Origin of the sequence: Streptomyces sp. NPDC048434 (genome assembly GCF_043200375.1) — a bacterium.
Classification (GTDB): Bacteria; Actinomycetota; Actinomycetes; order Streptomycetales; family Streptomycetaceae; genus Streptomyces.
Map to the genome: position 1 here is coordinate 1 of NZ_JBICXQ010000022.1, position 56892 is coordinate 56892.

Below are 56892 nucleotides of genomic sequence, written 5' to 3' on the forward strand. Positions count from 1 at the left end.
CCGCCGGTGGGCGAGTCCGGCCAGGTCAGCGCCTGCTCCGTGCACCACCAGTACTCCTCCAGGCTCTCGCCCTTCCAGGCGAAGACCGGAATGCCGCGCGGCGCCTCGGGCGTACCCTGCGCACCCACCGCGATCGCCGCGGCAGCGTGGTCCTGGGTGGAGAAAATGTTGCAGGACGCCCAGCGGACCTCGGCGCCCAGGGCGGCCAGGGTCTCGATCAGGACTGCGGTCTGCACGGTCATGTGCAGGGAACCCGTGATCCGGGCACCGGCCAACGGCCGGGCAGCGGCGTACTCCCTGCGGATCGCCATCAGACCGGGCATCTCATGCTCGGCCAGGGTGATCTCCTTGCGGCCGAAAGCGGCGAGGGACAGGTCGGCGACCTTGAAGTCCTGGCCGGTGGCTGCTGTCGTCATGCGGGCTGCTCCTCGAGCGTCGAGGTGGATGGGCTGGCAGTCTGCGGCGCGGGCCGGGGCCCCAGCGGTATGCGGGGCGAATACGAGCGTACGCGGAAGCGGACGCACCCCTCCCCCTGGCCGCAGCGCAGTCCGTCGGAGGCCCTCTCTCCCTCGGCCGGTCCGGGGTACGGACCGCCCGACCGCCATCAGCAGCGACGTCTGGCACTGGTCACGAATCTACACCGATCGGCCCGGTGAACCCCAGCCCGGAGGGGCCGGTTCGGTGCGGTACCGGCCAGGGAGGGCGCCGGGACGGGCCGTGAAGGCCGGGGTTCGGGGCGCCGGTGGCCCGCGTTCCGGCCGTGGGGGCCGCGGCCCCGGAGGGCTTGGCGCGCGCTGTGACGTCATGCAGGATGCCTGGCAGCGCGGGAACAGTTGCACGGCCGCGCGCACGTTCGTAAGGAGAGCCACGTGACCACCACTCCAGCTGATCCCCCCAAGGGCGCGGGGAGGAGCGGGCAGGGGCTGAAACTGCTCGCAGTGACCGCCTGCCCGACCGGTATCGCCCACACGTACATGGCCGCGGAGAAGCTGGCCCAGACCGCCCGGTCACTCGGGCATGAGATCAAGGTGGAGACGCAGGGGTCCATCGGGGCCGAGAACGTACTGTCTGACAACGATGTCAGAGAGGCCGATGGCGTCATCATCGCCGCGGACAAGGAAGTGGACCGCAGTCGGTTCGTCGGCAAGAGGGTCTTGGCCGTCGGGGTGGCCGAGGGCATCCGGCATCCCGAGCAGCTGATCGAGCGGGTGCAGAGCGCGCCCGTGTACGGGGGTGCGGAGGGGGACGGAGCCGGTGCGGGCACCGGCTCGGCGGCGGCTTCCGGCGGCACCGGTGGCGGCAGGGAGCGCAGCGTCGCGTACAAGGCGTTGATGAACGGCGTCAGTTACATGATCCCGTTCGTGGTGGTCGGCGGTCTGCTGATCGCGATCTCGCTGGTGATGGGAGGCCATCCGACGCCCGAGGGGCTGAAGATCGCCCCAGGCTCGTTCTGGGAGGACGTCAACAACGTCGGCACGATCGGCTTCCAGCTGATGGTGCCGATCCTCTCCGGCTATATCGCCTATGCGATCGGTGACCGGCCTGCGCTGGTCCCGGGCATGATCGGCGGCTGGATCGCCACCCACGGCGAGTTGTACGGGATGAAGGACGCCAGTGCCGGCTTCATCGGCGGCATCGTCACGGGCTTTCTGGCCGGGTACCTGGTCGTGTGGATCAAGAAGGTCAAGGTCCCCAAGTTCGTCCGGCCGATCATGCCGATCATCGTGATCCCGATCGTGGCCACGACCGCACTCGGGCTCTTCTTCGTCTATGTCCTGGGCAAGCCGATCTCGTGGGTGTTCACCCATCTCACCGGGTGGCTCAGTGGCATGACCGGGACCAGCGCGATCGCGCTGGGGGCGATACTCGGCCTGATGATCGCGTTCGACATGGGCGGGCCGGTCAACAAGACGGCGTTTCTGTTCGGTTCGGGCCTGATCGCCTCCGGAAACCAGACGGTCATGGGCATGTGCGCCGCCGCGATCCCGGTGATGCCGCTCGGGCAGGGGCTGGCCACGCTGATCCGTCGGCGCCTGTACTCCGAGCAGGAGCGGGAGACGGGGATGGCAGCCCTGTTCATGGGGCTGTTCGGGATCTCGGAGGGCGCGATCCCGTTCGCCGCGGCGCGGCCCGCGCAGGTCATTCCGGCGAACATGCTCGGCGGCGCGGTGGCCGGCGCTCTTGCGGGGATGGCCGGGGTGGCGGACGCGGTGCCGCACGGTGGGCCGATCGTGGCGGTGCTGGGTGCGGTCGACGGGGTGCCGATGTTCTTCGTCGCCGTGGTGGCCGGCGCGGTGGTCACGGCGCTGACGACGGTGATGTTGGTGGATGTGTCGGAGCGGAAGAAGGGCGGGGCCGTGAGGGTGCAGGCGGCCGGGGCCGATGTCATGGCTGCCGCCGGTGGCGCGGCCGACGCCCGGGTCACCGCCGATGCCGCCGGCACGATGGACGCCGGTGTGGCGTCGGTGGTGGCGGAGCCCGTGGGCGCGGTGGTCGGTGCGGGTGCCGGGGCTGATGCCGGGGCCGGTGACGCGTCCCGTACAGCCGCGGCGGTTGCCGTGGTCCCCGTACCGGCCACCGCCCCGGAACAGGGCTCGGACGGCGCTGTCTCCGATGCCGGTGGCAACGATGTCAGAGGGGATCGTGCCGACGGCGGCAGGGCGGACGGTGCCGACGGCGGCAGGGGCGAGAGCGACTCCGCCGTCGAGGTGCTCTCCGGCTATCTCACCGGGGAGACCGTCAAGACACAGCTCGACGCCGGCGAGAAGGAGGCCGCGATCCGGGAGATGGCCGAGCTGGCGGCCGGCACCGGCAGGGTGGCGGATGTCGACGAGCTGGTCCGGGTGGCGCTGGCGCGTGAGGCGCAGGGCACCACCGGACTCGGTGAGGAGATCGCGATCCCGCACGCCAAGACGGATGCGGTGACCGCTCCGGTCGTCGGCTTCGCGCGGTCGGCGGACGGTATCGACTGGGGCTCGCCGGACGGCACGCTCGCCAAGCTGATCTTCATGATCTCGGTGCCGGAGGCGGCGGCCGGGGACGAGCATCTGCGCATCCTGGCGCTGTTGTCGCGGAAGCTGATGGATGCGGACTTCCGGGCCCGGCTGCAGGGGGCACCGGACGAGGCGGCGATCCTGCGGGTGCTGGCGGAGATCCGGTAGCCGCCGGCCGGGGTCCGGAGGGCTGCCGGGTCTGAACTCCCGGGCGGCCTCCGGACCGGCCCGCCGGGCGGCTGGCCGACTGGCCGACTGGCCGACTGGCCGACTGGCCGACTGGCCGACTGGCCGACTGGCCGACTGGCCGACTGGCCGACTGGCCGACTGGCCGACTGCGGCAGCATGCAGCAGCACCAGGCCCCCGCACTCGGTGAGTGCGGGGGCCTGTCTGCGTCCGATGTCGCGCCCACGGCAGGTCCGTGCCCGCCCGGTGCATGGCGCGGGGCTCAGTTCCCGCGCGGCGCCTTCGAGGGATCGGCGCCCGCGGCGGCCGTGGCCTCGTCGTAGATGTCCGGCTCCAGGTAGATGACCCGGGCGATCGGCACGGCCTCGCGGATGCGGGCCTCTGCGGCGTTGATGGCGTTCGCGATCTGGGTGGCGGTGTCGTCATGCCTGACCGCGATCTTGGCGGCGACCAGCAGTTCCTCGGGGCCGAGGTGGAGCGTCCGCATGTGGATGACGCGGGTGACGACCTCGCCGTCGACGACCGCCTCGCGGATCTTGGCGATCTGCTCGGGGCCGGCCGCCTCACCCAGCAGCAGCGACTTGGTCTCGGCGGCCAGCACCAGGGCGATCACCACCAGCAGCGCGCCGATGCACATGGTCCCGATGCCGTCCCAGATGCCGTTACCGGTGGCGACGGTGAGGCCGACGCCGCCCAGCGCGAGCACCAGACCGACCAGCGCGCCGAAGTCCTCCAGCAGCACGACCGGCAGCTCGGGCGCCTTGGCGCGGCGGACGAACTGGGTCCAGGTCTGCTTGCCGCGCAGCTCGTTGGACTCATTGATCGCCGTACGGAAGGAGAAGCCCTCGGCGATGACCGCGAAGACCAGGACGCCGACCGGCCAGAACCAGTTGTCCAGTGCGTGCGGCTCGTGGATCTTCTCGTAGCCCTCGTAGAGCGCGAAGACGCCGCCGATGGTGAACAGGACGATGGAGACGAGGAAGCCGTAGATGTAGCGCTCGCGGCCGTAGCCGAACGGGTGCTCGGCGGTCGCCGCGCGCTTGGCCTTCTTGCCGCCGAGCAGCAGCAGTCCCTGGTTGCCGGAGTCCGCGATGGAGTGCACGCCTTCGGCCAGCATCGAGGACGAGCCGCTGAAGGCGAAGGCCACGAACTTCGCTGCGGCGATCGCCAGGTTGGCGCCCAGCGCCGCAACGATCGCCTTAGTCCCGCCTGATGCGCTCATAAGTGCCGCATGTCCCTTCCGTCGTCCGGCCTTTACCGCCGCTTTAATGCCGCGGCGGTCATTGTTGCAGCCCCGCAGCCGGCAGCCGCCAGGAGGCCACCTGGCGGACGCTCCCGGCGCGCGTCCGCTTGCGCCTGCCCGCAACGACCGCCGCGCGGGACAGGGAAGCCCTAGGCCACGACCGTCGCACGGAAGAGCGTGCCCTCCCCGGCGAGCGTGAGGCGCTCACCAGCCGGTACAAATGCGGACTCACCGGACGCCAGGGCCAATTCGCCGCCGTCCCCGTCACCGGCCGCGCCACCGTCCCCGCCGTCCCCGCCGTCCCGCAGCCGGACCGTCCCCGCCGTGCACAGCAGGATCTGCGGCGTACGGGAGACGAGCGGGCGCGGTGCGGCGCCGGGGGCCAGGGCGAAGCGGGAGAGCCGGAACTCGTCGATGGGGGTCTCGTAGACCTCCTCGCCGTCCACCGCCTCGGGGCGCAGCACCCCGGCGTCGCCGGCCTCGAAGCGGACCACCCGCAGCAGTTCCGGTACGTCGACGTGCTTGGGGGTCAGACCGCAGCGCAGCACGTTGTCCGAGTTGGCCATCAGCTCGACGCCGAGGCCGCTCAGGTAGGCGTGCGGAATGCCGGCGCCGAGGAACAGCGCCTCGCCGGGCTGGAGTTGGACGTGGTTGAGCAGCATGGCGGCGAGCACGCCGGGGTCGCCCGGGTAGTGGTGGGCGATGCCGGCGTATGCGGCGTAGTCCTCGGCGTGCGGGCCGCCCTCGGCCGCCAGCCGATCAGCCGCGACGGCCGCACGCTCGACGGTGCCGGCGATCGCGTGGTGCTCGGCGCCCAGTACGGCGGTGAGCACCTCGCGCAGCGCGTCCTCCTCCGGGCTGGCGCGCAGGATGTCGACGTACGGCTTGAGCTCGTCGACGCCGAGGCCCGCCAGGAGGTCGGCGGCCTGCGCCGGGTGCCGGAAGCCGCACAGGCCGTCGAAGGGGGTGAGCGCGACGATCAGCTCGGGCTTGTGGTTGGCGTCCTTGTAGTTGCGGTGGCCGGCGTCGATCGGGACGCCGCGCCGCTCCTCGTCGGCGAAACCCTCCTGGGCCTGCGCCAGATCGGGGTGGACCTGGAGGGAGAGCGGCGAGCCGGCCGCGAGCAGCTTGAGCAGGAAGGGCAACCGGGGGCCGAAGGCGCGGACGGTGTCGGCGCCCAGTTCGGTGTCGGGGGCGGCGTCGATCACCTCGGCCAGGGAGACGGGGCCCGCGCCGCGGTCGATGCGGGAGGGGGCGCCGGGGTGGGCTCCCATCCACATCTCGGCCTGCGGCTCGCCGGTCGGTGCGGTGCCGAGGAGCTCCGGGAGGGCGGTGGTGGAACCCCACGCATAGGGGCGCACGGTGTTGGCGAGGCGGTCCATGGGGCTACTGCTTCCTGAGGGGCGTACGTGGCTGCGCAGTCATGCGGTCGGCCTGCGGGTGCGTGGCTGCGCAGTCATGCGGCCGGCCTGCGGGTGCGGGCCGGCCGTCAATGATCACTCGGTGCCGGCAAGCGCCAGGTAAACGGCGCCGAAATCCACGATGGCGAGTAGCTCCGCGGCCTTCTCCAGATCACTGCCGGTGTCCGGTTCCAGTTCGCTGACGGCGATGTCGCGCTCCTCGGCGAGCGCCTGGGCGGCGCGGGTGGCGGACAGCGGGCCGGGCTCCTCCTCGCGCAGCAGCACGACCCTCGCGTGCATCGCGGCGGGCTGATCGACCCGGTCACGGAAGAAGTCGTCCGGGTTGGCGCCGGCGGCCAGCGCACCGGCCAGCAGGGTGCGGTGGGTGGTGAGCGCTTCGGGCAGCTCGGCGGCGAGCGCGGGGCGGCCGGCGAGCCCGGCCAGCTCGGTGGCGAAGTGCCGGCCGATGGCACCGGCGATGGTGCCTTCCGTCCAGATCAGCGGGAAGGCGTCGGCGAGGTCGGCGGCCAGTGTCTTGCCGGGGTTGGTGTACGTCGGGATGGCCGGGCCGCAGCGTTCGGCGAGCTGGTCGAGGCGGTCGGCGAGCTTGCCCAGGGCCTCCGGCGGGGCGCTGAGCAGGCCGATCCGGTCGGCGAGCGCGAGCAGCGGGATGAGCACCGACCAGAGGGTGCCGGGGGCGGCCGGCGGGGCGCCCTCGACGTCGAACTCGGCGTCGTAGGGGGTGGTGGCCATCGGGACGGCCAGGCCGCGGGCCTGGGCGACGGCATCGGCGAGCGGACCGCCGGCCGGGGTGACGGCGACGACGGCGCAGCCGCGGCGGTTGGCCTGCTCGACCAGCTCGGCGAGACCGGGGTCGGCGGCGTCCGGGCCGGGGAGCAGCAGCAGGTCCAGGGGCCCGGCCCAGCCGGGCAGTGTCCAGCGCAGCGCGCCGGGCAGCGGGGCGACCCCCGTGGGCGGGATGAGGGTGACCGGGCAGCTGCCGCCGCCGAGCGCCCTGAGGAGGTCAGCGACACCGGCTGCGGCGGGGCCGGGCCCGGCGACGAGCACGGCGCGCGGCCGCCCGTCGGGTGTCAGTTCGGGGATGCCGGATTCGGCGGCGCTGCGGGCGGCGGTACGGACCCGGGCGCCGGATTCGGCGACGCCGCGCAGCAGACCGAAGCGGTCGGCGCCCGCCAGTGCGTCAGGGGTGTCGAGGAGTGACTCGTCGAGCATGGTGGGCGCGGCCTCCGATCGCCGGTACGGGCGGGGTACGGGCGGTGCCGGGACGGGCCCGGCGGCGCCCGGTCAGGCGGGGCGGCGGGCCTCGTCGACGAGGAGTACGGGGATGCCGTCCCGGACGGGATAGGCGAGGCCGCAGTCGCCGGAGGTGCACAGCAGCTCGGCAGGGTCGTCGCCCGTCCGGTCGTCGAGCGGGGCATGGCACGCCGGGCAGGCGAGGATCTGGATCAAGCTGGCGTCGACCGGCATGGAGGGTGCTCCTTCGGGGCGGTTGCGGCCTGGCCAGCGTACCGCCGGGCGGGGGGCGGAGGCGTGCTCGGAGGGGTTTTGGGGTGGCGGGCGGCGAGGATTCCGTCGTCGCCCGCCATCCACGGGCCGGCTTCCGGTGCACGGGCGGCCCCGGGGTGCCGGGGCTCAGGCCCGGATGATCGCCAGTGCCTCGTCGCGGACCCGGTCGGCGGTCCCGGTGTCGCGGGCCTCGACGTTCAGCCGGAGCAGCGGCTCGGTGTTGGAGGCGCGCACGTTGAACCACCAGTCGCCGGCGGTGACGGTCAGTCCGTCCAGCTCGTCGATGGTGACGCCCTGGCGCCCCTCGTAGGCCGCCTTGATCGCGGCGAGCCGGCCGGTCTGGTCGTCGACGGTGCTGTTGATCTCGCCGGAGGCCGCGTACCGGTCGTACTGCGCGACCAGCTGCGACAGCGGGCCCTGCTGGCCGCCGAGGGCCGCCAGGACGTGCATCGCGGCGAGCATGCCGGTGTCGGCGTTCCAGAAGTCGCGGAAGTAGTAGTGCGCGGAGTGCTCACCGCCGAAGATCGCGCCGGACTTGGCCATCTCCTCCTTGATGAAGGAGTGCCCGACGCGGGTGCGGACCGGCTCGCCGCCGTTCTCCTTGACGACCTCCGGCACCGACCAGGAGGTGATCAGGTTGTGGATGACCGTACCGCCGGGGTGCTTGGCCAGTTCGCGGGCGGCGACCAGGGCGGTGATCGCGGACGGGGAGACCGGGTCGCCGTTCTCGTCGACGACGAAGCAGCGGTCGGCGTCGCCGTCGAAAGCCAGGCCCAGGTCGGCGCCGGTCTCGCGCACCCGCGCCTGGAGGTCGACGATGTTCTTCGGATCCAGCGGATTGGCCTCGTGGTTGGGGAACGAGCCGTCCAACTCGAAGTACATCGCGTCCAGTTCGAGCGGCAGACCCTCGAAGACGGTCGGCACGGTGTGCCCGCCCATGCCGTTGCCCGCGTCCACCACGACCTTCAGCGGGCGGATGCCGCTCAGGTCCACCAGGCCGCGCAGGTGGGCGGCGTAGTCACTGAGGACGTCGCGCTGCGAGATGCCGCCCGGTTCGGCGACCGGCTCCGGGGCGCCCTCGTCCGACCACCGCTCGACCAGCGCGCGGATATCGGCGAGACCGGTGTCCTGGCCGACCGGCGCCGCGCCCGCCCGGCACATCTTGATGCCGTTGTACTGGGCGGGGTTGTGCGAGGCGGTGAACATCGCGCCGGGCAGGCCGAGTGCGCCGCTGGCGAAGTACAGCTCGTCGGTCGAGCAGAGACCGATCTCCGTGACGTCCGCGCCGCGGGCCGCGGCGCCGCGGGCGAAGGCGCCGGACAGGCCGGGCGAGGAGGGCCGCATGTCGTGCCCGGTCACGATCGCGTCCGCGCCGGTGATCTCGGCGAAGGCCGCCCCGAACAGCTCGGCCAACGTCTCGTCCCACTGGGTGGGGACGACGCCGCGTACGTCATACGCCTTCACGATCTGCGACAGATCAGTCACAGCCAGCCCTCCTGGAGAGTCTCTACGGACTCCCAACCTACCGGGCGGCTCTGTAGGTGGGCCGTGCATCCCTGCCATTGCCGGGTGCGGCGCGGCTGTTGATCCATTTCGTCGCGCGCAGGCCGCGGCGCCGTCCCCGGCGGGCCGGCGGTCAGGGGCCCAAACCCCGCCCCCGCTCAGGAATCCGGCGAGCGCAGTACTCGTAGATGGCCTCGGCGGGCGACTTCCATGGGGTGGGTGTCGCGGTCGCCGGGGCGGGAGGAGCCGACGGCGCCGGCGGCGCGTTCCTGGGGACGGGCCGCCTCGCGCACGGCGTTCGCCAGGGCTTCGAGATCGTCGCCGCTGGGGCGGGGCGGGCCCGAGTCGAGGGCGAGGCGGACAACTTCCCAGCCGCGGGGCGCGGTCAGCCGCTCGGAGTGCTCGGCGCACAGGTCGTAGCAGTGCGGTTCGGCGTAGGTGGCGAGCGGTCCGAGCACGGCGGTCGAATCCGCATAGACGTACGTCAGCGTTGCGACGGCGGGGCGGCCGCACGCAGTGCGCGAACAGCGACGTACAGGGCTCACGACGTTGGACGGTACCGCACTCTTGAGCGGGCCGCGACGACTCTCCCCCGGCTCACCCAACCGTGTCGTCCCGCTTCGTCCGATGCGTCTGACCTGCACCCGCTCGACCTGACCTGGGCCGGGCGCGCTGGGGCGGACCGCGCGGGGCAAGGAATCCTGTCCCGACTCGATGCATTTCCGGCCATTCCGGGGTCGATCTGCGCTCTCATGCGGGGAGGCAAACGAACTCAACGCGGACAGGTCCGGTCAGCCGACGACATGCCGCGTCTTGTCGCGCTCCCCGGTGCCGGGCGGCGCTCGACGGCTACGCTCGATGCTGATGGACAGTCCTGTACCTCCCCGACCGGCACAGCCGCGGCTCCGCCGCCGCGACCGCCACGGCCGCGGCATGCGCGGCCCGATCGCGCCGCCCCAGGTGCCGCTGTCGGTGGCCCGCGCCGACGCGTTCGTGGATCTTGTCTATGACTCCCGGGACCGGCTGGAGCGGCGCTGGACGCAGCTCTCCCAGGTCGATTTTCTGGTCCTGGAGGTGCCGGGTTTTGGCCCCGACGACGGGCCGGATGCGGCGGCCGACGAGGAGACCGTGCCGCTGGGCAGGGTGGTTCCGGCCGCGGGCGGATATCGCGACCGGATCGTGATCTACCGCAGGCCGGTGGAGATCCGTACGAAGAGCCGTGACGAGCGGGCGCTGCTGGTCCATGAAGTGGTGGTAGAGCAGGTCGCCGAACTGCTGGGGCTGGCCCCGGAGTCGGTGGACCCGCGCTACGGCCAGGAGTGAGGCCGCCGCGCGGGTCCGTGGGAGCGTCCGCGGTCAGTTCGTGAGGACCGACAGGTCCTGGCCCGCGGTCGGGACGAGGACCGAGCCCCGGTCGTCGGGCAGCGGCTGGACGGTGAAGGCGGGCACCCCGCCCTGGGGCCGGGAGAGCATCCGGGCGGCGTAGACGGGGCCGCTGCCGGACTCCGGCTCCACCGTCAGGGCGTAGCTCCCCTTCAGGCCCGTCGGGCGCGGCGGGGCGACGTCGAGGCTGGTGCCGCCCTTGACCGTGTACGTCTTGGTGACCGGGGTCCCGCCGCCGCTGCCGGCCGACGCGGTGACCTTCACCTTGGCGTCCTTGCCCTTCTCGGGCGCGACCAGCGAGAGGGTGCTGTCCTTGCCGCGGTTGTCGACGGCGGAGGCGCGCTTCTCGACCGGCCGGGTCGCGGGGATGAACGCCATCTCCTGGTTGCCGCCCTTGCCGCGGGTCACCCGCAGCGCGGCCGCGACCGGGACCTTGGAGCCGCTGTCGGAGGGCGTGAGCACCAGCGAACCGGCCTCGCCCTTGGTCAGGTTCTTGAGGTCCACCGCCGTGGTCATCCCGCTCTTGAGGTGCAGGGTCTCCAGACCCGCGGGCGTGATCAGCCCGGTCGGGGTGGCCAGTTGCACCTTCAGGTCGGCGTCGGACTCACCGGGGGCGAGGGCGACCAGCCGGACGGAGGTGGCGTCCTTCGGGATACCGGGCAGCACCACGCGCGGCGACGGGTCGGCGGCGGCCGGCAGCCAGTCGCTGCCGAGCTTGCTGTCGCTTGCCTGGACGGCGGCGCCGACCCGGCCCTCACGGGCGACGACGTGCAAGGACGCGTTGGTGGTGGGGGAGTTGGCCAGGGTGGAGAGCAGTACGGGGACCGTGGTGTGCGGCGGGACGGAGATGTCCTCGCCGGCCGAGCCCCCCAACGCCCCGTCCTTGCCGCGCAGTTCGAGGTCGACGACGGCCGGGGTCGAGTCGGGGTTGGTGAGGTGGACATAGTCCTGGCGGTCGTTGGCGGTGCTGACGCCGGGGAACCAGAACGTGGTGTCGGGGGTGGTGCAGCCCAGGCCGAGAAGGCCGCGGCCGGCACCGGCGGCGACCGAGGTGGTCTGCTGGACGGTCCAGCCGGGGGCGAGGGTGCCGTCCGCCGTTCCCACCAGGGCGGGGGCGTCGGGGCTGTCGGTGGTCGTGGAAACCGGCAGGCCGGCCCGCTTGAGGGGCACGACGGGCTTGGTGTCGCGCGGGGCGACGGTCGTCTGCCCGGCGGCGGAGTCCGCACCGCTGCCCTTGCCGCCCTTGCCGCCCTTGGAGTTCTTCCTGCCCTTGCCGTCGCCCGCGCCGCCGGCGTCCTTGACGGTCCCGGCGGGCAGCAGCTGCGCGGTGCCCTTCTTGCCGTCCGCGCCGGCGGCGGCTCCCGCGGGGGCGAAGGCGGTGTAGGCGGTCTCCCCGACCTCGGAGGAGGTCGGGGCCGGGCAGAGCAGCGCGGAGCGCTGTACGGGCAGCCGGGCGCCGCCGCGGGGCGCGTCCGGGTCGCCGCCGTCCGGGCCGGCCACGGCGGCGACGCCGGAGACGGCGGCCAGCGCCACGGCCACGCCGATCAGGGACATCATGGTGCGCTTCACTGCTGGTCGCTCCCGTCACGGCGCGGCTCGGGATAGGAGCCGGAGTACCCCGGGTACTCGGTGCCGTCGTCGTAGGGCTGCTGGTGCTGCGGCCCGCCGTCGCCGTACTGCTGCTGCCCGTACCCGTACGGGTCGTAGGCACCCGCCTGGTAGGGGTCAGCGGCATACGGGTCGGCGGCCTGGTAGGGGTCGGCCGGCGGGTAGGGCTGCTGACCGTACTGCCCGGCCTGGTACGGGTCGGCGGGCACGTAGGGCTGCTGCTCGCCGGGGTGGCCCGGCACAACGGGTCCGCCCTGCTGGGCGGCCTGCCAGGCGTCGTACGACTGCTGCTGCGGCACCGCCCCGTACGGGTCGGCATACGGGTCGGCGTCCCCCACGGGCGGAACGGCCTGGGGCGTGCCCTCCGGGGCCGCGCCCTGGGCAGGGACCGCCGCGGCCATCGCGTCGGCCGCCGGGTCGAACGGCTGCTCTCCGGGCCCGGCCCCGGGGACGCCGGCACCGGCCGCCTCGGGAGCACCGGCGGCCTCGGCCTGGGCCCGCAGGCGCCGGGCACGACGGCCGTCGCCGGCCTGGGCCGCGGCCTGGGCGGCGGCCGCGTCCTCGGGCAGGTCGTCGTCGATCTCCCGGCGGCGGCCCGGCAGCGCCAGGACCACCAGGACGACGGCGAGCAGGCCCTGCGCCCACACCCAGAGGGTGTGGCCGATCGGGTTCTCGTGAGTGAGGTCGAGGGTGCCGCCGCCCGCCGGGAGGGTGAAGCCCTGGGCCCAGCCGTCGACGGTCAGCGGCTTGAGCGGGGTGCCGTTGAGCGTGGCCTGCCAGCCCTCGTCCGCGGTGTCCGCGAGACGCAGCACCCGGCCGTCGGTACCGCCGGGCACCTTGGTGTGCGCCTCGACGGGGCCGGACGGTACGGCGATGGGCGCGGCGGCCTCACCGGCGCTGGTGCCGTCCTTGGCCTCGCCCGCGACGATCGAGAGCCGCGAGACCCGCCGGTCGACGCGCCACAGGGCGCTGCCGTCGTCCTGGCTGAGCCGGGTCAGACCCGGGGTCGAGTCCAGTACGCGGCCCATTTCGCGCGGCGCCCCGTCTCTGACCAGGACGTAGCGGACCGCGTAGCCGCCGAGCTGGTTGGTCTGGTCGGCGCCGGAGCCGGCCACGAGGTTGGCGACGATGCCGCCGAGCCGCTTGTCCTCGCCCGCTTCGGCGGCCAGATCGGCGTCACCGAGCCGGGCGCCGGAGCCGCGGACGAGGGAGTAGTCGACATGGCCCGGCTTGCCGTCGAGGACCAGCGTGCGGGCCCGGTCGGCGGTGCCGGACTCCTCGGCGACGAAGGCCGGGACCTGCTCCGGGGTGCGGCGCTCCAGCGGACCGGCCGCGCCGGTGATCATCCAGCTGGCCGCGGCGTAGAGCGGGGCGAGCCCGGACGCCAGCGCGATCAGCACGGCGACCGGCTGCTTCCAGCCGAAGCCGAGGCTGGCCATCCGGGTGCGGATGCCCTCGGCGCCGATCACGGCGGCGCACAGCAGCGCCAGGCCGTAGACGAGCATCGCGGGCCCGGTCCAGCCGGAGCCGTTGCCCAGCGCCGCGAGCAGCAGACCGGTCAGGGCCACCGCCCAGGCGGTACGGATCGCGCGCTGCCGCCCGTCGCGCAGCGTCGCGGCGAGCGCGGCCAGCACGATGCCGAACAGCAGCACCCCGCCGATGGCCTTGGGGCCGCCGGGGCTGAGCCCGATGAGGTCGAGCACGGAGGCGGAGCCGGCGCCGTAGTCGAGCCCGGCTTCCTGGAAGAAGCGGGACGGCCGGGTCAGCAGCGACAGCGACCAGGGGGCGAGCACGACGAGCGGCGCGAGGACCACGACCAGGAAGCGCAGCCCGTAAGCGACCAGCTGGCCTCGGCTGCCGTCGACGAAGCGCAGCACCAGCAGGCCGATACCGAGCAGCACCGCGATCGGCCAGACGACCGGGGTGAAGGCCATGGTGAAGGTGACCAGCAGCGCATACGCCCAGGTGGCGCGCCAGCTGGGCCGGATTCCGGCCGGCAGCCGCAGCCCGCTCGCCGCGACGGCGGCGCGCGCCATCAGCGGCAGCAGGATGGCGAGGGCCGCGGTGCCCAGCCGGCCGCCGGCCAGCGCACCGGCGGCCGCGGGCAGGAAGGCGTACGCGATGCTCGCCCAGGCCCGCAGCAGCCGGGAGGCGACCAGCGGGCGGGAGGCGAAGTAGGCGGTGAGGCCGGCCAGCGGGACGGAGCAGACCAGCAGCAGGGTGACGGCGAAGCCGGTGGAGCCGAAGAAGATGCTCGACACCAGGGCGACGACCGCCAGGTAGGGCGGCGCGGAGGCGCTGCCGCCGACCCCGACCGCATGCCAGCTGTCGAGATACGCCGACCACAGGTCGGACACGCTGCCCGGCGTGGGCAGCATCGCACCGCCGGTGAGCGCGCCGGAGCCGAGCAGCCCGCGGCAGGCGATCAACGAGACCAGCAGCAGGACGAAGAACAGCAGCGGTGCGGGCTTGCGGGCGATCCGCTTGAGCCGGGCGAACTGCTCGATCTCCAGGAATTCGGCGTCGTCGCCGCCGGGCCCGGACTCGACCGCGCCGTGCCGGCCGGCCGAGGCCACATCCGGTGCGGCGCGCCCGGCGAGGTTGCCGGCGACCTGTTCGACGGTGGCCCGCACGGTCGCGCCGGGCGGCGGGAAGAGCGGCCGCAGTTCGCTCGTATCGACCGCGGGGCGGCCTCTCTTCTTCCGTGCGGCGAGGATCTTGCCGGGCCGCAGCAGGGTGCCGAAGAGTCCGGCGAGTTCGTCGAGCGCCTGGCCCGGGACCTTGCCGACGAGGTAGGCGATGACCCGCAGGAAGGTGCCGAGCAGCAGCCGCAGCAGGACGTACGGGAGGATCGCGCCACGGGTGTTGGTGAGCAGCGTGTAGACGGCGCCGGCCTTGTCGACCCGGTGCGGGTTGGCGACCGAGCGGCCGACGCAGTCGATGGGACGGCGCTCGCGGGCGGCGGCCTCGGCATGGCGCAGGATCGCGTCCGGTGCGACCAGGACCTGATGGCCGGCGGCCTGGGCGCGCCAGCACAGATCGACGTCGTCGCGCATCAGGGGCAGCCGGCGGTCGAAGCCGCCCAACTCCTCGTAGACGTCACGGCGGATGAGCATGCCGGCGGTGGAGACGGACAGCACGGGGCGTACCTGGTCGTGCTGGCCCTGGTCCTGTTCGCGGCGGTCCAGGCCGGTCCAACGGCGACCGCTGCGGGCGATGCTGACACCGGCTTCGAGCAGCTGCCGGCGGTCGTACCAGCTGCGCAGCTTGGGGCCGACGATCACGGTGGAGGGGCTGGCGTCGGCGACCCGCAGCAGCTCGGCGAGCGCATCCGGCTCGGGCGCGCAGTCGTCGTGCAGCAGCCACAGCCACTGGACCGGTTCGCCGTGCGGCAGCTCCGGCATCTCGTACGCCTCGTCGCGCCAGGTGCGGCTGACCGGGTCCCAGCCGCTGGGGCGGCGCAGGTACGGCAGGTCGTCTGGGGTGAGTTCGGGGGCCGTACGGACGGCTTCGTCGACGGCGGTGCCGAATCCGGAGCGGCGGGCGAGGTGCAGCACCCGCTGGTCCCCGATGGCCTCGGCGAGCAGCTGGGCGGAGTGGTCCGCGCTGCCGGTGTCGGCGCCGATGGCGTTCTGCACCGGGCGCTCCTGGCCGAGCAGGCCGGTGAGCGCTTCGGGCAGCCAGCGGGCACCGTCATGGGAGACGATCACGGCGGTGACCACGTGCCGCGGGAACTCTGGGGTGGCGGCTGCATATGAGGCGGCCTGGGCCGCCGACTGGCTGTGCACGGACATCGAGGTACGGGCCCTCCGGACCCGGGAGTTCGGGACCCGCGGCGAAGTCGCGCTGGGCCCCCGCCCCCCGGAAGACACTGCGACGGACTACGAGGCGACGCGCGCGCCCTGTAGGGCGGCGGCGCATCTCGGACGGGGCCCCACACTAATGGTTCGCGCCGGTGCCCCGACCGGGTCCGTACACAGCAGTCCGCCTCCGGCGCGCAGGTCGCTGGAGGCGGAGTGTTCGCTATAGGGGGATATGGGGAGTTGAGGTGGTGCGGCGACGTGGTCCATGAGGCCGCGCCCGGTCGGTCCGGCGGGCTGCCCTGTCATCGTCAGACGGCAGCCTTCTTCAGCCGGCGCCGCTCGCGCTCGGACAGGCCGCCCCAAATGCCGAAGCGCTCGTCGTTGGCGAGCGCGTACTCAAGGCATTCGGAGCGGACTTCGCAGGCGAGGCAGACCTTCTTGGCCTCGCGGGTGGAGCCACCCTTCTCCGGGAAGAAGGACTCGGGGTCGGTCTGGGCGCACAGTGCGCGCTCCTGCCAGCCGAGCTCCTCATCCGCCTCCTCGACCAGCAATTCCTGGAACAGCTCGGTCATGTGCGCCCCTCGTCTGTCTTTACGTCCCCGTGATCAAGCCGTGATCGATTTCGGCTGAACGACACGAGTGAAATTACAAGTGTGGTGATCCGGGCCAGTCAAGCCGAGATCTGCTATTGGGCCTCTTATTCACTCGGCGGAACCAAGCGTATGCGGAAAGTGTTCAAATCTGTAAAAACCAGGACACTTCCCCGGGCGTGCCACCCGGCACATCCTCGTTGCTCACCAAGACGCGATCAGGCGGCATTCACGTTGCACCGCGCGCGCCGAAGCGGGGAAGATCACAGATGGATCACGGGACCGCAGCGGCGTTTGGAGGTGCGGTTGCCGGTCGATGTCTCCGCGTCGAGAACTGCACAAACCTTTCTCCGGGCGGAGTAACCGGATGAGGTGAAAGATTTACGGCAAACCAGTCATCCAGTTGACATCGCGGCGTGAACCCGGTCTCCTGGACCGCATGCCAGTGACTCCCGCGCTCCGACTGACCCGTGCCTACGGGTCGCTCTGCGCTGCGCAGGCTCGCTGTCGCTGTTCCAGCTGTCGAAGCCACTGAGCTCCAGCTTTTTCGCTCGCACCACCCCGCAGCGCCCCTGCTCCGCGTCGCCGCGCCGTGCCCCCCACAGGGAGAGCCCGCGCCGTGCCGCAGCCCTCCCCCAGCTACGGCTGGGACCCCAGCGCCTTGGCCGAGGAACCCGAACCCCCATGAACAGCGACGTCCAGATCGCCGGCGACCCGCTCGCCATCCCCCACCTGCTGCCGCCCGTTGCCTCGCACCCGTCCACCGTCGCCGGCTTCGCGGGGCTGGCCCGCTCGATCGCCGCCGACCGCGCCGCATGGGCGCCGCTCGTCCGCTACGACACCACGTCCCGCTGGTACCACCGGCTGCGTGCGGTTCCCCAGGCTCTCGGCTCCGCTCACGCGGGAGAGGTCCCCCTCGGCTACGAGGTGTGGCTGCTGAGCTGGGTGCCGGGCCAGGGCAGCGGCCGGCACGACCACGGGGCGTCCTCCGGTGTGCTGACCGTCCTGGAAGGCGAGTTGACCGAGCACGCCGGGACCGGACCCCGCACGCTCGCGGCCGGCGCCCAGCGGGTGTTCGCACCCGGCTACGTCCACGAGGTCGTCAACGACGCGCTGACCCCCGCCGTCAGCCTGCACATCTACTTCCCGGGCCTGACCAATATGCCGATGCACCCCAGTCAGGCGTCGGTCTCCGGGGGCGCGGCCGCCGCGTCCGAGGTGCTGGCCCCCTGACAACCGGTCGTGCGCCCCTGCCATGCTGGGGCCATGCGAATCGTGGTTCTGGCCGGCGGTATCGGCGGCGCCCGCTTTCTGCGGGGACTGAAGGCAGCGGCTCCGGACGCGGACCTCACCGTCATCGGCAACACCGGCGACGACATCCATCTGTTCGGGCTCAAGGTGTGCCCCGACCTCGACACCGTGATGTACACGCTCGGCGGTGGCATCAACGAGGAGCAGGGCTGGGGCCGCACCGACGAAACCTTCCGGGTGAAGGAGGAGTTGGCCGCCTACGGCGTCGGCCCCGAGTGGTTCGGGCTCGGTGACCGGGACTTCGCCACCCATATCGTGCGGACCCAGATGCTGGGCGCCGGGTATCCGCTCAGCGCCGTCACCGAGGCGCTGTGCGCGCGCTGGAAGCCCGGAGTGCGGCTGCTGCCGATGTCCGACGACCGGGTCGAGACCCATGTCGCGATCGACGAGATGGGCGAGCGCAAGGCGGTCCACTTCCAGGAGTACTGGGTGCGGCTGCGTGCCTCGGTGCCGGCGCATGCCGTGGTGCCGGTCGGCGCGGACCAGGCCAAGCCCGCTCCGGGCGTACTGGAGGCCATCGCCGAGGCGGATGTGGTGCTGTTCCCGCCGTCCAACCCGGTGGTCAGCATCGGGACGATCCTGGCGGTGCCGGGCATCCGTGAGGCCATCGCGGACGCCGGGGTGCCGGTGGTCGGTCTCTCGCCGATCGTCGGCGACGCCCCCGTGCGCGGGATGGCCGACAAGGTGCTGGCGGCGGTGGGCGTGGAGGCGACCGCCGCGGCCGTCGCCCGCCACTACGGCTCCGGGCTGCTGGACGGCTGGCTGGTCGACTCCGTGGACGCGGATGCCGTGGCCGAGGTCGAGTCGGCCGGGATCCGCTGCCGGGCCGTGCCGCTGATGATGACCGACCTGGACGCCACGACCACGATGGTGCGCGAGGCGCTGGCCATGGCCGAGGAGGTCCGGGCGTGAACGGTGCCGCCGAGGTGCCCGCGTTCCGGGTGTGGGCGCTTCCGGGAGTGCCCGAGGTGCGGCCCGGCGATGACCTCGTCAAGCTGATCGCCGCGGCGGCGACCGCCGATGGCCTGCCCCAACTCGCCGACGGTGACGTGCTGTTGGTGACCTCGAAGATCGTCAGCAAGGCCGAGGGCCGGGTGATCGAGGCCACCGACCGCGAGGCGGCGATCGACCGGGAGACGGTGCGGGTGGTGGCCCGGCGCGGCCCCCTGCGGATCGTGCAGAACCGGCAGGGCCTGGTGATGGCCGCGGCCGGTGTGGACGCCTCCAACACCCCTTCGGGAACGGTGCTGTTGCTGCCGGAGGACCCGGACGCCTCGGCGCGCGCCCTCCGGGCGGGCCTGCGCACCGAGCTCGGCGTCGACGTCGGCGTCGTCATCAGCGACACCTTCGGGCGGCCGTGGCGCAACGGTCTCACCGATGTCGCCATCGGGGCTGCCGGGGTGCGGGTGCTGGACGATCTGCGCGGCGGCACGGATACGTACGGCAATCCGCTCAGCGCGACGGTGGTGGCCACCGCCGACGAACTGGCCGCCGCGGGCGACCTGGTGAAGGGGAAGGCCGCCGGGCTGCCGGTCGCGGTGGTGCGCGGGCTCCCCCATGTCGTCGAGGAGGCGGGCGACGGCGCCGGGGCACGCGTCATGGTGCGCAGCGCCGAGGACGACATGTTCCGGCTGGGCACCTCGGAGGCCGTACGGGAAGCGGTGACGGCGCGGCGTACGGTGCGCGCCTTCCGCACCGAGCCGGTCGATCCGGGGGCGGTCCGGCGCGCGGTGGCGGCGGCGCTCACGGCCCCGGCGCCGCATCACACCACGCCGTGGCGGTTCGTCCTCCTGGAGTCGCCGCAGGCGCGGGTGCGGCTCCTGGACGCGATGCGGGACGCCTGGATCGCGGATCTGCGGGGTGACGGCAAGTCGGAGGAGTCCATCGCCAAGCGGGTGCGGCGGGGCGACGTGCTGCGTACCGCGCCGTATCTGGCGGTGCCGTGCATGGTGATGGACGGCTCGCACAGCTACCCCGATGCGCGGCGCAGCGCGGCGGAGCGCGAGATGTTCGTCGTGGCCCATGGCGCGGGGATCCAGAACTTCCTGGTCGCGCTGGCGGGCGAACGTCTGGGCTCCGCCTGGATCTCGTCGACGATGTTCTGCCGGGACGTGGTCCGCGAGGTGCTGGGGCTCCCCGAGAACTGGGAGCCGATGGGGGCGGTGGCCGTCGGACATCCGGCGGCAGCACCGGCGCCCCGTCCGGCGCGGACCGCCGACGACTTCGTCGTCGTGCGCTGATCCGCGCCTTCGCCACGGAGTCAGAGCCGGGCGATGTCCCCCACGGGGAACCGTGGGGCGCGGCGCGGCGGGACGCGGCCGGACAGCAGGATCAGCCGGGCCGCGCGGTGCCGCTGGCCCTCGTACGGGGCGAGGAGTTCGAGCATCTCCTCATCGGTGGTGCCGCGGCGGCCGGTGAGGGCATAGCCGATGATCTTCGGCAGATGGAGATCGCCGACCGTGATCGCGTCCGGTGCGCCGAGGGTGCGCTGGAGGGTCTCAGCGGCCGTCCAGGCACCGATGCCCGGTATCGCCGTCAGCCGGCGGGTGGCGTCCGCGAGATCCATCCGCGCGGCCTCCTCCATCCGGCGGGCGGCCCGCACGGCGCGCAGGATCGTGGACGAGCGCTTGGCGTCGACGCCCGCGCGGTGCCACTCCCAGGAGGGGATCAGCGCCCAGCCGCGCGGGTCCGGCATCACCCGCATCCGTTCCCAGGGGCCGGGGGCGGGCTCGCCGTGCCGCTGGAGCAGGAGCCGCCAGGCGCGGTAGGCCTCGTCGGCGGTGACCTTCTGCTCCAGGACCGAGGGGATCAGCGACTCCAGGACCAGACCGGTCCTCGCGAGCCGGACGCCGGGGTGGCGGCGGCGGGCCTCATGGACGATGCGGTGCCGGGCGGTCAGTTCCGCCGGGTCGTCGGACTCCCCCAGCAGGTCGGGCAGGTGGTCCAGCAGCCAGTCGGCGCCCGGACCCCAGGCCTCGGCCTCGACGCCGCCGTCGGACGGGCGGGCCGCGACGCGCAGCGTGCCGGGACCCTGGGGCGTACGGCAGGCCCGCCACAGCTCGCCGCCGCGCGCCGCGAACGCGGGGTCGCCGGGACCGCGCCGCAGCACACCCAGCGTGCGGTGCAGGTCGAACGGGCCGGGCGGAAGCCAGGTGCGGGCGGGCATGCGGCCAGATTAGGCGATGCGGCCGGGGCGGTGCCGGGGCCTGTGGACAACGGGGGCGGGCCGCCGGTGACCGGCCTGTCAGGACGGCGGCGGGCCCCCGGTTCAGGACGGGCAGCCCCCCGGTGACCGGCTTACTGGTCGGAGGAGAAGCGCACCGACCCGGCCGGGATGTCGGCGTCGCACCAGATGCGGATGCCGCCGCGCAGTTCGTTGTCGGCGCCGATCCGCGCGCCGTCGCCGATGACCGCGCCGTCCAGGACCGTACGGGCCCCGATGTGCGCGCCGGCGCCGATCAGCGAGTCACGGATCTGGGCGCCCTCCTCGATGACCGCGCCTTCGAGGACGGCGCTGCCGTCGATCCGGGCGCCGGAGCCGATGACGGTGCGCGGGCCGGCGACGGTGCCGCCGGTGAGCTTGGCGTCGGGGGCGACCTCGGCGCTCTCCAGCACCAGGCGGTCCCCGCGGCGGCCGGGCACCGCCGGGGACGGGGCGCGGCCCAGGACCAGGTCGGCGGAGCCGCGGACGAAGGCCTGCGGGGTGCCGAGGTCGAGCCAGTACGTGGAGTCGACCATGCCCTGGAGGTGGGCGCCCTCGGCGAGCAGGCCGGGGAAGGTCTCGCGTTCGACGGAGACCGGGCGGCCGGCCGGGATGGTGTCGATGACCGACCGGTTGAAGACATAGGCGCCGGCGTTGATCTGGTCGGTGACGATCTCTTCGGGGGTCTGCGGCTTCTCCAGGAAGGCGGTGACCCGGCCGGTGTCGTCGGTGGGCACCAGGCCGAAGGCGCGCGGGTCCTCGACCCGGGTGAGGTGCAGCGAGACATCGGCGCCGGAGGTGCGGTGGGTGCCGACGAGGGCCGCGATGTCCAGGCCGGTGAGGATGTCACCGTTGAAGATCAGTACCGGGTCGTCGGGACCGGAGTGCAGCCGCGAGGCGACATTGCGGATGGCGCCGCCGGTGCCCAGCGGCTCGTGCTCGGTGACGTACTCCAGGTGCAGGCCCAGCGCCGACCCGTCGCCGAAGTACGGCTCGAAGACCTCGGCGAGGTAGGAGGTGGCGAGGACGATGTGCTCGACGCCGGCGGCCCGGGCGCGGGCCAGCTGATGGGTCAGGAACGGCACACCGGCCGCCGGGACCATCGGCTTGGGCGTATGCACCGTCAGCGGGCGCAGCCGGGTGCCCTTACCGCCGACCAGGAGGATCGCTTCAGTCACTGTGTCCTCTGTTCGCTTCTCCGCCCGCGCGGCGCAGCGGTGCGGCTCTCGTCGTCGACCACAGCCCGGCGGCTGCACGTGCGACGCTCACGGTGTCTTCTCTGCTTCCTGCTGGGGTCGGCCGACCGGCGGACCAGTGTAGGCAGACGGGCATCCGGGCGCCCCCGGCGGTGGGGGTACCTCCGTGCTGTTCAGGCCACGGGGCGGCGCGGGGCCGGGGGCGCAAACGTCGTGGTCGCCAAGACGTGTCAAGGGCAGGGACGGTTCGGTGGTCCCTGCAACATGCACCATGACGAACGCCCGCAAACCCGTGCACTGCCGCCGGGCGGCCGCAGCAGATCAGCGGCCCTGGAGCCCGGCGGCGGCGAGACGGGCGGCACCGAGCTTGTTGTAGAGATGCAGGCCCGGGCAGTCGGTGGTGAAGCCGTCCCGGTGGCCGGAAATGACGTGCAGCGGGACCTTGGAGCCCTTGGGGAAACGGTTTCCGCCGGCGGACAGCAGCTTGGTCATCTTGCGCGGATCGACGCCGTACAGGCCGAGCTTCCAGGCCGTCAGACGGGCGATGGCGTCGACGGCGGGCCGGGGCGGCTCGTCGTCGGTGAAGGTGCCGAGGACGGCGATGCCGGTGCTGTCGGCGTTGAAGCCGAGGGTGTGGGCGCCCATGACGGGCTTGGCGACGCCGCCCGCCCGGCCCTCGTAGACCGTTCCGCACTTGTCGATGAGGAAGTTGTAGCCGATGTCCCGCCAGCCGTTGCTCTTGACGTGGAAGCGGTACATGGCGCGGATCAGCGCGGGGGCCTCGTCGCAGGTGTAGTCGTTGCCGGAGCCGCTGTGGTGGACGAAGGCGGCGCGGACGGTGTGGGTATAGATGAAGGCCTTCTCCCGCAGATCCTCGTCGGCGCCCCAGCCTGCCCGGGTGACGATCCGGGGGCGTGCTCCGACGAAGGCGCGGGGCGGGGACAGCAGGCCCGCCGCGGCGATATCGGCCAGGGAGGCGACCTGGTCGAGGGCCGGGATCTCGGTGGCGCCGAGCGGGGTGAGCAGGGCGTTGGCCGCGGAGGCCGCGGCCGCACCGGTGCTGATCGGGGCGGGCGGGTCGGCGTGCGCCCCGCGGAGGGCGCGCGGGGTCCGGCCGGGGTCGACGAGTTCCAGCCGCAGCCCGGACGGGACGGCGGCCGGTGCGCGGTCGCTGTTCTCGGGGGTGATGCGCAGTTGGACGGCGTCGGAGTCGCCCACCCACAACGGCGAGGTGCTGCCCCGTACGTCGCTGCCGTGCCGTTCGGCGGAGCCGAGGTCGGGGGCGTCGTCGTTGTGGACCTGGACGTCCTGCCAGTCGGACCACCTGGTGGTGCCGGTGGCGCGGGTGCGGACCTGGACCCGGCCGTGCAGCGCGGCGGCGGCGTCGTCCCAGACCACCCCGAGGAGGGAGAACGGGTGCACGGTACGGGCGGGCAGGCCGAGCGTCCTGGGCGCGGGCACCGTCGCGGAGTCGCGGTCGGTGGTGTCGGGGGCGGCTGCGCCGAGCGTCGCCACCGGCAGGGACTGGGTGCTGCCGGGCAGGTCACCGGTGCTCGTGGCACGCGGCGCTGCGGCCGGGACGGGAGCGGTGCTCGCACCGGCCGTCGGTGCGAGGGGCAGGGCGAGGGCGGCGGTGCACACGGCGCCGAGACAGGTCACGAGGAAGGGGCGCATGGACAAAATCCTGGACATGTCCGGACCGAACGCGCCAACGGTGACCTGACAGGACATCGGCCGATCCGGTGGCCCCGGCCCGTTCCGCCCGACCCGCCGTCAGCCGCCGCCGCGCGTACCCTGGCCGCGATGAACGCCACCGATCGCACCCCCGCCGACCTGCTGAGTTCCGCGCTCGCCGCGGACCCGGCCCGCCCGCTGGTGACCTTCTACGACGACGCCACCGGCGAGCGTGTGGAACTGTCCGTCGCCACCTTCGCCAATTGGGTGGCCAAGACCGCCAACTACCTCCAGGGCGATCTGGCCGCCGAGCCCGGCGACCGGCTCGCGCTGCTGCTGCCCGCGCACTGGCAGACCGCCGTCTGGCTGCTGGCCTGCTCGTCGGTGGGCGTGGTCGCGGAGGTGGACGGCGATCCGGCCGCCGCCGATCTCGTCGTCGCCGGGCCCGACCGGCTCGACGCGGCGCGCAGCTGCTCCGGGGAGCGGGTGGCGCTGGCGCTGCGCCCGCTGGGCGGCCGTTTCCCGCAGCCGCCGGAGGGCTTTGCGGACTACGCCGTCGAGGTGCCGGCCCAGGGCGACCGGTTCGCCCCGTTCGCGCCGGTGGACCCGGGGGCTGCGGCCCTGGTGGTGGGCGGCGAGGAGCTGACCGGCGCCGGTATCGGGGCGCGCGCCCTGGCCGACGCGGCGGCGGCCGGGATGCCCGAGGCGCCGCGGGTGCTGTCGGGGCTGCCGTACGACGGCTGGCAGGGCCTGGCGTACGGGCTCTACGCCCCGCTGGCGAGCGGTGGTTCCGTGGTGCTGTGCCGCCACGCCGACCAGCTGGGCGCGGATGCCGCGGCCACCCGGGAGAGCAGCGAGAAGATCACCTTCAGGGCGCCGTCGCCGCACTGAGCGGCGCTCCCCCGTCCGGCGGACCGGCAGCGCCCGTGGCGGGCCGGTTCGCCCGTCTCGGTCCATGATCTTGAGTACGTACAACCATGCGCGGGGTTCGTCCGTCTCCTGTTCCGTCCGGGATCCTCGTGCGGGCGCGAGACCGACTCCATGAGGGATGGACGCACAGGTGACCGATACCCCCGAGCCTCCACGGTTCGCCGGCTGGGACGAGCGCCCCGCCGGGGGGCCGGGATCCGGACGGCCGGGGTGGCGAGGCCTCCTGCCGGTCCACACGCGCTGGCGGCGCTGGGCCGCGCTCGGGGCGGCCGGTGTCCTGCTGGCCGGGGCCGGGAGCGGCTGGGCGGTGTACACCAAGCTCAACGGCAATATCCACACCGACAGCGCCACCGAGCGAGAGCTGCGGAAGTGGGAGTCCGAACGGCCCCCCGCGGGCCCGCCGAACGCCAGGAACGTCCTGCTGATCGGCTCCGACAGCCGGATGGGCGGCAACCGCCAATACGGCAGCAGCAGCGGCCAGCGCTCGGACACCATGATGCTGCTGCACCTCGCCGCGGACCGGAAGAGCGCCAGCGTGGTGAGCATCCCGCGCGATCTGATGGTGGACGTGCCGCACTGCAAGCGCCCGGACGGCACGGAGACCGAACTGCGGACGGCCCAGTTCAACGCGGCGTTCGCGCTCGGCGGCGCGGCCTGCACGATCCGTACGCTCGAAAAGCTGACCGACATCCGCATCGACCACTACTTGATCGTCGACTTCGTCGGCTTCAAGAACATGGTGGACGCGGTGGACGGCGTCGAGCTCTGTCTGCCCCGGCCGGTGCACGACGCCGAAGCGCATCTCACCCTGCCCGCGGGCCGGCAGACCCTGCACGGTGAGGCCGCGCTCGGATACGTACGGGCCCGCAAGAGCCTCGGCAACGGCAGCGACACCCAGCGTATGCAGAGGCAGCAAGACTTTCTTGGCGCTCTCGTGAAGAAAGTGCAGAGCAATGGTGTCCTGCTCAATCCGACCCGGCTGTATCCGGTGTTGGATGCCGCGACGAGTTCACTGACCACGGATGCCGCGCTGGCCTCCCTGAAGGAGCTGTACGAATTGGTGCGCAGTGCCCGCAGCATTCCCGCCGGCCGGGTCCGGTTCATGACCGTGCCGCGCCGGGAGTACCGCTACGATCCCAATCGCGATGAGCTGGTCCAGCCGGACGCCGGCCGGCTCTTCGGGCAACTGCACGGGGATCTTCCGGTGACGGTGAAACCCCCGCCCGGCACCGGGAAGAAACCGGTCCGCGCGGGAGGCGGATCCCCGGCCGGCCGGACGGACGGCGCACCCTCGCCGTTGCCGAGTTCGGGCCTATCCATTCCCGGGACGACGGTGGCACACGGGATCTGCGAATAAAGATGCCGCAAAGTACGCCTGGTGACTCGAATGGATTGGGCGGATTGCCCAGTTGTAGGCAAGTGGAATTTGTCACGAGCGTCGCGGGGCGCTGAACTGGGCGGATAGTGTGTGCGATCCGGTCGCAGGACCAGCTGACCGATGACCATGCAATGCACGATCGACCGACCGAGCGCCTTGAGGGGATGGCGCCGCGTGGCACCGACGGAGGACTTAAGGCACCGTGGACGCGCAAGGCCGTGGGCGGGCGGGCGACAACAATGTCGACCCCGCCGATCAGTGGGTGTTCGACCCGAACACCGGCAATTACGAGCTGCGACTTGACCCTGCCGGTCAAGGCGCCGCTCGGCCCGCCGACCGCAAGACGGCCGGCTCCAGACGTGCCGCGAGCAAGTCGGGCGGCGACACCGACACCCGGCCGCTGCCGACCCAGCGCGGCCGCCGGGGCGAGAGCACCGATGCCGACGAACGCCCCGGTGGCGGGCGGGCGGCCCGGCGGGCGGCCGGCAGCCGTACGGCGTCGGCCGCGGGCCCGGCGAGCCGCCGGAAGCGCAAGCCGCAGAAGTCCGGGAAGAAGAAGGCGCTGTACTGGACGGCCGGTGTGGTGGGCTTCGTCCTCGTCGCCGGCTGCGGTGGGGCGTTCTACCTCTACCAGCAGCTGAACGGCAACATCTCCAAGGTCGATGTCGGCGTGGAGAACGACGCGGTCTCCGACGGCCCGGTCAACGTCCTCATCATCGGGACGGACTCCCGCTCCGGGAAGGGCAATGCGGGCTACGGCGACGCCGGCAGCGTGGGGCACGCGGACACCACGATCCTGATGCACATCTCCAAGGACCGGTCGAACGCCACCGCGCTGAGCATCCCGCGCGACATGATCACCGACATCCCGAAATGTCCGACGAAGCAGAAGGACGACTCGACGAAGAACATCCCCGGCGAGCAGGGGGTGCGCTTCAACACCAGCCTGGGCCAGGAGGGCCGGGACCCCGGCTGCACCTGGCGCACCGTCGAGAAGCTGACCGGGCTGAAGATAAATCACTTCATGATGGCCGACTTCAACGCGGTCAAGGAGCTGTCCAACGCGGTCGACGGCGTCGAGGTGTGTGCGGGCAAGGACATCAACGACCCCAAGTCGCACCTGAAGTTGAAGGCCGGCCGGCACATCGTCAAGGGCGAGCAGGCGCTGGCGTTCGTCCGTACCCGGCACACCGTCGGCTTCGGCAGCGACCTGAGCCGTATCGAGCTGCAGCAGCAGTTCCTCAGCTCGCTGATCCGCAAGCTGAAGTCCAGCGCCTTCAGCAGCCCCGGCAAGCTCTACGACGTCAGCCAGGCGGCGACCAAGGCGCTCACCGTCGACACCGGTATCGGTTCCGCGAGCAAGCTGCTGGACTTCGGTACCGACCTCAAGAAGGTCGACATCGACAAGGTCACCTTCGCCACGGTGCCGGTGCTGGACAACCCCAAGGACCCGGCCACCGTCATCCTCGACAAGACCAAGGCGGACCCGCTGTTCGCGATGGTCCGGGCCGACCACACCCTGGCCAAGGGCAAGAAGGGCAAGGGCAAGAAGTCCGGTCCGGTGAAGAAGGCCCCGCCCGAGCAGGTACGGGTCGACGTCACCAACGGCGGCGGGCCGATCGGTTCGGCGCAGGAGACGGTGGACTGGCTGCAGAACAGCAAGGCCGCCAAGCTCTCCACCAACGCGGGCAACGCCCCGGCGAAGCTGGCCGCCACCCGCCTCGAATACGCGCCCAACCAGGCCGACCAGGCCGCCACTCTGGCCGACTGGATGGGGCTGCCCAAGAGCGCGCTGAAGAAGTCGTCGCAGAACGCCGGTGACCGCGAGCCGATGAAGCTCGTCCTCGGCAAGGACTTCAAGGCACCGGGCTCACCGGTCGAGGCACCGACCGAAACCCCGGACGGGGTGCAGAACGTCAATGCAGATGACAAGAACATCTGCGCGAAGTGACCTGAGCGGGATCCGGCCGCCCCGCCGAGGCGCCGAGCGCACCATCGGACGGACAACGGGGAGAGGGCCAGATGCGGCAGAGCAGTGTGCGTGGTGACCGATCACGCCGGCGACGCCAGCCGGATGCACAGGAGCTGGGCTGGGACGACGGTCTGTACGAGGACAAGGGGCTGCCGCCGGACGCACCCGGCTGGACGCCCCCCGCGGGCGGCGGTGTGTCCTCCGGTGACGGCAACGGCCCCGCAGGGGGCGGCGGGCACCGCAAAGGGGGCCCGCCGCGCCGCGGCAAGGGCCGCAAGGTGCTGCGCTGGACCGCCCTCACCCTCTCCGTCCTGATAGTGGGCGGCGCGGGCGCCGGGTACTGGTACTACGAGCACCTCAACGCGAACCTCCGCAAGGCCCCGCGGTCCCTGGGCGGGGACGGCCTGAAGAAGCCGGACCCCAACGCCTTCGGGCAGAGCCCGCTGAACATCCTGCTGCTGGGCTCGGACGGCCGGAACAGTAAGGCGAACATCAAGCTCGGCGGCGCCCGGCAGGACGCGGACCGCAAGCCGCTCGCCGACGTGCAGATGCTGCTGCACGTCTCCGCGGACCGCAGCAACATGTCGGTGATCTCCATCCCGCGGGACACCCGGGTGACGATCCCGCAGTGCACGGACCCGAAGACCCACGAGGTCTTTCGGCAGACCTCCGCGGCCATCAACCAGTCGCTCCAGCACGGCGGTCCGGGCTGCACCCTCGCCACCTGGCAGGAGCTGACCGGCGTCTACATCGACCACTTCATGATGGTCGACTTCTCCGGCGTGGTGGACATGGCGGACGCCATCGGCGGTGTCCCGGTCTGCGTCGACAACAACGTCTATTCGCACGACAGCAAGGGCCACGGCAGCGGGCTGAGGCTCACCAAGGGCACCCACTCCGTCAAGGGCATCCAGGCGCTGCAGTGGCTGCGCACCCGCTACGGCTTCGAGGACAACACCGACATCGGCCGGGCCAAGGCCCAGCACATGTACATGAACTCGATGGTCCGCCAGCTGAAGAAGGGCACCAAGCTCACCGACCCGGGGCAGCTGCGTGATCTGGCGGAGGCCGCGACCAAGTCGCTGACCGTCGACAACGGGCTCGACACCGTCAAGAAGCTCTACGACCTGGGCGGCGACCTCAACCGGGTGCCGACCAAGCGCATCACGATGGTCACCATGCCCTGGCAGTACAGCTCCGACGAGTCGTACGTCATGCCCAAGCCCGGCGACGCGGAGGCGACCTTCGCGCTGCTGCGCAACGACACCGCGCTGGACGGCAAGGACAAGAAGAAGAAGGCGACGCCGGACCCCGAGCCGTCAACTCCCAAGGGCCGGCTGAAAGTTGTGGTGCAGAACGGCACCAACAGCACGGTGAACGGGCCGGTCTCCGGCCGCGCGTCGGTCGTCCAGCAGCGGCTGTCCGGCCTCGGCTACACCGCGGCAGGGACCGACTCCGCGCTCACCACCCAGGCCGACACCACCCTCACGTACCGGGACAAGGGTCAGCGGGGCGACGCCCTGGCGCTGGCGAAGGCGCTCGGACTGCCCAAGGGCGCGGTCCGGGAGTCCAGTTCGGCCACCGGGATGCGGCTGGTGGTCGGCAACGACTGGCGTAACGGCTCGGCGTACCCGAAGAAGTCGGGCGACGAGAAGGGCGCCGACAAGGCGCCGGACAGCGCGGATGCGCTCAACGGCGAGGACTCCAAGGCCTGCATGAAGGTGAATCCGCAGTACGCCTTCTGATCCGCAGACACCTTTCAGGGCTGCCGGCGGCCCCTGCTTGTTTTTTCCCCGCCGCCCACCCCCCTTCGGGGGGTGGGCGGGTGTAGAGGGGAGGTTCCCGCAGGAGGCCGGGCCGGCTGCTCCGCCCCGGCCGCGGAAACCCGGCCGGTCAGCCCCGGCCGCGGAAACCCGGCTGCTCCGCCCCGGCCGCGGAAACCCGGCCGGTCAGCCTCGGCCCCGGAAGCCGGCCCTGCTCGGCCCCGCCCGCCAGGACCTACTCGGCCCCGCCCGCCGGAGCCATGACCGCCGGGCGGCGGCTGGCGATGACCCTCTTGGCGAGGGAGCGGGGGCTGGTCAGGAAGCCCACGCCCCAGGCCATGTGCATGGTGGCCAGGGCGAGGGGGACCTGGGCGCGCGCCTTGAGCGACAGGCCCTTGCCGGCGGGCACCGACCCCGCAGCGATGGCCGCGAGATAGCCGGCCGGGACGACCAGGGCCCAGGGGGTGACCGCAGCGCCGGCCACCAGGCCCGCCGCGATGGCGCACACCGCGGTCGGCGGCGCGAGATAGCGCAGATTGATCGAACCGGCGTGGTAACGGGCCACGACATGGCGCCACTTGCCGTAGTCCTTGTACTGCTTGGCCAGCGCCTTGATGCTCGGCCGCGGGCGGTACTGCACCCGCAGCTCGGGCGAGAACCAGACCTGCCCGCCGGCCTCACGGATACGGAAGTTCAGCTCCCAGTCCTGGGCACGGATGAACTCCTCGTTGTAGCCGCCCTGCTGCTCCAGCGCCTCGCGCCGGAACACCCCGAGATAGACCGTCTCGGCAGCTCCCGCCTGCCCGCCCGTGTGGAAGGCGGCATTGCCCACACCGATCCTGGAGGTCATCGCGGCGGCGACCGCGTCCTCCCAGGCGTTCTCCCCCTCGGCGTGCATGATGCCGCCGACATTCGCGGCGCCGGTCTCCTCCAGGAGGCGCACGGCGGTGGCGATGTAGTTCGGCGAGAGCATGCCGTGGCCGTCGACACGGACCACGACCGGGTGCCGGGACGCCTTGATCGCGGCGTTCAGCGCGGCGGGGGTACGGCCGGTGGGGTTCGGCACCGTGTGCACCCGGGCGTCTTCGGCGACGAGCTCGGCGGCGATCTCGTCCGTACGGTCCGCGGACGGACCGAGGGCGATCACCACCTCCATCTCACCGGCGTACTCCTGTTCCAGGATGTGCCGGACCGAATTGCGCAGGTGACGTTCCTCATTGAGCACCGGCATGATCACGGAGACGGCCGGGGGCTGCTGCTGCGGCATGGTTCCTCAGGGGTACGGCCCGCGGCGGAGCCGCCAGCGACGGCAGCGCCCGCCGGGAGACTGCAGTATCGCGGCTCACGTTACCGCGAATGGGGGACAGCGTCGGACGCAGCCGGGTGGGCGAGCGACGCATGCCCGGCGTGTGGCGCTTTACATCCGATCATATGGACCTACGGTGTTCTCGCCTGATTCGCCCATGTTTGCCTTCTCCCCCGGCCCTGACCTGCTCCCCCCGCCGGGCACCGAGCACGCCCGTCCAGCCGCGGAGGTGTCCCCCGTGACCGCGCCGTTCCGCTCCCCCCGTCCGGCCAGGCGCCGAGCCGCCCGGCCGAGCCCGCGCCCACCGGGCCCGCGCTGGGGGCTGCGGATCGGCGCCGTCACGTCCGTGCTGCTGCTGGCCGCGAGCGGCGTCGGGCACGCCATGGTCACCGGCGTGGAGAGCGGTATCGGCCGGGTGGACGCCTTCAAGGGGATGAGCAACCGGCCCGGGGGCGGCGACGGACTGAACTTCCTGGTCGTCGGCACGGACGGGCGCGACAAGCTCACCCCCGACGAGAAGCGGAAGTACCACCTGGGCGGCGCACCCTGTCACTGCACCGACACCCTGATGCTGGTGCACCTCTCCGCCGACCGGGACCGCGCCAGCGTGGTCAGCCTCCCCCGCGACTCCTACGCCGAGGTCCCCGCGCATACGGACGCGGTCACCGGCCGACAGCGCGCGAAGCACGCCATCAAGCTGAACGCGGCCTACGCCGAGGGCGGGCCCAACCTCACCGTGCGGACCGTCGAGCACATGACGGGGGTGCATATCGACCACTATCTGGAGGTCGACTTCACCAGCTTCATGCGCAGCGTGGACGCGGTGGGCGGGGTGGAGATCTGCACCGTACGGCCGCTGCGCGACAGCTATACGGGCCTGGATCTGCCGGTCGGCAAGTCGCGGCTCAACGGCGGGCAGGCGCTGCAGTACGTGCGCTCGCGGCATGTCGACGGCTCCGCCGACCTCGGCCGGATGCAGCGCCAGCAGCGCTTCCTGGCCGCCCTCATCCACAAGATCACCTCCTCCGGAGTGCTGATGAACCCGATCCGTTTCCGGGACGTCGCCGACACGATGCTCAAGTCCGTACGGGCCGACTCGGGCTTCGAGGCCAATGACCTGGTCGACCTCGGGCAGGCGATGCGCGGCTTCACCCCCTCGTCCTCGGAGTTCACCTCCGTGCCGCTGGGCGATGTGGCCCAGCCGGTGCCGGGCGTCGGCTCGACCGTGCGATGGGATCCGGTGCAGGCGCCGAAGCTCTTCCAGGCGATCCGCGAGGACAAGCCGATCGCGGTGCGCCGGGACCGCAAGGAGCCGCGGGCCAGGGTCGTGGACGTACCGCCGGGGCAGGTCCAGGTGCAGGTCGACCACGGCGGCGACCCGGGCGGTCCGGGCGCCACGATGGTCAGGGAATTGCAGGCCACCGGCTTTGCCACCACCGCCGCCCCCGACAGCTCCCCCGTCGCCAGGGCGCCCCGTACGGTCATCGCCTACGACCCGCGCTGGGACCGCTCGGCCCGCTCGCTGGCCGCCGCGCTGCCGGGCGCCGAGCTGCGGCCGGTGGCCGGGCGGGGGCCGGTGATGCAGGTGACGGTTGGCCAGGACCGCCAGGCGGTGCAGCGGGTACGGGCCGAGGAGCCGCCGCAGAAGCCCGGTGGGATCTCGGCGATCACCGGTGATGAGGCAGTGTGCCCATGACCGAGCGCAGCATGGGGGTCTCCCCGGCCGGAGGCCGGTGGATCTTCCTCCGAGGGTGCGCGCCTCGCGCAGGTGAGGCCGAGCGAAGCGAGGCTGCGGCATGAGCGTCCCCGCACCCCGCCGGACCGCGTCCAGGCCGCCCGTGCGCCGCCCGGACGCCCGCTGCGACGCGCGCCGGATCGCGGTGGCCATCACGGCGATGTGCCTGGTCGCGGCGACCGCCGCCGCGGCGCCGCCGGCGCCCCCCGCACCGACCGGCTGCGGGGATCTGGTGCGCGGCCAGCTGTGTCTGCGCGGCCCGGTGGGGGCCGACGGTACGTACACCGCGGCCTACCGGCGGCACGGGCCGGCGGCCGGCCTCGCCGAGATCCTCGTGCGGCTGGGTTATCAGCGCAAGAACGACCGGATCACCGCCTTCCCCGGCTGGTTCGGCACCCGGCGGACACAGGGCGGCGCGGTCGTGCTGAGCGGCCGGGTGGAGATGCTCGCGGATGAGTGCATCCGGGGCGTCATGGAGCGTGGCGAGACGGTCTACGTCACGAAGTGGAGCTGCAGTTGATGTCCTGGATGTCCTGAAAGGGGCGCATCGTGTGGCAGGTTGTGCTGGGCGTCACCCCCACCACGGTGGCGCTCTTCCTGGTCCTGGCGCTGGCCATGGCCATGGCGTTCGCCCTGTGGACGGCGCTCACCCCCGGCGGCGGCGCGCCCCGCACCACGGCCCGGATGCTGCTGACCGGCTGGCTGCTGCTGCTCCTGGTGGCGACGCTCGCGCCGAGCCAGCCGATCGGCTCCGGGGACGCGACGGTGTGGTGGCGGCCCGGTGACGGGCTGTTCGATCTGGGTGCGCAGCTGGAGCCCGGGGAGCTGACGATGCTGGTGCGCCGGCAGATCGCCAATGCCGCGCTGTTCGTGCCCGCATCGGTGCTGCTGAGGTTCGCGGCGCCGCGGGCCTCGGCCGCCGTGGCGTTTCTGCTGGGCGTGGGGCTGTGCTTGGTCATCGAGACGGCCCAGCTGCTGATGCGGGCCGGGCGGGTGGCCGATATCGACGATGTGATCTGTGCGGCGGCCGGCACCGTCATCGGCGCGGGCCTGGCGCTGCTCGGGCAGCTGGCGGTCGCCGCCGCTATGCGTCGTCGAGGCCTTCCGCGGCGCGCCGTTCGCGCAGCTCCATGATCGCGCGTCGCCGGGCGAGGCGGTGCGTCCGGCGGATCTGCGCCTCCTGGTAGCGGCGCTTGTCGCGCTCGGTCTCGGGGATCACCGGCGGCACCCGGCGCGGCTTGCCCTGCTCGTCGACGGCGGCGAAGACCAGGTAGGCGGAGCCGACCTGCTGGGCCGGGGTGGATTCGTTCCAGCGCTCGGCCAGGACCCGTACGCCGACCTCCATCGAGGAGCGGCCGGTCCAGTTGACCTGGGCGCGCACATGGACGAGGTCACCGATCCGGATGGGTTCGAGGAAGGCCATCTCGTCCATGGAGGCGGTCACGGCGGGCCCGCCGGAATGGCGTCCGGCCACCGCGCCCGCCGCGTCGTCGACGAGTTTCATGATCACGCCGCCGTGCACCGTTCCCAGGAGGTTCGTGTCACCCGCCGTCATGATGTGGCTGAGTGTGATGCGGGACACGGACGTGGGCTTGCCCACCATCTCGCCCTCGGGGCTTTCGGTGACGAGTTCGGTCATACAGCCAGCCTAAGCGGCGGTCGCAGGGCACTGCTCCGCACCAATCGTGAGACTGGTCTCGCCATTTGCCCAGGTCCGTGATGCAGGTCTCACCCGTCTCGCCGGAAACCATCCGGAATGGTTGCTTCCATTCGTGCAGGTCGGAATGGTCATGGCCCCTTGCGGTATGCGCCGGAAGGCCGCCGTAGCTTTGCATCAGCTCTGCAACAGCCCTGGCCCGATCCCGCACCCGCTCTATGGAGGAGCCCCGTAGGGCATGCACACTTCCCCGTATGAATGAGTGGCCCAATGGGTGGTCCGGCGACCAGAGCGGCAACCGGTACGGACACGGCAGCGGCAGCGCCGAGGCGGAGGGTGCGCGCGCGATGCCACAGGTGCGTCGCGACGCGGGCCCCGGCTATCAGCGGCACGAGCCTCCGCTGCCGCCGTCGATGTCCCCACACCGGGGCGCAAGCGTGCCGCCGCAGCAGTCCCAGGGCTACGACGACGCATACGACGGCTACAACACCGGCCAGGTCTACGGCGGCGGCCGCGGTGGCGATGACGGCTACGACGACGGCTACGGCTCCGGCCGCGGCGGCCGGCCGCGCCCCCGCTGGGGCCGGCGCATCAAGTGGACGGTCATCACCCTGGTCGCGGTGCTGGCGGTCGCCTCGGTGGCCACCTACTTCTGGGCCGACGGCAAGCTCCGCCGCCAGGTGGACCTGAGCAAGGTCATCGACCGGCCGGCGACGGGCGACGGCACGAACTACCTGATCGTCGGCTCGGACAGCCGCGAGGGCATGTCGGCGGCGGAAAAGCAGAAGCTGCACACCGGCTCCGCCGAGGGCAAGCGCACCGACTCCATGATGATCCTGCACGACGGCAGCAACGGCCCGACGCTGATATCCCTGCCGCGTGACTCGGACGTGGAGATACCCTCCTTCGTCGGCTCGGACTCCGGCAAGAAGTACCCGGGCACCGGGCGGCACACCAAGCTCAACGCGGCCTACGCCGAGGACGGCCCCGAGCTGCTGGTGCGCACCGTCGAGTTCAACACCAAGCTGCACATCGACCACTACGTCGAGATCGGCTTCGCCGGCTTCGCCGGCATCGTGGACGCCATCGGCGGCGTCGAGATGGACATCCCCAAGGCGTTCAAGGACAAGAACTCCGGCGCCGACTTCCCGGCCGGCAAGCAGACGCTGAACGGCCAGCAGGCGCTCGCCTTCGTCCGGACCCGGCACGCCTTCGCCGGCCAGGACCTGGACCGGACGAAGAACCAGCAGAAGTTCCTGGCGACCCTGGCGAGCCAGACCGCCACTCCCAGTACCGTCCTCAACCCCTTCAAGCTCTACCCGACGATGAGCGCCGGCCTGGACACCCTCATCGTCGACAAGGACATGAGCCTGTGGTCCCTGGGCAACATGTTCTTCGCGATGAAGGGCGTGACCGGCGGCGAGGGCAAGTCGATGAACATGCCGATCTCCGGCAGCACCGGCGGCAACCTGGTCTGGGACAAGGCCAAGCTCCGGCAGCTCGTCCAGCAGCTGAACAACGACGAGAAGGTCACGGTCTCCGGCAACTGACCGAGAGCCCGACAGCGCGAGGGGCCCCGGACCGCAGTGGCGGTCCGGGGCCCCTCGCGCTGCGCCGTGCCGCTTACTGCGGCAGGTTGCGCGCCATCACGATCCGCTGGACCTGGTTGGTGCCCTCGTAGATCTGCGTGATCTTGGCGTCCCGCATCATCCGCTCGACCGGGTAGTCACGGGTGTAGCCGTAGCCGCCGAGCAGCTGGACGGCGTCCGTGGTGATCTCCATGGCGGCGTCCGAGGCGTAGCACTTGGCCGCGGCGCCGAAGAACGTCAGGTCCTCGTTCTTGCCGCCGGCGGAGATCCGCTCGGACCTGGCCGCGGCGGCGTAGGTGAGCTGACGGGCCGCCTCCACCTTCATGGCCATGTCGGCGAGCATGAACTGGACGCCCTGGAAGTCGCCGATCGGCTTGCCGAACTGCTTGCGCTCCTGGACATAGCCCTTGGCGTAGTCCAGTGCGCCCTGGGCGATGCCGAGGGCCTGGGCCGCGATGGTGATACGGGTGTGGTCCAGGGTCTTCATGGCGGTGGCGAAGCCGGTGCCCTCCGCGCCGATCATGCGGTCGGCCGGGATCCGGACGTTGTCGAGGTAGACCTCGCGGGTCGGGGAGCCCTTGATGCCGAGCTTCCGCTCCGGGGCGCCGAACGAGACGCTTTCGTCCCCCTTCTCGACGACGAAGGCCGAGATGCCCTTGGAGCGCTTCTCCGGGTCGGTGACGGCCATCACCGTGTAGGAGTCGCTGACACCGGCGTTGGTGATCCAGCGCTTGACGCCGTTGAGGATGTAGTGGTCACCGTCGCGGACGGCCTTGGTCTTCATTCCGGCCGCGTCGGAGCCGGCGTCCGGCTCGCTCAGGCAGTACGAGAACATCGTGTCGCCCTTGGCCAGCGGGCCCAGGTACTTCGCCTTCAGTTCCTCGGAGCCCGAGAGGATCACCGGGAGCGAACCGAGCTTGTTGACCGCCGGTATGAGGGAGGACGAACCGCAGACGCGGGCCACCTCCTCGATGACGATGACGGTCGCCAGCGCATCGGCGCCGGCACCGCCGTAGGCCTCCGGTACGTGGACGGCGTGCAGATCGTTGGCGACCAGTGCGTCGAGCGCTTCCTGCGGGAAGCGGGCCTCCTCGTCCACCGCGGCGGCGAACGGCGCGATTTTCGCCTCGGCGAGCGAGCGCACCGACTCGCGGAGCATGTCGTGCTCCTCGGACGGCCGGTACAGATCGAAATCAGCGGTTCCCGCCACGCTTTCTCACTCCCCTGTGAGCTGTCGGCAGTGCTAACTACCGTTAAGTAACCCTTTACCTCTCCGGATTCTAGGCGTCCGCACCGGCCTGCGGATACGTGAGGTTGCCGACAGTTACAGACCTGCTCGCGCGACGGCTGGAGGAGGCCCTGCCAGGCCCGACTATGCTCGGTCAGCGCCGTTTTCCTCAGCCCGACCACCACCCGGCCACCGCCGACCGACCACCGACCCTCAACGCCGGCACTCCGCGCCGCACCCCGCCTGTTTGGAGCATCCATGGCCCTCAAGATCACCGTGATCGGCACCGGCTACCTCGGCGCGACCCACGCCGCGGCCATGGCCGAGCTGGGCTTCGAGGTGCTGGGGCTCGATGTGGTGCCCGAGAAGATCGAGATGCTGCAGCGGGGCGAGGTCCCGATGTACGAGCCCGGCCTGGAGGAGCTGCTGCGCCGCCATGTCGCGGGGATCGAGGGGTCGACCGGCCGGCTGCGCTTCACCACCTCCTACGAGGAGGCCGGCGCCTTCGGCGATGTCCACTTCGTCTGTGTGAACACCCCGCAGAAGCACGGTGAGTACGCCTGTGACATGTCGTACGTGGAGAGCGCCTTCGACGCGCTGGCTCCGCATCTGACCCGGCCCGCCCTGGTGGTCGGCAAGTCGACGGTGCCGGTGGGCAGCGCGGCCCGGCTCGCCGAGCGGCTCACCGCGGCCGCCCCGGCGGGCGCCGCCGCCGAGCTGGCCTGGAACCCGGAGTTCCTGCGCGAGGGTTTCGCCGTCAAGGACACCCTGCACCCGGACCGGATCGTCGTGGGTGTGGCCGGTGAGCGGGCCGAGGAGCTGCTGCGCGAGGTGTACGCCGCCCCGGTCGCCGAGGGCTCGCCGTTCATCGTCATGGACTACCCGACGTCCGAGCTGGTGAAGACCTCGGCCAACTCCTTCCTGGCGACGAAGATCTCCTTCATCAACGCCATGGCGGAGGTCTGCGAGGCGGCCGACGGCGATGTGGTGAAGCTCGCCGAGGCCATCGGGCACGACGACCGGATCGGCAAGAAGTTCCTGCGGGCCGGTATCGGCTTCGGCGGCGGCTGTCTGCCCAAGGACCTGCGGGCCTTCATGGCGCGCGCCGGTGAGCTGGGTGCCGACCAGGCGCTGACGTTCCTGCGCGAGATCGACTCGATCAACATGCGGCGCCGCGGTCACATGGTCGAGCTGACCCGGGACGCGGTCGGCGGCGGCTTCCTCGGCAAGCGGGTCGCCGTTCTGGGGGCGACCTTCAAGCCGGACTCGGACGACGTCCGCGACTCCCCCGCGCTCAATGTCGCCGGCCAGATCCACCTCCAGGGCGGCCAGGTGACCGTGTACGACCCCAAGGGCATGGAGAACGCCCGGCGGCTCTTCCCGACGCTGGCGTACGCGGACAGCGCGCTGGAGGCGGTGCGCGGCGCAGATGTGGTGCTGCATCTGACGGAGTGGCGCGAGTTCCGTGAGCTGGACCCGGCCGCCCTGGGCGAGGTGGTCGCCGAGCGCCGCATCCTGGACGGCCGTAATGCCCTGGACCCGGAGCTGTGGCGCAAGGCGGGCTGGACCTACCGCGCACTGGGCCGCCCCCGGGCCTGACCCCCGGCCCGGCTAACCGGACTCCGCGCGTCTGGCGCGGTAGGTCCGCATCTTCGCCCGGCTGCCGCAGACCGCCATGGTGCACCAGCGGCTGCGGCCGGCCGGGCTCTTGTCGTAGAAGACCCAGCGGCAGTCGTGGGCCTCGCAGGCCTTGAGCCGGCTCCAGGTGCCGTCCGCGACCGCGGTCGCGATGCCCGCCGCGATACGGGCGGTGAGGTGCGCGGCGCCCCGGAGCCCGGCGACCGGGCGCAGTGCGGCGCCGCCGTCGGGGTGTACGGACAGGACGAGGGGGGCGGCGGCCAGCAGCCGGTCCAGCGTCCGGGCGGTCCGCTCGGGCACGGCGGTGCCGGCGGTGTGCGCCAGACAGACCTCCCGGAGCGCCTCGCGCAGCTCCCGCAGCTCTTCGAGCGCCGCCGGCTCACCGCGGCCCGGGGCGAGTTCAGGCTCACCGTGGTCATGCAGGAAGGCACCGAGGCCGCCGTCGGCGCACAACGCGTCCGCACCGGTCTCGATGTCGAGGGTGTTCACCAGGTCCTGCACCAACAGCAGGGAATCCGGTGCTGATCGGGATGCCACCCTTGCCACGTTACCGATACATCGCCATTATGCAGTAACGAGGTTACCGGTTGAAGCGATGATGAGGTAACGCCATGGGCCTGATCAAGCTCGGTGTTGTCGCACTGGACTGTCCCGACCCGCAGGCACTCGCGGACTTCTACGCGGAGATGCTCGGCTGGCGGGTGGAAGGGGGCGGCGATTGGGTCGAGGTCGCCGGGCCGGAGGGCCGCGCCCTCGCCTTCCAGCGGGTGGCCGACTACCGGCCGCCGCAGTGGCCGGGCCAGGAGGTGCCGCAGCAGCTGCATCTCGACTTCGACGTCACGCGTGCGGACATCGACGCGGCGGAGGACAAGGTCGTCGCGCTGGGAGCGAAGCTGGTCCAGCGCGACGAGGACGGGCGCGACTTCCGGGTCTATCTCGACCCGGCCGGGCACCCGTTCTGCCTCTGTCTCTGCAATAGCTGAGTCAGCCGTCCAGCTGCTCGATCGTCGCGTGGGACGGGCCGCGCCGCTGCTGCTCGGCGCGCGCCACGTCCTCGGCGGCGCGCAGCGTGCGGACGGCGTTCTGCCAGGTGAGCCTGGCCAGGTCGGCCTCGGACCACTTGCGGTCCAGCAGCTCGGCGATCAGGTTCGGGTAGCCGGCGACATCGGCCAGGTCGGCCGGGGTGAAGGCGGTGCCGTCGAAGTCGCCGCCGATGCCGATGTGGTCGACGCCGGCGACCTCGCGCATGTGGTCGAGGTGATCGGCGACGGTGGCCGCGGTGGCCATCGGGCGGGGGTGGGCGGCTTCGAAGGCCCGATGGACCGTCATGCCCGCCTCGGTGGTGTCGAGGTGGTGCAGACCGTGGGCCCGCATGTTCTCGTCGGCGCGCTGCGTCCATTCGACGGCGGCCGGCAGCACGAACTTCGGCACGAACGTGGCCATCGCGACACCGCCGTTGGCGGGCAGCTGTGCCAGCACGTCGTCGGGGATGTTGCGCGGATGGTCGCAGACGGCGCGTGCAGAGGAGTGCGAGAAGATCACCGGCGCGGTGGTGACCCGCAGCGCATCGCGCATGGTGTCGGCCGAGACGTGCGAGAGGTCGACCAGCATCCCGCAGCGGTTCATCTCACGGACGACCTCCGCACCGAACGCCGACAGCCCGTTGTGGCGCGGCTCGTCGGTCGCGGAGTCCGCCCAGTCGAGGGTGTCGTTGTGGGTGAGCGTCATGTAGCGCACGCCCAGGTCGTGCAGCGCGCGCAGGGTGGCCAGCGAGTTGTGGATGGAGTGGCCGCCCTCGGCGCCCATGAGGGAAGCGATCCGGCCGTCGGCGCGGGCCGCCTCCATGTCGTCGGCGGTGTGCGCAAGGCGCAGCGCGTCGGGGTGGCGGGCGACCAGTTCCCGCACCACATCGATCTGTTCGAGGGTGGCGCTGACGGCCTTGTCGCCCGCGTAGTCGGCACGTACGTACACCGACCAGAACTGGGCGCCGACGCCGCCGGCCCGCAGCCGCGGCAGGTCGGTGTGGAGGTGCGCGGACTGGTCGGCGGCGATGTCGCGCCGGTCGAGGTCGTAGCGGACCTGCTCGCGCAGCGCCCAGGGCAGGTCGTTGTGGCCGTCGACGACGGGCCAGCGGGCGAGCAGATCCCTTGCGGCATCCAGGGATGAGCTCACTTACCGCCCCCGAAGCCGAACCCGGCCGGAGAGGCGACCTTGTTGCGCAGCCGCTTGCCCTTCTCGGTGGCCTGGTCGTTCAGCTCCTGCTGGAACTCCCGCATCCGGCCGAGGAGTTCGGCGTCCTGGGTGGCGAGGATCCGGGCGGCCAGCAGCCCGGCGTTACGGGCTCCGCCGACCGAGACGGTGGCGACCGGCACCCCGGCCGGCATCTGCACGATGGACAGCAGCGAGTCCATCCCGTCGAGGTACTTCAGCGGGACCGGGACACCGATGACCGGCAGCGGGGAGACGGAGGCGAGCATTCCGGGGAGGTGGGCCGCGCCCCCGGCACCCGCGATGATCGCCTTCAGGCCGCGGTCGGCCGCTTCCTCCCCGTACGCGATCATCTCGCGCGGCATGCGGTGCGCCGAGACGACATCGACCTCGTAGGGGATCTCGAACTCGTCGAGGGCCTGCGCGGCGGCCTCCATGACGGGCCAGTCGGAGTCGGAGCCCATGACGATGCCGACCACGGGGGACGGAGTGGCGGGGCGCGCGTCGGCGTTCGTTGCGGGGCGGGGGTCGGGCTGGGGGGACCGCCCAGCGGTAGCCGGGGGAGTGCTGGGCGTCATTCGGTGATCGTTCCTCGCAGATAGCCGGCGGCGTGCGCGGCGCGCTCGCGCACATCCGCCAGGTCGTCGCCGTAGGTGTTGACGTGGCCGACCTTACGGCCGGGCTTCACGTCCTTCCCGTACATATGGATCTTCAACTGCGGGTCCCGCGCCATGCAATGCAGGTACGCGTAGTACATGTCGGGGTAGTCGCCGCCGAGGACGTTGGCCATCACCGTCCAGCGGGCGCGCGGGCGCGGATCACCGAGCGGGAGGTCGAGCACGGCACGGACGTGGTTGGCGAACTGCGAGGTGATCGCGCCGTCCTGGCTCCAGTGGCCGGAGTTGTGCGGGCGCATGGCGAGCTCGTTGACCAGGATGCGGCCATCGGCGGTCTCGAAGAGCTCGACGGCCAGATGCCCGACGACGTCCAGCTCCTTGGCGATGCGCAGCGCCAGCTCCTGGGCCTGGCCCGCCAGCTCCGGGTCGAGGCCGGGCGCCGGCGCGATCACGGTGTCGCAGACGCCGTCGACCTGGATGGACTCCACGACCGGGTAGGCGACGGCCTGGCCGTGCGGGGAGCGGACGATGTTGGCGGCCAGTTCGCGGCTGAAATCAACCTTTTCCTCCGCGAGGACGGGCACCCCGGCACGGAACGGCTCGGCGGCCTCCTTGGAGGATCGCACGACCCAGACGCCCTTGCCGTCATAGCCCCCGCGGACGGTCTTGAGGATCACCGGGAACCCCGCGCCCTCCGCCGCGAACCGCTCGACATCGGCGGGGTCGGAGACGATGCGGTGCCGCGGACAGGGCACGCCGATCGCGTCCAGCTTCGCCCGCATCACCCCCTTGTCCTGAGCGTGCACCAGCGCATCGGGACCGGGCCGTACGGGGATGCCGTCGGCCTCCAGCGCCCGCAAATGCTCGGTGGGAACATGCTCGTGATCGAACGTGATCACATCGCAGCCACGGGCGAAGGCACGCAGCGTGTCCAGATCGCGGTAGTCGCCGATGACGACATCACCGACCACCTGAGCCGCCGAATCCTGCGGAGTGTCGCTGAGGAGCTTGAATTTGATGCCGAGGGGGATACCCGCCTCGTGGGTCATACGGGCGAGCTGACCGCCGCCGACCATGCCGACTACCGGGAACGTCACGCCCCCAGGGTATCCGTACGGCACGACTGCCCCCGACTCGGGCTTGGATGATCCTCCGAGTTCGCACGTTCGAAGAGCGCCGAGGGAAGATCGGCACGGGCGGTTACTCTCGGGCCGGGGTGCGGGGCCGGCGCCCGGGGCGGGCCCGGCAAAAGGGGAGGCCGGATGGAGAACAGCGACATATCAGGGGGCTCCAGGAGGCTGGTGATCGTCGTCGCGATCGCCGCGCTGCTGATCGCCCTGCACTCCGTTTTCAGCCAGTTATCCGCACCCAGGATCTATGACGCGGACGACACCGAGATCTCCGTCTCCGCCGGTGACCACTTCAGCGTGCAGGTCTCCGACGACTCCGCCGACGGCTACCGCTGGATCATCGCCGAACCCCGCCCCGACCCGGCCGTCCTCAAGGCCGCCGGCGGCCCGCCCCCGGACGGCCCCGGCACCGCCCGCTACCTCGCCTTCGAGGCCGTGCACCCGGGCCGTACGGACTTACGGCTGCTGCGCTGCCGGCGCTGCGGCACCGGCGCGGCCGACGAGAAGGGCGCCCGCAGCCTCAACTTCCGTGTCACCGTCGGCTGATCAGTCGTCACCGTCGGCTGACCCGATCGGACCGCGAGGCGTTGCGCACGGACCTGACAGATGGCAGGCACCGCTCTCCGCCCCTGGTTAGCATGAGGGAGCGGACCAGGGTTGACGGCCGCGGACACCGCCCATGACGGGAGCTGAACGATCACCATGAGTGAACGGAGCGCACTGCGGTCGAGGCTGGAGGCGCTCCTTCGCGAGGTGGCGAAGTTCGGGGCGGTCGGCGGGGTGGGGGTCGTGGTCAACTTCGCGGTGTTCAACCTCGTGCGGCATCTGACCGAGGTACCCGTCGTCCGGGCCAGCATCATCGCGACGGTCGTGGCGACCGGCACCAACTATCTCGGCTACCGCTACTTCACCTACCGTGACCGCGACAAGCAGGGCCGGACCAAGGAGCTGACGCTCTTCCTGCTGTTCAGCGCGGTCGGCCTGGTGATCGAGAACGGTCTGCTCTACGTCGCGACGTACGGGTTCCACTGGGACAGCGCGCTGCAGAGCAACATCTTCAAGTTCCTCGGCATCGGCCTCGCCACGCTCTTCCGCTTCTGGTCCTACCGCACCTGGGTCTTCCGTGCGCTGCCCGCGCGGGAGGCCGTGGAGACCGCCGAGTCCTTCCTCGCCGACGGCTCGGAGCGCCCGCGCAGCGCCTCCCGGAAGTAGCCCGGGGCCACGCCGGGCCCCGCAGGGCGCACCGGCAGCCGCTGCCTCACTCCTCGGCGGGCTCCGCCTCCCGGGCCAGGAAGAGCGCAAAGACCGGGGGATGCTGCTGGAGCAGCTCCAGCCGCCCGCCGTCCGCCTCCGCCAGATCCCGTGCCACGGCCAGCCCGAGCCCGGTGGAGTTCCGGCCGGACACCGTGCGCTCGAAGACCCGCGAGCCGAGGTCCGGCGGGACCCCTGGCCCGGCGTCGGTGACCTCGACGACCGCCTGATTGCCGGTGACGCGGATACGCAGCGCGACCGTTCCGTCGCCGTGCATCAGCGAGTTCTCGATGAGGGTGGCCAGCACCTGGGCGACCGCGCCCGGTGTGCCGACGGCCCGCAGCCCCTTCTTGCCGGAGCGGACGATGGCCCGCCCCGCGCTGCGGTAGGCCGGCCGCCACTCCTCGATCTGCTGCTTGACGACCTCGTCCAGGTCGAAGGCGACCGCGGAGCCGCTGCGCGGGTCCCGTGAATTGGTCAGCAGCCGCTGGACGACATCCGTCAGCCGCTCCACCTGCGCCAGCGCGATGGTGGCCTCTTCCTTCACGGTGTCCGGATCGTCGGTGAGGGTGATCTCCTCCAGCCGCATGGACAGCGCGGTCAGCGGCGTCCGCAGCTGGTGCGAGGCGTCCGCGGCCAGCCGCCGCTCGGCGGTCAGCATCCGCGCGATCCGCTCGGCGCTGCCGTCCAGCACATCGGCGACCCGGTCCAGCTCCTGGACGCCGTAGCGGCGGTGGCGGGGACGGGGGTCACCGGAGCCGAGCCGCTCGGCGGTCTCGGCGAGGTCGGTGAGCGGCGCGGTCAGCCGGCGGCCCTGGCGGACGGCCAGGATGACGGCCGCGATGATCGCCAGCAGCGCCACGGCCAGAATGACCAGCAGCGTGCGGCCGATCTCCGCACTGACCATGGAGCGGGATGCCTGGACGGTGACCGACTCACCGCGGTCGCCGCGCACCTCCGACTGGATGACCGTGCCCGAGGGCCGCTTCCCGATCTCGATCGGCGCCTTGCCGGGCACCTTGATCTTCGCGTACCGCTTGGCGGTGATCTGCTCGGAGAGGATGTCCGGGGTGATCTTCTCGCCGCTGCCCAGCCGGCTCTCCACTATCCCGACCAGCCGGACCGCCTCGGACGCCACGCTCTCCTGGGCACCGGCCTGGATGGTGCGGGTCTCGACGATGACGAGCGAGACACCGAAGACGGCGATCACGACGAGCACCACGGCGAGCGTGGAGTTGATCAGGCGGCGGCGCACGGGCCCCTAGCTCTTCTCGAAGCGGAAGCCGACTCCGCGGACGGTGGCGATGTAGCGGGGGTTGGCGGCGTCGTCCCCGAGCTTCTTGCGCAGCCAGGAGATATGCATGTCGAGCGTCTTCGTGGACGACCACCAGGTGGTGTCCCAGACCTCGCGCATCAGCTGGTCGCGGGTGACGACCCGGCCGGCGTCCCGCACCAGGACCCGCAGCAGGTCGAACTCCTTCGCCGTGAGCTGGAGTTCCTCGTCCCCCATCCAGGCACGGTGCGACTCGACATCGATCCGTACGCCGTGGGTGGCGGGCGGCTGCTGGGGCTCGGCGGTGGAGCCGCGGCGCAGCAGGGCCCGTACGCGGGCGAGGAGTTCGGCGAGCCGGAAGGGCTTGGTGACGTAGTCGTCGGCGCCGGCGTCCAGGCCCACGACGGTGTCCACCTCGTCGGCGCGGGCGGTCAGCACCAGGATGGGGAAGGAATGGCCTTCGTTGCGCAGCCGGCGGGCGACCTCCAGGCCGTCCATGCCGGGCAGTCCCAGGTCCAGGACGACGAGGTCGATATTGCCCTGGAGACCGGCGTCGAGCGCCGTCGGGCCGTCCTCGCGCACCTCGACTTCGTAACCCTCGCGGCGCAGTGCGCGGGCGAGCGGCTCCGAGATGGACGCGTCATCCTCGGCGAGCAGTACACGGGTCATGGGCCGATGGTAGTCCGATGTATCCGGGCCGAGGGGCGGACCAGCGCGGATGGCTGACGACGGACCGTTCCTGCACTGTGAGCTGGGCACGCCCCGGGCGCGCGCGAGGGCGCACGGTCGCACGGAGCGGCGCCTGCGGTTCCCCGTACCGGTGTGAGCGTTCTCTCACGCAGCCCAACGCCGGTGCAACGAGACGTATGGTGGCCGGACGTCCACCGCTCAACCACCGGGACCTTTGACTCACCTGACGTCAACGGTCCCTCGTTGTGTCCAGGGCCGGAACCACCAGCCTCCATACACAGTGATCGACCTGTCGACCGGGTCCGCCGCGCTTGCAGCACGGGGGGCGTGGATCCGGGGTACGACCGACCTGCCGATCCTCCTGTGGGGGTCGAACCTCCCGGACGTGAGGAGCGGGCAGGTCTGCGCCGGTGCCGGTCACCCCCACCCGGGCGCGTATCGGCCTGCGAACGCGTCCCGAGCAGCAAGGAACCACCATGGCGTCCAGCCTGACGAAGGACGCGGCCCAGCAGGGGAACCCTGTGGACGGCGGCAAGACCTTCTTCGGCCACCCCCGCGGACTGGCCACTCTCTTCATGACCGAGATGTGGGAGCGCTTCAGCTTCTACGGCATGCGGGCCCTGCTCGTGTACTACCTGATCTCGGGTGGCGCCGACGGCGTCAAGGAGGGACTGCACACCGGCGGCCTCGCCATGACGGCGGCCGCGGCGTCCTCCATCTACGCGGTCTACCTGGCGATGGTCTATCTGCTCGCCATGCCCGGCGGCTGGTTCGGTGACCGCGTCTGGGGCCCCCGCAAGACGGTCGCCATCGCGGGCGGCGTGATCATGGTGGGTCACCTCACGCTGGCCATTCCGGGCTCACCGGCATTCTTCGTCGGTCTGGCGCTCGTCGCCATCGGCTCGGGCCTGCTGAAGTCCAACATCTCGACGATGGTGGGCCACCTCTACGACGGTCCCGACGACCCGCGTCGTGACGGCGGCTTCACGGTCTTCTACATGGGCATCAACTTGGGTGCCTTCGTCGCGCCGTTCGTCATCGGCACCGTCGGCGAGACCGTCAGCTGGCACCTGGGCTTCGCGCTCGCCGGCCTCGGCATGGGTCTCGGTGTCATCCAGTTCCTGCTGGGCACCAAGCACCTGAACCCCAAGAGCAGCGTGATCCCGAACCCGCTGTCCGCCCAGGAGCGCACGGCATGGCTGCGCAAGGGCCTGCTCTGGCTCGTCGTTGCCGCGGCCTTCTACGGCGTGGTCGCCGCGACCGGTCACTTCACGCTCAACTGGGCCCTGATCCCGATCACGCTGCTCGGCCTGATCATTCCGACGGCGGTGCTGGTCCGCATCAAGCGCGACAAGGACCTGTCGGACAGCGAACAGACCAAGATGAGCGGGTACATCTGGTTCTTCGTGGCCGCGGCCGTGTTCTGGATGATCTACGACCAGGGTGGTTCCACGCTGGCCGTCTTCGCCAAGGGCTCCACCGCCGGCTCGATGTTCGGCTTCGCGTTCCCCGCGACCTGGTTCCAGTCCCTGAACCCGCTGTTCATCATGGCGCTGGCGCCGGTGTTCGCGTGGCTGTGGCTGTGGCTGGCCCGGAAGGACCAGGAGCCCAGCACGACGGTGAAGTTCGGCATGGCCCTGGTGGCCGTCGGCGCGTCCTTCTTCGTCTTCGTGGTGCCGATGATGATGGCCTCGGACGGCACCAAGGCCAGCCCGATGTGGCTGGTGTCGATCTACATGGTCCAGACGATCGGCGAGCTGTGCCTCTCCCCCGTCGGACTGTCCGTCACCACCAAGCTGGCTCCCGGCAAGTACGCCAGCCAGATGATGGGCGTGTGGTTCCTCGCGGTCACGGCCGGCGACTGCATCACGTCGCTGCTCTCCATCGGCGGTGTGGACCTCAGCGGTACGACCGTGATCGGGGTGGAGGCGGCCCTCGCGGTCCTCGCCGGTCTCGCGGTGTACGTGTACCGCAAGAAGATCGTGGCGCTCATGGGCGGCGTGCACTGACCCGCCCCCGCAGCTGACGCACAGGGCCCCGTCACACCGGATGGTGTGGCGGGGCCCTGCGTCGTACGGCGGTCCGCCGGCCGGGGTGGCTTCCCGGCCGGTTACTTCTTGGTCTGCACGCTGCCGCCGCGCAGGAAGTTCTTGAAGCCGCAGTGGATGCGGGACTTCTTGCCGGGCTTCACCCACGGGCCGTGCATCGTGTAGGTGATCAGCGGGGTCAACTTCTCATCGGCGCAGCCGGCGCCAGGGGGTGAAGGTGAAGACCGCGCCGCCGAGCAGGATGACGGTGCCGGCGACGAGGCCGAGCGCGGTCAGCCCGCCGTGGTCACCGCCACCGGTCTCGGCCAGGCCGCCGCTGCCGCCCGAGACGGTGGCCGGTCCCGCCGCGCCGCCGCCGGAGGCCGCCGCACCGCCCGTCGTACCGCCGGAGGTGCCGCCCTGCTGCGCCGAGGTGTCCAGGGCGAGCGAGACTCCCGGGTCCTTCTCCGGGGTGCAGGTGGTGGTCGTCCCGAGGGCGTTGACGGTGAGCACGCCCGGGGTGAGCGTGGCCTTGCCGGTGGCGCCCGGCTTGTAGGCGCCCTTCAGATCGGGGATCGCGATCGGCTGTCCCGACTTGATCGGCTCGGCGTTCGTCGGCCCCTCGACCTTCACCGATCCCTTGTCCGCGCCGCCGACCTTGACGTCCATCGACGGCTTGACCGAGTCCTTGGGGATGTCCGCCGGGCTGTCCATGACCGACTTGCTGAACTTCACCGTCAGGTCGTAACTGCCGCCCTTCTTCACGGCGTTGATCTGGACCGGGGAGGTCGCCTTCTTGTCCCCGATGGGCGTCTTGCAGGCGTACGGGACCTGCACTTCCTCGCCCTTGTACGCGGTGCCGTCGGGGTCGCCGCCGGAGCCTCCGGTGGTCGAACCGCCGGACGAGCCGGCGCTCGTACCGCCGTCGGTGGACCCGCCGGTCGTCCCCGTCGTGGTCCCGCCGGACGTCCCGGTGGTGCTGCCGCCGGACGTCCCGGCAGTGGTGCCGCCGGTGGTCCCGCCGGTCGTGCCCGTAGTGGTGCCGCCGGTCGTCCCGCCGGTCGTGCCCGTAGTGGTGCCGCCGGTCGTCCCGCTCGTGGTGCCGCCGGAACCGCCCCCGCCGTCGGTCACCTTGACGGTGACCGCGGGCTGCACCGCCTCCTTGGGCGAGCACTTGGTGTCCGTCGAGATCGGCTTGTTGACGTTGATGTTGTAGAAGCCGGGCGTCAGGGTGACCTCACCCGGTTTCTCCAGCTTCAGCTTGCCCTTCATGTCGGACAGCTTCATCGCCGCGCCCTTGGGGATCGGCGGGTTCTGCCGCGGCCCCTGCATGGCCAGATCGCCGGTCTGCGCACCGGCCACCTTGACCGTGCCGGTCGGCTGGACGGTGTTCTCCCCCAGGTCGAGGATGTCCGGGTTCTTGGAGGCCCCCTCGACGGTCTTCCAGACCACCTCGATCTCGTCGCCCACCTTCGCGGTCGCGGGCGCGCTGACCGCCACCTTGGTGGTGCCCTCGATCGGCGGCAGCCCCGATATCGGCGGCGGCAGACACTCGGTCTTGTACGACACCTCGGCCGCCTGGGCGGTCCCGGCCGCTGCCATGATGCCCGCACCCGCGAGCACCATCGCGGCCACCGAGGCCACCGCGGCTCTCCTCCGTTGCCTCATCACGCTGAACCTTTCGACGTCGGTCGTTCGGTTGATGTGGTGGTGGACGGTGCGGTGTCCGGGGTGAACCACGGCAGCCCGGCGGAGTCACCCGGCGTACCGGGGTCAGCCGTGGAGCCCTCGCTCGCGGTTCGGTTTCTGATGCGCTGTCCGATGCCGGCCGCGCGGCGGCGTCCGGTCGTGTGCGGACGTCCCGCGGGGTGCCGGCGGGTCCCGCCCGTCCGGCGCGGGCGTACCCGGTCCACGATCGCCATCCCGACACGGAACACCGCCGCCGGGACCACCACGCAGAGCAGCACCCAGAAGAGCGTTACGCCCCATGGCCTGCCGACTCCCCAGGGCTGCTCGGCCAGCACCTTGCCGCCGTATTCGAGCGAGACCAGATAGTCCCCGTGCGCGCCGGCCGGCAGCTCGACCGGCAGCGTGACCTCGGCTTTCTTCCCGGCGGGTACGGTCCCCCGCCACTGCTGCTCCTCCCACTCGGGCGCGAAGACCCCGTGCGAGGTGCCGACCCGGAAGACGGGGTCCCTGGCCGGTGCCGAGCCGAGATTGCCGACCGTGAGGGTCAACTGGCGCTGTGCGGGGGCGCCGAACCAGGTCAGCAGGCCGCTGCTGCCCGCCAGCCGCGGCTGGGCGAGCACCGTCAGCCGGCCGCCGGTGCTCTCCTGGGGCAGCGGTGCCACCGGATGGCCCGCCACCTTGAACGCGGCATCCGCATCGGCCGCCTCACCGGTCACGGTCGCCACATGCACCACACAGGGGCAGGGCTTGGGCGGCTCGGCAACCGGGAGGCGCTTGCGGAACCCGCCGTGTGCGTCGGTGGTGACCGCCCGTCCGTCACCGTTGGCACAGGAGTTGGTACCGCCGATCATGTTCTGCCCGCAGATCAGCAGCGTGAGCAGCGCCTTGGGCCGCCAGCCGCGACCGGTCACGGTGACGGTGCCGCCCTTGCCGGCTTCCTTCCGGGAGAGGTGGACGCCGGGATGGCCCTCGGCGGCGGCATACGGCGCCGTACGCGCGGCGGCGACGGCGGCCGGAAGCGGGGCCGACGCGAGCGCCAGGCCGAGGACGAGCACGGCCACCGCCCACTGGCCCATCCGGCGCACGGTGCGGGCCGCCGGACCGGTGCGGGGCGGCCCGGTACGCGCCACCGGAGACACACCGGCGCGGGCAGGGGCGGCGACCGCCGGCCTGCCCACCCCCGTGGTCGCGCCCGTCCCCGTGGCCGTACGTATCCCCGCCCCCGTGGCGGTACGTATCCCCGTCTCCGTCGCCGTACGTGTCCCCGTCCCCGTCTCGCCGTTCACGATCGCGCTCCTGATCCGGTACTCGCCAACTGCTCCGCCGCGTCCGCCCGTCCGCCCTCGGACGGCCGCGTGTCCTCGGCCGCCCGCCGCGCGGTCTCCGCCACCCGTGCCCCGCTCGCAGCCTTGGCGCGGCGCCGTCGGCGTACGACCACCAGGCCGCCCGCGCCCGCCGCCAGAAGGAGCGCCGGTCCGGCCGCCGCACCCCAGGGAACCGCGGTGTACGGGACGGTGGCGGACCCGTGGGCACCGCCGCCCGCCGTCACCGTGAGCCGTACGTCCACCGCGTCCAGACCGGGCGGATCGGGCCATTTCTCCGTCAGATCGACGCCCTGGCCGGGCCGCAGCGCGGTCGGCAGGGTGCGGGCGGCCCGCCGCAGCACGGGGCCGAAGAGCCCGTCGGCGTGCACCGCGAGCCGCGGCCTGAGCACCGTGTTGCCGCGGTTGACCAGCGTGTACCGGATGACCGCCGCACCGCCCCGGGCGCGCACCGCCACCTTCTCGACGGTCAGCGCGGACAACGTCGGCCCGGTCACCCGCAGATGGAGGGGCACGGCGTCCCGGCCGCCCGCACCGCTCCCCGTGCCGCCACCGGTGGCGATCAGCACGCCGGGGTGATCACCGGGGGTGGCGTCGCGCGGCACGGTCACCGTGAACGGCACGCCGGCCCGGGTGCGCGGCGGGACCTTCACCTCCTTCGAGGCGAGCGTGAGCCACGAGCCGGGCCCGGAGCCGCGCAGCCGCACGGTGACGGCGCGGCCGGTGGGGTTGCTCAGGGACAGCCGGTCGCCCATGACGGTGCCCGGCGCGCCCTCCAGATAGAAGTACGGGCGGTCCTGTGCGCTCGGCTCGGCGCCGTCACCGGGCGCGGGCGCCGCGGACCAGCCCGGTGGTGCCGGGGCGGCGGCCGGCCGGGCCACGGCCGCGGCGGGGCACAGCAGTACGGCGGCGGTCGCGAGGACCGCACCGCTGACCGCTGTGCGGGTACGGAACGGCATCGGCGGCTCCTGGTGCAAGGGGGGGTGCCTCCCCGTGCCGGCCGGGCACGGGGGCGTGCGGGGAACGGGGGTGCGGCACGCGGGTCCTGGCGCCCCGCGCGACGCGTCACACCCGCTGGTGGCGGCGGGTCAGCCAGAGCGCACCGGCCGCACCGGCCAGCAGCACGGTGCCGCCGAGGGTGCCCAGCGCGAGGGCGGAGTCCGCGGGTCCGGTCTGCGGCAGCTGTCCGCCGGAGGAGCCGCCGGCCGCTGCGGAAGCGCCGGTGCTTCCCGAGGCGCCGCCGGCTCCCTTCACATCGAGGGTCAGCGAGGGCTTGGGGTTGTTGGCGGGCGTGCAGGTGGTGGTGGTGCCCAGCGCCTTGATGGTGAGCGTGGACGCGGTGAAGGTGACCTTGCCGCTGCCCTTGGGGGTGTACGTACCGCTCAAGTCACTGATCTTGATGGGGGTGTTGGCCGGTATGGCCTTGTCGTTCGGCGGCCCGGCGACCGGCACCGTACCGCTCTCCGCGCCGCCCAGCTTGATCAGCGCGCTCGGCTTCATGGCGCCCTTGCCCAGCTCGACGGGGCTGGAGGAGACGCCCTTCTGGAAGGACATGACGAGCTTGTACGCCCCACCGCTGGGGGTGCTCTTGATGTCGATGGGCGAGACCGCGCCCTTGTTGCCGATCGGCGTTTTGCACTGGTAGTTGACGTCAACGACCTCGGCATGGGCGGCCGGTGCGGTGAGCATCACCGCGGACCCCGCCGCCATCGCCACGGCCGCGGCGAGGCCGGCCGCCCGGCCCGGGCGCCTGCCGTGCTGTTCGTAGAAGCGGGCCACCTCGGATTCCCCTTCTCCCGGTGAGCGCACCGCCGGATGTTACTGACGGCACATCAGATTGGCGGCTCAAGGTACGCCGGGGACCTTGCCGAGGGAAGGCAATGCACAGCCCCGATCGGTCCGGGGCCCGTGCGACGGGGAAATCCGGCCTCGGGCGCAGGGCTCCGGTGGCGCCGCGGGGTGTGGAGAGGCCACACACGACGAAGCGCGGGCCCGCAGGCCCGCGCTCAGCTCTTCGCCCGGCGAATACGCCCGCACTTCAGGACGGCGCGGCGAGCTCCGCCCAGACGGTCTTGCCCGCGCCGTCGGCGTTGCGCACCACACCCCAGTCCAGGCACAGGCGCTGCACGATGAACATGCCGTGACCGCCGGGGCGGCCCGGCCGGTGCGGGCTGCGCGGTGCCGGCGAGCCCGTACCGAGGTCGCTGACCTCCAGGCGCAGCACTTTGGCGGTGCAGCGCAGCCGCAGCTCCTCGGGCCCTTCGGCATGCAGACAGGCGTTGGTGACCAGTTCCGAGACGACGAGCAGCACATCCTCGGCCGCGGCCCGCCGGTCGGCACTGGCGGCCGGCAGCCAGCCCCAGTCGTGCAGGGCCTGCCGGGCGAAGTCACGGCCACGCGCCACGGCCCCTCGGGTGCCCGCCAGGCGCAGCCGGCGGATCTGGCCCACCGGGGTGGCGGCAGCCGCGGCGGAAGCGCTCACGCCGCCCGACTCCGGGCCGAGATCGCCCGGCGGATACGGCCGGGTGGTGCTCATCAGCGCTTCACCTCACCGATTCGCCTGTTCACGGAAAACAGATACTGACTGATTCAACGGATTCAGATGTCTCCTGCCCGACCGGACCGTGAGAACACCCACTACTTGGGTACGGAAGTTGTGACAAGGACTACGTGCCCGGAATGCAACGTTCCGGACAGTGCCGCCATGTCAGTCGCTCAGGGCCGCGTCGAGAGAGTCGTGCACCGTGAAAACCGCCTCTGCGCCAGTGATCTCGAAAACCCGGGCAACCACCGGCTGCATCCCCGCCAGATGGACCCCGCCCCCCGCGGCCTCCGCCTTCAGGCGGGCACCGAGCAGCACGTTGAGGCCGGTGGAGTCCATGAACTCAAGGGGTGAGCAGTCCACCACCAGGCGTGCATAGCCGTCGTCCACACAGCCTTCGAGTGACTCACGCAACAGATCTGCGGTGTGGTGATCGAGCTCACCCGAAACCGTCACGACCGCGCTGGCGCCGTGATGGCGGATCTCGACATGAAGCCGGCCCCGGCTTGCACTGCCGACCGTCCCGCGGTCCATGCGCGCGCACCCCTCTTGCTGTCTAGACGACTGTTTGCTTACCGACTGCGCTCGTCGAACCCTACGCCCTCCTGACGCCCCTCGGTAGCTGAACAATCCGCATATTGCTCAATATACGGACAACACGCACTTGCCATCTTCAGGCAAAGCCAGGTAGGCGTAGAAGCACACATTCGAAACGGCCGGCTTTGGAGGCGCCGCACACCGCAGCTTCACGTAGAGGCATCGGCAGCCATATGCCGAGAACGATGGAGGAGACCATGTCACCCCGGCTCGACGAATTGCGCACCGACGACAACCGGCAGCCCGCATCGTCGACACCCCCGTCCGACCCGACCGGGCAGATCCCTTCCCAGTCGATCCCTGCCGAATCAGATCTGGCGGGAATGGCTGAGATCGAGGACCTGCCCGAGATCCCGCCGTTCGACGAGGTGGGCCCGGTGGACGCGAGGGCTCTGTCCAAGACCCTCTTCGAGCGGCTCGAAACGCTTGAGGAAGGCACCCACGAATTCGCGTACGTCCGCAACACTCTGGTCGAGCTCAACCTCGCGCTGGTGAAGTTCGCGGCCTCCCGGTTCCGCTCCCGCAGTGAGCCCATGGAGGACATCGTCCAGGTCGGCACGATCGGCCTGATCAAGGCGATCGACCGCTTCGAAATCAGCCGTGGCGTCGAGTTCCCGACGTTCGCCATGCCGACCATCGTCGGCGAGATCAAGCGCTTCTTCCGTGACACCAGCTGGTCGGTGCGCGTACCGAGGCGGCTGCAGGAACTGCGTCTGGACCTCGCCAAGGCGGGCGACGAACTGGCGCAGAAGCTGGACCGCGCCCCCACGGTGCAGGAACTCGCCGCGCGCCTCAGCATCACCCGTGACGAGGTCGTCGAGGGCATGGCCGCGAGCAACGCGTACACCGCGAGCTCGCTGGACGCCCAGCCCGAGGAGGACGACAGCGAAGGCGCGCTGGCCGACCGGATCGGCTACGAGGATCACGGGCTCGAAGGCATCGAGTACGTCGAATCCCTCAAGCCGCTGATCGCCGAACTCCCGCCGCGCGACCGGAAGATCCTCTCGCTGCGCTTCGTCGCCAACCTGACGCAGTCCGAGATCGGCGAGGAGCTGGGCATCTCCCAGATGCATGTCTCCCGTCTGCTCTCCCGCACCCTCGTGCGGCTCCGCAAGGGGCTGATGGTCGAGGAGTGAGGACCGCGGTCCCTGCCGGTCCACCCGACCGGCAGCCGCCCGCGCACAGGAGGGCCTGCCCCGGGATTACTCGGGACGGGCCCTCCTGTGCTGGTGCCGGGGAACGTCCTCGCCGGCTTCGTGAGGCGGCGAGGAGGTCACTCCCGTCGTGCGGCCGTCAGACGCGGACTCCCTTGTGCCACACGGCAGAGACGAGCGGGACGCCCGGCCGGTAGGCGAGGTGGACGTGCGAGGGCGCGTCCAGCAGGGCGAGGTCGGCGCGGGCCCCGGGGGCGATCCGGCCGACGTCCGTGCGGCGCAGGGCACGGGCGCCGCCCGCGGTCGCCGACCACACGGCCTCGTCGGGGGTCATCCCCATGTCGCGGACCGCCAGCGCGATGCAGAACGGCATGGAACTCGTGAAGGACGAGCCGGGGTTGCAGTCGGTCGACAGGGCGACGGTGGCGCCGGCGTCGAGCAGCGGGCGGGCGTCGGGCCACTGGGCGCGGGTGGAGAACTCGGCGCCCGGGAGGAGGGTGGCGACGGTGTCGGACTGTGCGAGGGCGTCGATGTCCGCCTGACTGAGGTGGGTGCAGTGGTCGGCGGAGGCGGCGCCGAGTTCGACGGCGAGCTGGACGCCGGGGCCGTGGCCGAGCTGGTTGGCGTGCACCCGCGGCACCAGGCCCCTGGCCTTGCCAGCGGTGAGGACGGCGCGGGCCTGGTCGCCGTCGAAGGCGCCCTTCTCGCAGAACACGTCGACCCAACGGGCGTGCGGGGCGCAGGCGTCCAGCATCGGGCCGGTGACCAGGTCGACATAGCCGGCCGGGTCGTCGGCGTAGTCGGGCGAGACGATGTGCGCACCGAGGAAGGTGACCTCGTCGGTGTGCTCGGCGGCGATGCGCAGCGCGCGGGCCTCGTCCTCGACGGTGAGCCCGTAGCCGGACTTGGTCTCCTGGGTGGTGGTGCCCTGGCGGAGCGCCTCGGCGAGATAGCGGGCGACATTGGCGTGCAGCGCGTCGTCGGTGGCGGCGCGGGTGGCGGCGACTGTGGTGCGGATGCCGCCGGCGGAGTACGCACGGCCGGACATCCGGGCGTTGAACTCCGCGGTGCGGTCGCCGGCGAAGACCAGGTGGGAGTGGGAGTCGACGAAGCCGGGGAGAGCCGCCCGGCCGCCCGCGTCGACGGTGTTGTCAGTGGCGGGTGCTTTGCTGGAGGCACCGACCCAGGCGATGCGGTCGCCGTCGATGACGACCGCGGCGTCCTGGATCAGGCCGAGGGGGCCTTCACCGAGGGAGGGGTCGTTGGTGACGAGCTGGGAGATGTGGGTGATGGCGGTGGTGGTCGGCGTGGAAGTCGTCGTCATCGCGGGGGTGTTCTCCTTCAGCCGCGTACCGCGGCGATGGACTCTGCGAGGGCGGTGGGTACGTCGGGGACAAGGGTGTGCACACCGTCCCGGACGATCTGCCGGCCGCCGACGATGGTGTGCCGTACGTCCGCCGCGGAGGCGGCAAATACGGCCGTTTCGGCGGCCAGCCGGGGCAATGGTCCGGCGGTGCGTACGGAGTCCAGTGCGATCGTGGTGAGATCGGCGAGCGCGCCGGTCTCCAGGGTGCCG

The 56892-nt window shown here is 71.9% G+C and carries 49 protein-coding genes (1 of these 49 only partly in view); 19 read left to right on the forward strand and 30 right to left on the reverse strand.

The features are described 5' to 3' along the window. The coding region (locus ACGFWI_RS24745; protein WP_393908198.1) for an adenosylhomocysteinase at window positions 1–416 on the reverse strand (416 nt) is incomplete at its 3' end. Between the two features lie 453 nt (window positions 417–869). Here ACGFWI_RS24745 and ACGFWI_RS24750 point away from each other — a divergent pair. Further along, a complete protein-coding gene (locus tag ACGFWI_RS24750; protein ID WP_393908199.1) occupies window positions 870–3161 on the forward strand; it encodes a fructose-specific PTS transporter subunit EIIC in 2292 nt (763 codons plus the stop codon). A 281-nt stretch (window positions 3162–3442) separates the two neighbouring features. Here ACGFWI_RS24750 and ACGFWI_RS24755 read toward each other — a convergent pair whose 3' ends face one another. The 6 genes from ACGFWI_RS24755 to ACGFWI_RS24780 all read right to left on the reverse strand — a co-directional run bounded on the left by ACGFWI_RS24755 (window position 3443) and on the right by ACGFWI_RS24780 (window position 9458). Further along, window positions 3443–4402 (reverse strand): cation diffusion facilitator family transporter, encoded by a 960-nt coding sequence (locus ACGFWI_RS24755; RefSeq protein ID WP_393908200.1) that lies wholly within the window; start codon window positions 4400–4402, stop codon window positions 3443–3445. Window positions 4403–4572: 170 nt separating this feature from the next. After that, complete coding sequence (gene manA / locus ACGFWI_RS24760; RefSeq protein ID WP_393908201.1) at window positions 4573–5805, reverse strand: mannose-6-phosphate isomerase, class I; 1233 nt, start codon at window positions 5803–5805, stop codon at window positions 4573–4575. 114 nt (window positions 5806–5919) lie between these two features. Next, window positions 5920–7056: an SIS domain-containing protein gene (locus ACGFWI_RS24765; protein WP_393908202.1), complete on the reverse strand. Its 1137-nt coding sequence runs from the start codon at window positions 7054–7056 to the stop codon at window positions 5920–5922. Between the two features lie 72 nt (window positions 7057–7128). Beyond that, window positions 7129–7311 (reverse strand): Trm112 family protein, encoded by a 183-nt coding sequence (locus tag ACGFWI_RS24770; RefSeq protein ID WP_393908203.1) that lies wholly within the window; start codon window positions 7309–7311, stop codon window positions 7129–7131. A gap of 165 nt (window positions 7312–7476) precedes the next feature. Next, window positions 7477–8835 carry a phosphomannomutase/phosphoglucomutase gene (locus ACGFWI_RS24775; protein ID WP_393908204.1) on the reverse strand — a complete coding sequence of 453 codons (1359 nt, stop codon included), beginning with the start codon at window positions 8833–8835 and terminating at the stop codon, window positions 7477–7479. A 176-nt stretch (window positions 8836–9011) separates the two neighbouring features. Further along, complete coding sequence (locus ACGFWI_RS24780) at window positions 9012–9458, reverse strand: DUF3499 domain-containing protein (protein ID WP_393908205.1); 447 nt, start codon at window positions 9456–9458, stop codon at window positions 9012–9014. Window positions 9459–9717: 259 nt separating this feature from the next. Here ACGFWI_RS24780 and ACGFWI_RS24785 point away from each other — a divergent pair, with 259 nt between their 5' ends. After that, on the forward strand, window positions 9718–10176 hold the full coding sequence (locus ACGFWI_RS24785) for a metallopeptidase family protein (protein WP_393908206.1): 459 nt from the start codon (window positions 9718–9720) through the stop codon (window positions 10174–10176). A gap of 33 nt (window positions 10177–10209) precedes the next feature. On the opposite strand, the gene ACGFWI_RS24790 is transcribed toward ACGFWI_RS24785, so the two are convergent. From ACGFWI_RS24790 to ACGFWI_RS24800, 3 genes are all read right to left on the reverse strand, one after another. After that, on the reverse strand, window positions 10210–11805 hold the full coding sequence (locus tag ACGFWI_RS24790; protein WP_393908207.1) for a DUF5719 family protein: 1596 nt from the start codon (window positions 11803–11805) through the stop codon (window positions 10210–10212). After that, window positions 11802–15638 (reverse strand): glycosyltransferase, encoded by a 3837-nt coding sequence (locus tag ACGFWI_RS24795; protein WP_393908208.1) that lies wholly within the window; start codon window positions 15636–15638, stop codon window positions 11802–11804. The genes ACGFWI_RS24790 and ACGFWI_RS24795 overlap by 4 nt, the downstream gene beginning before the upstream one ends. Window positions 15639–15955: 317 nt before the next feature. Next, on the reverse strand, window positions 15956–16219 hold the full coding sequence (locus tag ACGFWI_RS24800) for a WhiB family transcriptional regulator (RefSeq protein WP_003983763.1): 264 nt from the start codon (window positions 16217–16219) through the stop codon (window positions 15956–15958). 702 nt (window positions 16220–16921) lie between these two features. On the opposite strand from ACGFWI_RS24800, the gene ACGFWI_RS24805 reads away from it, so the two are divergent. From ACGFWI_RS24805 to ACGFWI_RS24815, 3 genes are read left to right on the forward strand one after another with little or no spacing between them, the layout of a single operon-like run. Next, window positions 16922–17470: a cysteine dioxygenase gene (locus tag ACGFWI_RS24805; RefSeq protein WP_393908209.1), complete on the forward strand. Its 549-nt coding sequence runs from the start codon at window positions 16922–16924 to the stop codon at window positions 17468–17470. A gap of 33 nt (window positions 17471–17503) precedes the next feature. Beyond that, on the forward strand, window positions 17504–18460 hold the full coding sequence (cofD, locus tag ACGFWI_RS24810; protein WP_393908210.1) for a 2-phospho-L-lactate transferase: 957 nt from the start codon (window positions 17504–17506) through the stop codon (window positions 18458–18460). After that, on the forward strand, window positions 18457–19788 hold the full coding sequence (locus ACGFWI_RS24815; RefSeq protein ID WP_393908211.1) for a coenzyme F420-0:L-glutamate ligase: 1332 nt from the start codon (window positions 18457–18459) through the stop codon (window positions 19786–19788). The genes cofD and ACGFWI_RS24815 overlap by 4 nt, the downstream gene beginning before the upstream one ends. A gap of 20 nt (window positions 19789–19808) precedes the next feature. Here the strand turns inward: ACGFWI_RS24815 and ACGFWI_RS24820 are convergent, their stop codons facing one another. The 3 genes from ACGFWI_RS24820 to ACGFWI_RS24830 all read right to left on the reverse strand — a co-directional run bounded on the left by ACGFWI_RS24820 (window position 19809) and on the right by ACGFWI_RS24830 (window position 23620). After that, a complete protein-coding gene (locus ACGFWI_RS24820; RefSeq protein WP_393908212.1) occupies window positions 19809–20714 on the reverse strand; it encodes a DNA-3-methyladenine glycosylase family protein in 906 nt (301 codons plus the stop codon). Between the two features lie 131 nt (window positions 20715–20845). After that, window positions 20846–21928: a sugar phosphate nucleotidyltransferase gene (locus ACGFWI_RS24825; RefSeq protein ID WP_393908213.1), complete on the reverse strand. Its 1083-nt coding sequence runs from the start codon at window positions 21926–21928 to the stop codon at window positions 20846–20848. Window positions 21929–22267: 339 nt separating this feature from the next. Continuing rightward, a complete protein-coding gene (locus ACGFWI_RS24830; protein ID WP_393908214.1) occupies window positions 22268–23620 on the reverse strand; it encodes a peptidoglycan recognition protein in 1353 nt (450 codons plus the stop codon). Between the two features lie 129 nt (window positions 23621–23749). Between ACGFWI_RS24830 and ACGFWI_RS24835 the strand changes: the two genes are divergently transcribed. From ACGFWI_RS24835 to ACGFWI_RS24850, 4 genes are all read left to right on the forward strand, one after another. Beyond that, entirely contained in the window at window positions 23750–24511 is a 762-nt protein-coding gene (locus tag ACGFWI_RS24835; protein ID WP_393908215.1) for a TIGR03089 family protein, read from the forward strand. A 169-nt stretch (window positions 24512–24680) separates the two neighbouring features. Further along, window positions 24681–25907, forward strand: coding sequence for an LCP family protein (locus tag ACGFWI_RS24840; RefSeq protein ID WP_393908216.1), 1227 nt, complete (start codon window positions 24681–24683; stop codon window positions 25905–25907). 223 nt (window positions 25908–26130) lie between these two features. Then, entirely contained in the window at window positions 26131–27879 is a 1749-nt protein-coding gene (locus tag ACGFWI_RS24845) for an LCP family protein (protein WP_393908217.1), read from the forward strand. A gap of 71 nt (window positions 27880–27950) precedes the next feature. Beyond that, the gene (locus ACGFWI_RS24850) at window positions 27951–29645 is read left to right on the forward strand and encodes an LCP family protein (protein WP_393908218.1); all 1695 of its coding nucleotides are present in this window, start codon (window positions 27951–27953) and stop codon (window positions 29643–29645) included. 253 nt (window positions 29646–29898) lie between these two features. Here ACGFWI_RS24850 and ACGFWI_RS24855 read toward each other — a convergent pair whose 3' ends face one another. Beyond that, the gene (locus ACGFWI_RS24855; RefSeq protein WP_393908219.1) at window positions 29899–30930 is read right to left on the reverse strand and encodes a glycosyltransferase family 2 protein; all 1032 of its coding nucleotides are present in this window, start codon (window positions 30928–30930) and stop codon (window positions 29899–29901) included. A gap of 277 nt (window positions 30931–31207) precedes the next feature. On the opposite strand from ACGFWI_RS24855, the gene ACGFWI_RS24860 reads away from it, so the two are divergent. The 3 genes from ACGFWI_RS24860 to ACGFWI_RS24870 all read left to right on the forward strand — a co-directional run bounded on the left by ACGFWI_RS24860 (window position 31208) and on the right by ACGFWI_RS24870 (window position 33838). Continuing rightward, window positions 31208–32665: an LCP family protein gene (locus ACGFWI_RS24860; RefSeq protein ID WP_393908220.1), complete on the forward strand. Its 1458-nt coding sequence runs from the start codon at window positions 31208–31210 to the stop codon at window positions 32663–32665. A gap of 100 nt (window positions 32666–32765) precedes the next feature. Next, window positions 32766–33224: a hypothetical protein gene (locus ACGFWI_RS24865; RefSeq protein WP_393908221.1), complete on the forward strand. Its 459-nt coding sequence runs from the start codon at window positions 32766–32768 to the stop codon at window positions 33222–33224. Window positions 33225–33253: 29 nt separating this feature from the next. Then, window positions 33254–33838, forward strand: a complete 585-nt coding sequence (locus ACGFWI_RS24870) for a VanZ family protein (RefSeq protein WP_393908222.1) — start codon at window positions 33254–33256, stop codon at window positions 33836–33838. Here the strand turns inward: ACGFWI_RS24870 and ACGFWI_RS24875 are convergent. Beyond that, a complete protein-coding gene (locus ACGFWI_RS24875) occupies window positions 33789–34343 on the reverse strand; it encodes an acyl-CoA thioesterase (RefSeq protein WP_393908223.1) in 555 nt (184 codons plus the stop codon). The two genes, ACGFWI_RS24870 and ACGFWI_RS24875, sit on opposite strands and share 50 nt — an antisense overlap. A 272-nt stretch (window positions 34344–34615) precedes the next feature. Between ACGFWI_RS24875 and ACGFWI_RS24880 the strand changes: the two genes are divergently transcribed. Then, window positions 34616–35911, forward strand: a complete 1296-nt coding sequence (locus ACGFWI_RS24880; RefSeq protein ID WP_393908224.1) for an LCP family protein — start codon at window positions 34616–34618, stop codon at window positions 35909–35911. A gap of 73 nt (window positions 35912–35984) precedes the next feature. On the opposite strand, the gene ACGFWI_RS24885 is transcribed toward ACGFWI_RS24880, so the two are convergent. Beyond that, window positions 35985–37160 carry an acyl-CoA dehydrogenase family protein gene (locus ACGFWI_RS24885; protein ID WP_393908225.1) on the reverse strand — a complete coding sequence of 392 codons (1176 nt, stop codon included), beginning with the start codon at window positions 37158–37160 and terminating at the stop codon, window positions 35985–35987. 276 nt (window positions 37161–37436) lie between these two features. On the opposite strand from ACGFWI_RS24885, the gene ACGFWI_RS24890 reads away from it, so the two are divergent. After that, on the forward strand, window positions 37437–38777 hold the full coding sequence (locus ACGFWI_RS24890; RefSeq protein WP_393908226.1) for a UDP-glucose dehydrogenase family protein: 1341 nt from the start codon (window positions 37437–37439) through the stop codon (window positions 38775–38777). A gap of 12 nt (window positions 38778–38789) precedes the next feature. On the opposite strand, the gene ACGFWI_RS24895 is transcribed toward ACGFWI_RS24890, so the two are convergent. Further along, on the reverse strand, window positions 38790–39353 hold the full coding sequence (locus tag ACGFWI_RS24895; RefSeq protein WP_393908227.1) for a CGNR zinc finger domain-containing protein: 564 nt from the start codon (window positions 39351–39353) through the stop codon (window positions 38790–38792). Between the two features lie 74 nt (window positions 39354–39427). Between ACGFWI_RS24895 and ACGFWI_RS24900 the strand changes: the two genes are divergently transcribed. Beyond that, complete coding sequence (locus ACGFWI_RS24900) at window positions 39428–39799, forward strand: VOC family protein (RefSeq protein WP_393908228.1); 372 nt, start codon at window positions 39428–39430, stop codon at window positions 39797–39799. 1 nt (window position 39800) lies between these two features. Here ACGFWI_RS24900 and ACGFWI_RS24905 read toward each other — a convergent pair whose 3' ends face one another. From ACGFWI_RS24905 to ACGFWI_RS24915, 3 genes are all read right to left on the reverse strand, one after another. After that, a complete protein-coding gene (locus ACGFWI_RS24905; RefSeq protein ID WP_393908229.1) occupies window positions 39801–40988 on the reverse strand; it encodes a dipeptidase in 1188 nt (395 codons plus the stop codon). Continuing rightward, the gene (gene purE / locus ACGFWI_RS24910; RefSeq protein ID WP_393908333.1) at window positions 40985–41488 is read right to left on the reverse strand and encodes a 5-(carboxyamino)imidazole ribonucleotide mutase; all 504 of its coding nucleotides are present in this window, start codon (window positions 41486–41488) and stop codon (window positions 40985–40987) included. The genes ACGFWI_RS24905 and purE overlap by 4 nt, the downstream gene beginning before the upstream one ends. 110 nt (window positions 41489–41598) lie before the next feature. Then, complete coding sequence (locus ACGFWI_RS24915) at window positions 41599–42738, reverse strand: 5-(carboxyamino)imidazole ribonucleotide synthase (protein WP_393908230.1); 1140 nt, start codon at window positions 42736–42738, stop codon at window positions 41599–41601. 165 nt (window positions 42739–42903) lie between these two features. On the opposite strand from ACGFWI_RS24915, the gene ACGFWI_RS24920 reads away from it, so the two are divergent. Both ACGFWI_RS24920 and ACGFWI_RS24925 read left to right on the forward strand, forming a co-directional pair. Then, window positions 42904–43317, forward strand: a complete 414-nt coding sequence (locus ACGFWI_RS24920) for a hypothetical protein (RefSeq protein ID WP_393908231.1) — start codon at window positions 42904–42906, stop codon at window positions 43315–43317. 156 nt (window positions 43318–43473) lie between these two features. Then, on the forward strand, window positions 43474–43983 hold the full coding sequence (locus ACGFWI_RS24925; RefSeq protein WP_393908232.1) for a GtrA family protein: 510 nt from the start codon (window positions 43474–43476) through the stop codon (window positions 43981–43983). A 46-nt stretch (window positions 43984–44029) separates the two neighbouring features. On the opposite strand, the gene ACGFWI_RS24930 is transcribed toward ACGFWI_RS24925, so the two are convergent. Next, entirely contained in the window at window positions 44030–45277 is a 1248-nt protein-coding gene (locus tag ACGFWI_RS24930) for an ATP-binding protein (protein WP_393908233.1), read from the reverse strand. A gap of 6 nt (window positions 45278–45283) precedes the next feature. Then, window positions 45284–45964: a response regulator transcription factor gene (locus tag ACGFWI_RS24935; RefSeq protein WP_030086430.1), complete on the reverse strand. Its 681-nt coding sequence runs from the start codon at window positions 45962–45964 to the stop codon at window positions 45284–45286. Between the two features lie 497 nt (window positions 45965–46461). Between ACGFWI_RS24935 and ACGFWI_RS24940 the strand changes: the two genes are divergently transcribed. Beyond that, window positions 46462–47994 (forward strand): peptide MFS transporter, encoded by a 1533-nt coding sequence (locus ACGFWI_RS24940; RefSeq protein WP_393908234.1) that lies wholly within the window; start codon window positions 46462–46464, stop codon window positions 47992–47994. A 225-nt stretch (window positions 47995–48219) separates the two neighbouring features. On the opposite strand, the gene ACGFWI_RS24945 is transcribed toward ACGFWI_RS24940, so the two are convergent. The 6 genes from ACGFWI_RS24945 to ACGFWI_RS24970 form a co-directional block, all read right to left on the reverse strand. Further along, window positions 48220–49680, reverse strand: a complete 1461-nt coding sequence (locus ACGFWI_RS24945) for a hypothetical protein (RefSeq protein ID WP_393908235.1) — start codon at window positions 49678–49680, stop codon at window positions 48220–48222. After that, window positions 49680–50777 (reverse strand): hypothetical protein, encoded by a 1098-nt coding sequence (locus ACGFWI_RS24950; protein WP_393908334.1) that lies wholly within the window; start codon window positions 50775–50777, stop codon window positions 49680–49682. Before ACGFWI_RS24950 ends, ACGFWI_RS24945 begins: the two co-directional genes overlap by 1 nt. Window positions 50778–50983: 206 nt before the next feature. Further along, window positions 50984–51982 (reverse strand): hypothetical protein, encoded by a 999-nt coding sequence (locus ACGFWI_RS24955; protein WP_393908236.1) that lies wholly within the window; start codon window positions 51980–51982, stop codon window positions 50984–50986. Between the two features lie 106 nt (window positions 51983–52088). Beyond that, entirely contained in the window at window positions 52089–52802 is a 714-nt protein-coding gene (locus tag ACGFWI_RS24960; protein WP_393908335.1) for an LPXTG cell wall anchor domain-containing protein, read from the reverse strand. Between the two features lie 259 nt (window positions 52803–53061). Next, entirely contained in the window at window positions 53062–53559 is a 498-nt protein-coding gene (locus tag ACGFWI_RS24965) for an ATP-binding protein (protein WP_393908237.1), read from the reverse strand. A gap of 171 nt (window positions 53560–53730) precedes the next feature. After that, the gene (locus ACGFWI_RS24970) at window positions 53731–54099 is read right to left on the reverse strand and encodes an STAS domain-containing protein (RefSeq protein WP_393908238.1); all 369 of its coding nucleotides are present in this window, start codon (window positions 54097–54099) and stop codon (window positions 53731–53733) included. Window positions 54100–54347: 248 nt separating this feature from the next. Here ACGFWI_RS24970 and ACGFWI_RS24975 point away from each other — a divergent pair, with 248 nt between their 5' ends. After that, on the forward strand, window positions 54348–55298 hold the full coding sequence (locus ACGFWI_RS24975; protein WP_393908239.1) for an RNA polymerase sigma factor SigF: 951 nt from the start codon (window positions 54348–54350) through the stop codon (window positions 55296–55298). Window positions 55299–55455: 157 nt separating this feature from the next. Here the strand turns inward: ACGFWI_RS24975 and hutI are convergent, their stop codons facing one another. After that, window positions 55456–56640 (reverse strand): imidazolonepropionase, encoded by a 1185-nt coding sequence (gene hutI / locus ACGFWI_RS24980; protein ID WP_393908240.1) that lies wholly within the window; start codon window positions 56638–56640, stop codon window positions 55456–55458. 17 nt (window positions 56641–56657) lie between these two features. Next, window positions 56658–56892 carry the 3' portion of a formimidoylglutamate deiminase gene (locus ACGFWI_RS24985; RefSeq protein ID WP_393908241.1) on the reverse strand. The gene runs 1121 nt beyond the window's last position, so only the last 235 of its 1356 coding nucleotides appear in the window; the start codon falls outside the window, past its right edge; it ends in the stop codon at window positions 56658–56660.

Bases quoted from the DNA above. Each gene is read 5' to 3' on its own strand.
- ACGFWI_RS24880 (WP_393908224.1), top strand. From the start codon at position 34,616: ATGAATGAGTGGCCCAATGGGTGGTCCGGCGACCAGAGCGGCAACCGG.
- ACGFWI_RS24830 (WP_393908214.1), bottom strand. From the start codon at position 23,620: ATGCGCCCCTTCCTCGTGACCTGTCTCGGCGCCGTGTGCACCGCCGCC.
- ACGFWI_RS24770 (WP_393908203.1), bottom strand. From the start codon at position 7,311: ATGCCGGTCGACGCCAGCTTGATCCAGATCCTCGCCTGCCCGGCGTGC.
- ACGFWI_RS24820 (WP_393908212.1), bottom strand. From the start codon at position 20,714: ATGCCCGCCCGCACCTGGCTTCCGCCCGGCCCGTTCGACCTGCACCGC.
- ACGFWI_RS24925 (WP_393908232.1), top strand. From the start codon at position 43,474: ATGAGTGAACGGAGCGCACTGCGGTCGAGGCTGGAGGCGCTCCTTCGC.
- ACGFWI_RS24865 (WP_393908221.1), top strand. From the start codon at position 32,766: ATGAGCGTCCCCGCACCCCGCCGGACCGCGTCCAGGCCGCCCGTGCGC.
- ACGFWI_RS24950 (WP_393908334.1), bottom strand. From the start codon at position 50,777: ATGGGCCAGTGGGCGGTGGCCGTGCTCGTCCTCGGCCTGGCGCTCGCG.
- ACGFWI_RS24785 (WP_393908206.1), top strand. From the start codon at position 9,718: ATGGACAGTCCTGTACCTCCCCGACCGGCACAGCCGCGGCTCCGCCGC.
- ACGFWI_RS24935 (WP_030086430.1), bottom strand. From the start codon at position 45,964: ATGACCCGTGTACTGCTCGCCGAGGATGACGCGTCCATCTCGGAGCCG.
- ACGFWI_RS24835 (WP_393908215.1), top strand. From the start codon at position 23,750: ATGAACGCCACCGATCGCACCCCCGCCGACCTGCTGAGTTCCGCGCTC.
- ACGFWI_RS24900 (WP_393908228.1), top strand. From the start codon at position 39,428: ATGGGCCTGATCAAGCTCGGTGTTGTCGCACTGGACTGTCCCGACCCG.
- ACGFWI_RS24890 (WP_393908226.1), top strand. From the start codon at position 37,437: ATGGCCCTCAAGATCACCGTGATCGGCACCGGCTACCTCGGCGCGACC.
- ACGFWI_RS24805 (WP_393908209.1), top strand. From the start codon at position 16,922: ATGAACAGCGACGTCCAGATCGCCGGCGACCCGCTCGCCATCCCCCAC.
- ACGFWI_RS24755 (WP_393908200.1), bottom strand. From the start codon at position 4,402: ATGAGCGCATCAGGCGGGACTAAGGCGATCGTTGCGGCGCTGGGCGCC.
- ACGFWI_RS24765 (WP_393908202.1), bottom strand. From the start codon at position 7,056: ATGCTCGACGAGTCACTCCTCGACACCCCTGACGCACTGGCGGGCGCC.
- cofD (WP_393908210.1), top strand. From the start codon at position 17,504: ATGCGAATCGTGGTTCTGGCCGGCGGTATCGGCGGCGCCCGCTTTCTG.
- ACGFWI_RS24945 (WP_393908235.1), bottom strand. From the start codon at position 49,680: ATGAGGCAACGGAGGAGAGCCGCGGTGGCCTCGGTGGCCGCGATGGTG.
- purE (WP_393908333.1), bottom strand. From the start codon at position 41,488: ATGGGCTCCGACTCCGACTGGCCCGTCATGGAGGCCGCCGCGCAGGCC.
- ACGFWI_RS24800 (WP_003983763.1), bottom strand. From the start codon at position 16,219: ATGACCGAGCTGTTCCAGGAATTGCTGGTCGAGGAGGCGGATGAGGAG.
- ACGFWI_RS24795 (WP_393908208.1), bottom strand. From the start codon at position 15,638: ATGTCCGTGCACAGCCAGTCGGCGGCCCAGGCCGCCTCATATGCAGCC.
- ACGFWI_RS24920 (WP_393908231.1), top strand. From the start codon at position 42,904: ATGGAGAACAGCGACATATCAGGGGGCTCCAGGAGGCTGGTGATCGTC.
- manA (WP_393908201.1), bottom strand. From the start codon at position 5,805: ATGGACCGCCTCGCCAACACCGTGCGCCCCTATGCGTGGGGTTCCACC.
- ACGFWI_RS24940 (WP_393908234.1), top strand. From the start codon at position 46,462: ATGGCGTCCAGCCTGACGAAGGACGCGGCCCAGCAGGGGAACCCTGTG.
- ACGFWI_RS24965 (WP_393908237.1), bottom strand. From the start codon at position 53,559: ATGAGCACCACCCGGCCGTATCCGCCGGGCGATCTCGGCCCGGAGTCG.
- hutI (WP_393908240.1), bottom strand. From the start codon at position 56,640: ATGACGACGACTTCCACGCCGACCACCACCGCCATCACCCACATCTCC.
- ACGFWI_RS24875 (WP_393908223.1), bottom strand. From the start codon at position 34,343: ATGACCGAACTCGTCACCGAAAGCCCCGAGGGCGAGATGGTGGGCAAG.
- ACGFWI_RS24850 (WP_393908218.1), top strand. From the start codon at position 27,951: ATGCGGCAGAGCAGTGTGCGTGGTGACCGATCACGCCGGCGACGCCAG.
- ACGFWI_RS24955 (WP_393908236.1), bottom strand. From the start codon at position 51,982: ATGCCGTTCCGTACCCGCACAGCGGTCAGCGGTGCGGTCCTCGCGACC.
- ACGFWI_RS24855 (WP_393908219.1), bottom strand. From the start codon at position 30,930: ATGCCGCAGCAGCAGCCCCCGGCCGTCTCCGTGATCATGCCGGTGCTC.
- ACGFWI_RS24970 (WP_393908238.1), bottom strand. From the start codon at position 54,099: ATGGACCGCGGGACGGTCGGCAGTGCAAGCCGGGGCCGGCTTCATGTC.
- ACGFWI_RS24975 (WP_393908239.1), top strand. From the start codon at position 54,348: ATGGAGGAGACCATGTCACCCCGGCTCGACGAATTGCGCACCGACGAC.